Consider the following 57671-nt stretch of genomic DNA (forward strand, 5'->3'; position numbering starts at 1 on the left):
CGGCTACGCGGTCTCCCGCATGCGGTTCCCCGGCTACAAGCAGCTGATGTGGGTGCTGCTGCTCACCCAGGCCTTCCCGATCGCCATCCTGATCGTGCCGATGTACGAGATCTTCAGCGAGCTCGGTCTCATCGATACCTACTGGGCCCTGATCGTCATCAACTGCACCACGGCCGTCCCCTACAGTGCCTGGCTGCTCAAGGGGTACTTCGACACCATCCCGTTCGAGATCGACGAGGCGGGACGCGTGGACGGGCTCAGCCCCTTCGGCACCTTCGCACGGCTGATCCTGCCGCTGGCCCGCCCGGGGCTGGCCGTCGCGGCCTTCTACAACTTCATCACGGCCGTCGGCGAGGTCGCGTTCGCGACCACCTTCATGCTGGACGACTCCAAGTACACCTTCGCGGTCGGCCTGCAGAGCTTCGTCAGTGAGCACGACGCCCAGTGGAACTACATGGCCGCCACCGCGGTGTTGATCGCCGTTCCGGTGTCCGTCTTCTTCTACCTTGTCCAGAAAAACATCGTCACCGGCCTCACCGCGGGCGGCACCAAGGGCTGACCCCACCCCTGGTCAACGGCTCCCGCGCGGCTGCCCGCGCGGGTGGCGGCCGCGGTGCCCCCCCCCAAGCTCTTCGAGCAGGGGCCCCCGGACCCCGCTGTCACCGCGGCCGCCCCGTCACCCGGACGCGCTCCTCCCCACCCATGACAAGCAATCGCCCCGAGCTCCTTCGCCCGAGCAGGGGCACCCCCGACGCACCAAGGACGCCATGAGCAAGCAGCACTCCCCGGCCGAATCCCCCCTCTCCGAAGCGGCTGCCACCACCGTCGCCCCGCGCCGCGACTGGTGGCGGGACGCGGTGATCTACCAGGTCTATCCGCGCAGCTTCGCCGACAGCAACGGCGACGGCATGGGCGACCTGGAGGGCGTACGCTCCCGCCTGCCGTACCTGCGCGACCTCGGTGTGGACGCCGTCTGGCTCAGCCCGTTCTACGCCTCCCCGCAGGCCGACGCCGGCTACGACGTCGCCGACTACCGTGCCGTCGACCCCATGTTCGGCAATCTGCTGGACGCCGACGCGCTGGTCCGCGACGCCCACGCGCTGGGCCTGAGGATCATCGTCGACATCGTCCCCAACCACTCCTCGGACCAGCACGAATGGTTCAAGCGCGCGCTCGCCGAGGGCCCCGGCTCCGCCCTGCGCGACCGCTACCACTTCCGCCCCGGCAAGGGAGCGGACGGCGAACTCCCGCCCAACGACTGGGAGTCCATCTTCGGCGGCCCCGCCTGGACCAGGGTCACCGAGCCGGACGGCACCCCCGGCGAGTGGTACCTGCACCTGTTCGCGCCCGAGCAGCCCGACTTCGACTGGGACCACCCGGCCGTCGGCGACGAGTTCCGCTCGATCCTGCGGTTCTGGCTGGACATGGGCGTCGACGGCTTCCGCATCGACGTGGCACACGGCCTGGTCAAGGCCGAGGGCCTGCCCGACCTCGGCACCCACGACCAGCTGAAGCTGCTGGGCAACGATGTCATGCCGTTCTTCGACCAGGACGGCGTGCACGCGATCTACCGCCAGTGGCGGCACATCCTCGACGAGTACTCGGGCGACCGGATCTTCGTCGCGGAGGCGTGGACCCCGACCGTCGAACGCACCGCGAACTACGTCCGCCCCGACGAACTGCACCAGGCGTTCAACTTCCAGTACCTGGGCACCGACTGGGACGCCGACGCACTCCGTGAGGTCATCGACCGCACCCTTGAGTCCATGCGCCCGGTGGGCGCCCCGGCCACCTGGGTGCTGTCGAACCACGACGTCACCCGGCATGCCACCCGGTTCGCCAACCCGCCCGGCCTCGGCACCCAGATCCGCAGCGCCGGCGACCGCGACCTCGGCCTGCGCCGGGCGCGCGCGGCCACGCTGCTGATGCTGGCGCTGCCCGGTTCGGCGTACGTCTACCAGGGCGAGGAACTGGGTCTGCCGGACGTCGTGGACCTGCCGGACGAGGTGCGCCAGGACCCGGCGTACTTCCGGGGCGAGGGCCAGGACGGGTTCCGCGACGGGTGCCGGGTGCCGATCCCGTGGACCCGCGAGGGATCCTCCTACGGATTCGGCGGCGGTGGCAGCTGGCTCCCGCAGCCCGCGCACTGGGGCCGACTGAGCGTGGCGGCCCAGCAGGGCGTGCCGGGCTCCACCCTCGAGCTGTACCGCTCGGCCCTCGCGGCCCGCCGCACCCACCCCGACCTGGGCGCCGGCGACGCGGTGGAGTGGCTGCGCGCGCCCGAGGGCGTCCTCGCCTTCCGGCGCGGCGAGTTCGTCTGCGTGGCGAACACGACCGGCGAGTCGGTGACCACCCCCGCGTACGGCCGTGTGCTGCTCACGAGCGGCGAGGTGGCGGAGGCGGACGGCGAGGCGAAGGTCCCGTCCGACACGACGGTGTGGTGGACCACGGCCTGACCCGACAGGTCACAGTTTCACATCAACTCCCCATGGCCCGCTGCCCGTTGAGGTGGCGGGCCTTCTACCATCCGGGGTCATCGACTTGCTGAACCTTTCAGCAAGGGCCTTCAACGAAGAAGGAACCCCCACATGACCATCCGCAGACCCCTTTCATACGCGGCCGCCCTCGCCATGGCCGCCTCGGTGGCCCTCGCGGCGCCCGCCGCCGCCTCCCCGCCCGGCACCAAGGACGTCACCGCCGTCCTCTTCGAATGGAACTTCGCCTCGGTCGCCAAGGAGTGCACCAACACCCTCGGCCCGGCCGGCTACGGCTACGTCCAGGTCTCCCCGCCCGCCGAGCACATCCAGGGCCCGCAGTGGTGGACGTCGTACCAGCCGGTGAGCTACAGGATCGCCGGCCGGCTCGGTGACCGCACCGCGTTCCAGAACATGGTCAACACCTGCCACGCGGCCGGTGTGAAGGTCGTCGCGGACACGGTCATCAACCACATGTCGGCGGGCGGCGGCACCGGTACCGGCGGCTCGTCGTACACGAAGTACGGCTACCCGGGCCTGTACTCGAACAACGACTTCAACGACTGCAGGACCGACATCACCAACTACCAGGACCGCTACAACGTCCAGTACTGCGAACTGGTGGGCCTCGCCGACCTCAGGACCGGGTCGGACTACGTCCGCCAGACCATCGCGGGCTACATGAACGACCTGCTCTCCCTGGGCGTCGACGGCTTCCGCGTCGACGCGGCCAAGCACATCCCGGCCGCCGACCTCGCCACCATCAAGTCGCGCCTGAAGAACCCTTCCGCCTACTGGAAGCAGGAGGTCATCTACGGCGCGGGCGAGCCGATCCAGCCGACCGAGTACACCGGCACCGGCGACGTCCAGGAGTTCCGCTACGCCTACGACCTCAAGCGGGTCTTCAACAATGAGAAGCTCGCCTACCTGAAGAACTACGGCGAGGGCTGGGGCTACATGAACAGCTCGGCGGCCGGCGTCTTCGTCGACAACCACGACACCGAGCGCAACGGCTCGACCCTCAACTACAAGAACGGCGCGAACTACACGCTGGCCAACGTCTTCATGCTGGCCTGGCCCTACGGCGCCCCCGACATCAACTCCGCCTACGAGTGGTCCGACGCGGACGCGGGTCCCCCCAACGGCGGCAAGGTCAACGCCTGCTGGCAGGACGGCTGGAAGTGCCAGCACGCCTGGCCGGAGATCAAGTCCATGGTCGCCTTCCGCAACGCCACCCGCGGCCAGGCGGTCACCAACTGGTGGGACAACGGCAACAACCTCATCGTCTTCGGCCGGGGCAACAAGGGCTATGTGGTGATCAACCACGAGAACACGGCGGCCAATCGCTCGTACCAGACCTCGCTGCCCGCGGGCACCTACTGCGATGTGCAGGGCAACAGGACCGTCACGGTGGACGCCAACGGCTGGTTCCAGGCCTCGGTCGCCCCGAACACCGCCCTCGCCATCTACGCCGGAAAGCCGAGTTGCTGACGACCCGACGCCTGCTCCTGCGGCCGGTCGAGCCGGACGACGTACCGGCCCACCGCCGCCTGTGGACCGATCCGGAGGTGCGCCGCCACCTGGGCGGGCCGGTGCCCCCGGATACGGTCCGCGTCCGCGAGCAGGGCTGCGTGGGCGCACCCGGGCTGCTCACCATCGTGGACAAGGAGGACGGTGCCGTCCTGGGCTCGGTGCTGGTGGAGCCCGGGGCCCGGGCCGGACGGACCGAGGTCTCCTATCAGTTGCTCCCCGAGTATTGGGGGCACGGTTACGCGCACGAGGCGGTCGCCGCCGTGGCCGGCCGGGCCGCGGAGGGCGAGGAGCTGGTCGCGGTGACCCAGGCGGCCAACGCGCGGTCGCGGCGACTGCTCGAAGCCCTGGGCGCCGTACCCGTCGAACGGTTCGTCGAGTGGGGGCGGCCGCAGATCCTCTACCGCTTTCCGTAACTGGCGGGGCCGGCGCTTCGGGAGTGGGAGCGCCGGTCCCTGTCGGGGGGAGCGGCTGGTGAAAAGATTTTCTGCGAGTTTCAAGGGTCTTGCTGTAAGCCTTGCGCAGGCGATACGGTCGCGCCCACGCCCGGCGGCGTCGTCGATGCCGGGGCGAGGGGCCGCAATCAAGTGAGCCGTACCGCCAAGGAGTTCACCCCGTGATACCGAGATGGCCGGCGCCCTCGCGGCGCCGCACCCCGTCAGGCAGACGCGTCGCCGCCGTCACCGCGGCCGCGCTCGCCGCAGCGCTCGTCCCACCGCTCACGGCGCAGGCGGCCGGAAAGCCGCCCGCGCCGCCCTCGGACGCGAGGCTCGCCGCCGAGCCGGCCCGGCACGACGCGACCCGGGAGCAGTTCTACTTCGTCCTGCCGGACCGTTTCGCCAACGGGGACACGTCCAACGACCGGGGCGGGCTGACCGGTTCACGGCTCGCCACCGGCTACGACCCCACCGACAAGGGTTTCTACCAGGGTGGCGACCTCAAGGGCCTGACGAACCGGCTCGACTACATCAAGGGCCTGGGCACCACGGCCATCTGGCTGGCGCCGATCTTCAAGAACCAGCCCGTGCAGGGGACCGGCAAGGACGCCTCGGCCGGCTACCACGGCTACTGGATCACCGACTTCACCCAGGTCGACCCGCACTTCGGCACCAACAAGGACCTCTCGACCCTCGTCTCCAAGGCACACGCCAAGGGCATGAAGGTCTTCTTCGACGTCATCACCAACCACACCGCCGACGTCATCGACTACGAAGGCGGCTCCCACGAGTACCTGTCCAAGGGCGCCTTCCCCTACCTGACCAAGGACGGCCGGCCCTTCGACGACGCCGACTACGCCGACGGCACGAAGAAGTTCCCCGCCGTGGACGCCTCGTCCTTCCCGCGCACACCGGTCGTCCCGGCCGCCAAGAAGAACGCCAAGGTCCCGTCGTGGCTCAACGACCCGGCGATGTACCACAACCGCGGCGACTCCACCTACACCGGCGAGAACTCCACCTACGGCGACTTCTCCGGCCTCGACGACCTGTGGACCGAGCGCCCCGAGGTCGTCAGCGGCATGGAGAAGATCTACCAGCGCTGGGTGAAGGACTTCGGCGTCGACGGCTTCCGCATCGACACCGTCAAGCACGTCAACATGGAGTTCTGGACCCAGTGGGCCACGGCGCTCGACACCTACGCCGCCGCCCACGGCCGTAAGGACTTCTTCATGTTCGGCGAGGTCTACTCCGCCGACACCTCCGTCAACGCCCCGTACGTCACCGAGGGCCGCCTCGACGCCACGCTCGACTTCCCGTTCCAGGACGCGGCCCGCTCCTACGTCTCCCAGGGCGGCAGCGCGAAGAGGCTCGCGGGCGTCTTCGGCGACGACTACAGGTACACGACCGACAAGGCAAACGCCTACGAGCAGGTCACCTTCCTCGGCAACCACGACATGGGCCGCATCGGCCACTTCCTGGAGCAGGACGACCCGAAGGCGACCGACGCCGAGATCCTGCGCAAGGACGAGTTCGCCAACGAGCTGATGTTCCTCAGCCGCGGCAACCCCGTCGTCTACTACGGCGACGAGCAGGGCTTCACCGGCTCCGGCGGCGACAAGGACGCCCGCCAGACCATGTTCGCCTCCAAGGTCGCCGACTACCTCGACGACGACCGGATCGGCACCGACCGCGGCCACGAGAGCGACGCCTACGACACCACCGCGCCGCTCTACCGGCAGATCGCCGGCCTGGCGAAGCTCCGCAAGGACAACCCGGCCCTCACGGACGGCGTCCAGACCGAGCGCTACGCGGCGGACGGGCCCGGCGTCTACGCCTTCACCCGCACCGACGCCCGGACCGGGGCCGAGTACGTCGTCGCCTTCAACAACGCGGGCGGGGCGAGGACGGCCACGTTCGCCACCGGCTCGGCGCGGATGACGTACCGCGGGATCCACGGCACCGAGGCGGCCGTGACCTCCGGCGCCGACCGCAGGGTCACCGTCACCGTCCCGGCCGGATCCGCCGTCGTCCTCAAGGCCGCGGGCGCCCTCGACCGGCCCGCCACCAAGCCGGCCGTCACCCTCACGCCGCCCGCCGCCGGCGCCACCGGCACCGTCGAGCTGAGCGCCGACGTCACCGGCGGGCAGCTCAACCGGGTCGTCTTCGCCGCGCAGACCGGGAACGGCCCCTGGAAGGTGCTCGGCTCCGCCGACCACGCCCCCTACAAGGTCACCCAGACCCTGGCACGGACCGTCCCGGCCGGCACCGCCCTGCGCTACAAGGCGGTCGTCGTCGACTCCGCCGGCCGCACGGCGAGCGCGACCGCGGACTCCACCTCCGGCACCCCTCCGGTCCCGGAGGTCCCCACCGCCTCCTCCCGCGACTACGCGGTCGTCCACTACAAGCGCGCCGACGGCGACTACGCGAACTGGGGCCTGTACGCCTGGGGCGACCTCGCCGACGGCGAGGCGACCACCTGGCCGAACAGCCACCCCTTCACCGGCCGGGACGCCTACGGCGCCTTCGCCTACGTCAGGCTGAAGCCGGGCGCCTCCGACGTGGGCTTCCTGGTCATCGACAAGGACGGCAACAAGGACGTCTCGGCCGACCGGTCCATCGACGTCACCAGGACGGGCGAGGTCTGGATCGAGCAGGGCAAGGAGGACGTGCGGACCTCGCGCCCCGAGTATCCGGCGCAGGACCCGGCCAAGGCCGTCATCCACTACCACCGCGCCGACGGGAACTACGACGGCTGGGGCCTGCACGTGTGGACCGGCGCCGCCGACCCCACCGACTGGTCGAAACCCCTCCAGCCGGTCAAGACTGACTCCTATGGCGCGGTCTTCGAGGTACCGCTCACCGATGGTGCCACCAGCCTCGGCTACATCATCCACAAGGGCGACGAGAAGGACCTGCCCGCCGACCAGTCCCTGGACCTCAAGGCGGCCGACGGCCACGAGGTGTGGCTGATGAGCGGCCAGGACAAGCCCCTGCTGCCGCAGCCCACCGGCGGCGCGGGCGCCCTCGACCCGACCACCTCGAAGGCGGTCTGGATCGACCGGGACACGGTGGCCCTCAAGGGCGTGGAAGGCGCCGCCTCCACCCAGCTCGTCTACTCCCACGACGGCTCGATCACCGTTCAGGGCGGGACGCTGACCAGCGACGACGAGCGGTGGCTGCGGCTGGCGAGGACCACGCTCTCCGACGCCCAGAAGGCGAGGTTCCCGCACCTGAAGGACTACCCGGCCTGGTCCGTCGACCCGCGCGACCGCGCCCGCGTCCGCGAGGCCCTGCGCGGCCAGGTCGTCGCCTCCCAGCGGGCGGCGAACGGCGCCGTGCTCGCGGCGACGGGCGTCCAGCTCGCGGGCGTGCTCGACGACGTGTACGGCACCTCGGCCGCCAAGGCCCAGCTCGGCCCCGTCTTCCACCAGGGCGTGCCCACGCTGAGCGTGTGGGCGCCGACCGCGCAAGGCGTCGCCCTGGAACTGGACGGCAAGGCGGTCGCCATGCACCGCGACGACACGACCGGCGTCTGGTCCGTCACCGGCCCGGCGTCGTGGAAGAACAAGCCCTACCGGTACGTCGTGACGGTATGGGCGCCCACCGCCGGCAAGGTGGTCACCAACAAGGTCACCGACCCGTACTCGGTCGCCCTCACCGCGAACTCCGAGCGCAGCCTCGTCGTCGACCTCGACGACCGGGCGCTGGCCCCGAGCGGCTGGTCGGGCCTGGCCAAGCCCAAGGCCGTACCGCTCAGGGACGCCCAGATCCAGGAGCTGCACATCCGGGACTTCTCCGTCGCGGACCGGACGGTCCCGGCCCGGGACCAGGGCACCTACCGGGCCTTCACCGACAAGAACAGCGACGGCTCCCGGCACCTGCGCGAGCTGGCGAAGGCGGGCACGTCGTACGTGCACCTGCTGCCCGCCTTCGACATCGCCACCATTCCGGAGAAGAAGGCCGACCAGGCGACCCCGGACTGCGACCTGGCCTCCTACCCGGCCGACTCCGAGCGGCAGCAGGCGTGCGTGGCGAGGACCGCCGCGCAGGACGCCTACAACTGGGGCTACGACCCCTACCACTACACGGTCCCCGAGGGCTCCTACGCCACCGACCCGGACGGCACGGCCCGTACCGTCGAGTTCCGGCAGATGGTCAAGGCGCTCAACCAGGACGGGCTGCGCGTCGTCATGGACGTCGTCTACAACCACACGGCCGCCGCCGGCCAGGCGGACACCTCCGTGCTCGACAGGATCGTGCCCGGCTACTACCAGCGGCTCCTCGCCGACGGTTCGGTGGCCAACAGCACCTGCTGCGCGAACACCGCGCCCGAGAACGCCATGATGGGCAAGCTGGTCGTGGACTCGGTCGTCACCTGGGCGAGGCAGTACAAGGTCGACGGCTTCCGCTTCGACCTCATGGGCCACCACCCCAAGGCCAACATGCTCGCCGTCCGCGAGGCGCTCGACGCGCTCACGCTGAAGAAGGACGGCGTGGACGGCAAGAACATCATCCTGTACGGAGAGGGCTGGAACTTCGGCGAGGTCGCCGACGACGCGCGGTTCGTCCAGGCCACGCAGCGGAACATGGCGGGCACGGGCATCGCGACCTTCTCCGACCGGGCCCGTGACGCGGTCCGCGGCGGCGGCCCCTTCGACGACGACCCGGGCGTCCAGGGCTTCGCCTCCGGCCTCTACACCGACCCCAACTCCTCCGCGGGCAACGGCAGCAGGGCCGAGCAGAAGGCCCGCCTGCTGCACTACCAGGACCTGATCAAGGTCGGCCTGAGCGGCAACCTCGCCGCGTACCGCTTCACCGACACCAGCGGCAAGGAGGTCACCGGCGCCGAGGTCGACTACAACGGCTCGCCCGCCGGATACGCGGGCGCCCCCGGCGACGCCCTCGCCTACGCCGACGCGCACGACAACGAGTCGCTGTTCGACGCCCTCGCCTACAAACTGCCGTCCGCCACGAGCGCGGACGACCGGGCCCGGATGCAGGTCCTGGCGATGGCGACGGCCGCGCTGTCCCAGGGGCCGGCGCTGTCCCAGGCCGGGACCGACCTGCTGCGCTCGAAGTCCCTCGACCGCAACTCCTACGACAGCGGCGACTGGTTCAACGCCATCCACTGGAACTGCGCCGACGGCAACGGCTTCGGCCGCGGGCTGCCCATGGCGGCCGACAACCAGGACAAGTGGCCGTACGCCAAGCCGCTGCTCACCTCCGTCGCGGTGGGCTGCCCGCAGATCCAGGGGACCTCGGCCGCGTACCGGGACCTGCTGCGCATCCGCACCACGGAGCAGGCCTTCTCCCTGGCCACGGCCGCGCAGGTGCAGCGGAATCTGTCCTTCCCGCTGTCGGGCGGCGACGAGACGCCCGGCGTGATCACCATGAGGCTCGGTGACCTCGTCGTGGTGTTCAACGCCACGCCCGAACGGCAGCGGCAGCGCGTCGCGGAGCTCGCGGGGACCGGCTACCGGCTGCACCCGGTGCAGACGGCGGGCGGCGACCCGGTGGTGAAGACCTCGTCGTACGAGAGGGCGACCGGAACGTTCACGGTCCCGGCGCGTACGGTCGCGGTGTTCAGGAACTAGCGCGGGTCCCCGGTCGACCCGGAACAGGAGTGCTCATGCCGCAGATCACCGTCGACTACTCCGAGCGGCTGGCCGACGCCTTCGACCGGCGTGCCTTCGCGCGGGAGCTGCACGACCGCACGGTCGAGATCGCGGCCGCCAAGCCCCCGGCGTGCAAGACGCAGTTCCGCCGGACCGATGACACCGTCGTCGGTCCGGACACCGAGGGGCACGCGATCGTGCACGTCACCATCGGCCTGCTGGCCGGCCGCACCGACGAGACCAAGGCACGCCTGACGGAGGCGGTCCTGGAGGCGCTGCGGCAGCATGTGAAGCCGGTCGACGGCCTGGCGCTGCACGCGTCGGCCGAGGTCCGCGATCTCGACGCGTCATACCGGAAGTTCGACGCCTAGCAGCGGTTCCGGGAAGCGGCGCTAGGAGGCGAGAGCGACGAGCCGGCCGACCAGGTCCAGGAAAGGGCCGTCGGCCGGCTCGTCCCTGAAGACCTGGCGCATGAGCGCGCCCATCTCCTCGTCGTGGGCGGCGCTGACGGCGACCAGCGCGCCGAAGTCGTGCACGAGCTGGACCTCCAGCTCGGCGCGCGGGATGCGCCGGCCGTCCAGCCAGATCAGCGCCGTCGACTCCGCGAGCGAGATCCACGAGCGGACGGCCAGCTCCAGCCGGGCGGGCGGCTCCTCGACCCCGAGATGCGAAAGGATCTGGTCGTACGCGGCCTGCCGGACGGAGTCGATGAGCGCGTTCGTCGTCGACGATCCAACAGCGGGGCCGCCGCGCATCAGCGCCGAGAAACCGGGTCCGTGCTCGTCCACGAAGTCGAAGAACCGGCGCATCACCCGCAGCAGCCGCGCCCCCAGCGGGCCCTCGTGCGGCTCCGCGAACCGGCCCGCCAGATCGTCCGAGGCACGCTTCAAAGCGGCCTCGTACAGGCTGAGTTTGCCCGGGAAGTAGTGGTAGACCAGCGGGCGCGAGATGCCCGCCGCCGACGCTATCTCGTCGATGGAGACCTCGTCGGGCGAGCGGCGGCTGAACAGTTCGAGGGCGACGGCGATCAACTGCTGCCGTCGTTCCTCGACTCCCATCCTGCGGCGAACCCCGGTAGTCATACGAACACCTTACCGATCGATTCCAGCCCCGAACGGACCGGACAGGATCGACCGCGGTGTTCGGCCCCGGGACGTCACACCCTCCCACGCCGGCCGGTCACTTCTGGCGCAGCACGTCGACGGACCCGCCGTCGTCCAGCGTCCCCTTCAGGTCGGCCTGGGCGCCCTGCCTGGCCCGTACGGCGAGCAAGTGGCCCTGGGAGGAGGCGCTGACCCCGCCCGTGGCGCTGATCGAGGCGGTGTCCCGGTCGCCCGCGGCGAGCAGGTACCAGGTGCCCGCCTCCGACTTCCACAGCACCCCGGCCAGCACGTGCGGATCGCGGGTGCCGCACGCGGGGACGTTCTCGGCCTTGGCCGCGACCGCCGCGTACTTCCCGCCGGGGGTGCGGAACTGGGCCAGCACCCGGGGCCCGTCGCCCCGCCAGGTCTCGGCCCGGGTGCACACCCACGCGGCCGTGCCGGTCTCGTCGGGCAGGGGCTGCTCGGCGTACTGCCAGGCGTTGACCGACCGGACGCCCTGTGCGCGCACGGAAGCCAGTGAGCAGGCCAGCGGTGCCCAGGCGCGCAGCCCCGCCGCTCCGGACGCCTCCTGCGGGGCGTCCGGGCGGCCCGTGGTGAGGCGGGCGGGGGCCAGCTCGCCGAGATCGGCCAGGACATGGGTGCCGGGTTCGCCGGTCAGCTGGAGCACGTTCCACGAGGTGCAGGCGCCGGTCCGCTGGACCGGGCTGGCCAGCGGCCCGGTGACCCCGTCCGTGATGCCGAGGTCCATCGCCCCGGCGTCCGGCTTGAGCAGGTCCCGTTCGGCCGCCGACTTCACCCAGGGTGCCGTCAGATAGCGGACGTTGCCGTCGGAGCGGCCCAGCACCACCGCGCTCGCCTCCGCGCCGGCGGCGCCGTCGACCCGGGCGAAGTCGAGCGCGGCCCCGGCCGCGGAGTCCTCCGGCTCGGCGTAACGGGCGATGCGCAGGCCGTCGTAGAAGAGCACCACGCGCGCGTTGTCGACGTCGCCGGCGTAGAGCAGTTGCGGCGGTCCGGCGGGGCCGCCCGAGGCGGTGCCGGGGGTGGCCGAGACCCGTACGGAGTCGCCGGGGCGGGCCCAGACGGCGAGGGCGCGGCGCAACAGGGCCGTGTCGCCGGCCCGGTCGCCGCGGGCCGGCCACACGGAGAGGTCCAGCCGCGCGGAGGTCCGCCAGGCGGTGGGGGCGACCCTGGTCAGCCTGCCCGGGTCCAGGGCGGCCTCGGCGGACGGGTTCTGCGCGTAGGCGGGCGCGGCGGCGCCGTCGGGGCCCCAGCCGCCGCCCGGCAGGGCGATCAGCGCCCCGCACACGGCGAGGGCCGCCGCCGCGGCGAGCGCGGCCCTGGTGTGCTGCCTGCGCCGCTTCAGGTCGGTGGGCCGGGCCTGCAACGAGCAGGGGTCGAACTCGGGGGAGCCCAGGAGCGCGTACTGGGCGGGCAGGCGGTCGGCCTGGCGCAGCGCTGCGACCGGGTCGGCCACGCCCGCGGCCTTCAGTACCTCCCGTACGGCGGGGTCCGGGAGCCTTTCCAGGCCGCGCAGGACGTAGGCCGCACGGGCCGGCCCGGACAGGGTCGCCAGCCTCTGGTCCAGGGCGAGTTCGTCGGCGCCGCCGGTGTGCGGGAACAGGCGCAGGCCCCACACCAGGGGCATCAGCGGCGGCAGTTGGGCGCGTCCGGGCCGGATCCGGCGCCTGAGCGGGCGGCCCGCCCCCAGCGCCGTGCGGATCACCTGGAGGCGGACGAAGGCATAGCCCGGGTCGGACTCGCGGCCGGCCGACTGGGCCGGGATCACGGACGCCGAGGACCGGCTGCGCGGCAGCGCCCGCTGTGCCAGCGCGTGCGCGGTCAGCACGCGGCGGCCCCGCCCGAGTCCGGGCGGCAGCACCAGATAGGCGAGCCGGACCAGACGCGGATAGTGCTCGACGAGCGCGGCCTCGGCCCGCTCGGCATCGACGACCGGCCCGGGGGAGGACTTGTGGCGCGGGGCGACATGCTGTGACTGCACGTCCGGGCAAACGAGCGAGCCGGTCCTTGGTCACACCGCCGCCCGGCGGTCTCAGCCCTCCGGCTCGGCCAGCAGCCGGGCGTAGTTCGCCATCGAGCGCTGGTAGCGGGGCAGATGGGGCGCGAGGGCGCCGAGGACGAGGGACAGGCCCTCGCGGTCGCGGCCGAGACCGGACAGGCACAGGGCCAGACACGCCCGGACGGCGTCGTCCAACTCGTCCGAGGGTGCGTCCAGTTCGGGCGTGAGCAGCTTGACGCCCTCCTCCGGATGGCCGATGTTCCGCAGTGAGCTGGCCAGTTGGATCCTGGTCCGGCGGCCCCGGTAGCCGCTCAGCCCCCGCGCCAGCGCCTCCCGGTAGAGCGGCACCGCCCGGTCCGAGTGGCCGGTGGAGTCCCAGGCGCAGGCCTGCTCGAACGGGCCGAGCGGGCTGCCGTCCGGCAGTTCGGCGACGAGCGCGTCGATCAGTGCCCGGAACGCGGGTGCCTCGTCCTCGGAGTAGTCGTCGAAGCGGGCCCAGGCGGCGGCCACGCGGTCTTCCCAGTCCTGGTTCACCGGCTCACGCTCGCACACGCGTGCAGGTGGCGTCCACCCGATTGAGCGCTGTGCGCGCCGGAGCCGTATCGAAGGGCGGCCCCTGCCGGGGTCCGGTGCGGCATGCTTGTGGCTCGTGCCGCCGGGAACGGAGTGCCGGAAGCGACCGGAGGAACAGATGAGGGTGACCCGACCGATGCTCGCGGTGGCCGGTGCCGCGGCGGCACTGGCGCTGACGGGGTGCGGCTCCGGTGACGGTGCGGCGGCGAAGGTGCCGCCGACGGCGACCGGCAGCCTGGAGAGCCTGGCCGCCGAGGTGAAGTGCGAGCCGGACATGCAGACCGACGCCGACACCATCCGGCAGGCGATCTGCGCCAACTCCACCGGGAAGTTCGTCCTCGCCACCTTCGCCACCGACCGCGGCCAGCGGGAGTGGATCGACGACGCGAAGGACTACGGCGGCTCCTACCTCGTCGGCCGCAAGTGGGTCGCCGTCGGCGACAGCGGCGTGGTCACCACGCTGCGCGCCACCCTCGGCGGTGACGTGGAGACGGGCAAGGACCACAGCGCCCACAGCGCCCACGGTGCGCACAGCGGCTGAGCGGCCCCGTTCACGGGCACACACGGCGAAGGCCGGCGGCGGGATCTCCCGCCGCCGGCCTTCTTCAAGAGGTCACCGGGCCAGTGTCACCGGATCAGGGCGTCACTTGCAGTTCCGGCCCGAGTTGAGGCAGTTGGCGATCTTGTTCGCCAGGCCGCCGGTCGTGATGTTGATGAAGTCGTCGTGGTCGGTGGCCGCCTTGTGGAGCTGCTCGGGGAAGCCGTCGACCGCGTAGGCGTTCTTCACCGCACCGTTCTCGATGGTCGGCCGCGGCACGTCGTAGACCAGGCGCATCGTCAGCTGCGGGATGGCCTTGAAGCCGCTGGGGCAGTTGCCGCGCTCGTCGGCGAAGGCGATGTGCGTACGGTGGTTGGCGCTGTCGGTGTTCTGCCCGTCCCAGCAGCTCTGGAAGGCGAACGTGCGGACCATCCTGCTGCCCTCGGGGCAGATCGGGTACTGCTCCGTCAGCTGGACCTTGTTCTCGAAGCCGGTGCAGCTCCAGTGCGCGTTGGCGTTGGCCAGACCGTTGGTCGTGGTCTTGGCGTCACCGGTGATGATGCGCAGGAACTGCGGCATGGCGACGACCTTGCCGGTCGGGCTGCCGACGTACTTGATCTGCGCCTGGAGGGGCTTCAGGATCCGCCCGACGTTGCCCTCCTTGCCACCGCCGTCCGCGTCCTGGTCGAAGTCCTGCGAGCCGTCCTGGACCCGGACCACCGGCCAGTAGTACGACGACAGGTCGTTCTTGTTCTGGCAGCTGGTGCCGCCCTGGAGGAACGTGTCGTTGCTCGCGAACGCGTCGATCTTCTGGTTGCCGACGTAGTCGTGCAGGTGGTGGGCGCCGTTGGCCACACCCGGGGCCACGATCACGTTGTCGGTGTTGTGGTTGCCGTTGGCGTTCACACCGCAGCGCGTGGTGAAGGTGCCGTTCGAGGCGTTGCGGCTCTTGCGCGGCTTGGCCTTGACGTTGGGCTGGACCGTGGTGATGTCCACGAAGTCCGCGGCGACCGGGCCGTTTCCGGCCTGACCGCCGATGCCCTGCTGCCCGTCGTCGCCGCCCTGCTGACCGCCGTCGTTCTGGCCGCCGTTGTCCTGGCCGCCGTCGTTCTGGCCGCCGTTGTCGCCCTGCTGCCCGTTGTCCTGGCCGTCGTTCTGCCCGTTGTCCTGACCGCCCTGGCCGTCGCCCGCGTCCGTCTGGTTCTGCTCGGCGGGGGTGCCGGTGCAGGGCGCCATGTCGTCCAGGTTGCCGGGGGTCTGGCCGCCGGCCCGGTTGATCTCCAGCTTGATCCGGTCGAGGATCACCTTCCGCCGGTCCTTCAGCGGGCCCAGGATGGAGTTCTGGACGAAGCTCGCGTCCCTGGTCTGCGCGTCGCGCGTGGTGGCCAGCCGCTGGTAGGCCTCGGTGATCTGCTGGTCGAGCGTGGCGAGTTCGCCGTCCACCTCTCCACGGGCCTGCTCCGGCACGGCGGTGAGCTGCTGGCCGACGTCAGGGCACTTGATCGTCACGACCTGCGCGTTGACGGCCTTCGTCCGGTTGCCTCCCCACGCGTCGTTCTTCGACTCGTGCGCGGATGCGTAGTAGTTCGCCCAGACAAGCCCGCCCCCACCGAGCGCTAGGGCCGCCGCCCCGGCTATGGCCTTGGTGGCCAGCGGCATTCGGCGTTTGCGTGTGTTGCGTCCCATGGAACTCCTCTGACTTCCTTGCGGGGCAGCATCGAGGCGCCCGACAGGAGTGAAGCGGCTCCCATGGATACGGACACGGTCCCGGACGTGTTCAGCCGACTCACGAATTCATTCGCGATCCGTGGATCAATCGGGCCGCAACTGCCGCTTTTCCACCGGCAGTTGCGACAACGCAGGCCGAGACCCGGGCCTCTTCGGCCCGAGGAGCGCCTACAGTCCGAGCACCTTCGCCTCCAGGGCCGGGTCCACACCGACCGGAGGCCGGCCCGGCCGCTGGGGCGCCGTACCGCCCAGGCCCTGGAGCCAGGTCCAGGTATCCGCGACCGTCTCGTCCACGGGACGGCAGCGCAGACCGGTCGCGAGGGCCCGGCCGACATCGGCGCCGTGCAGCGCGTCGTGGCCCTCGCTGCCCGGTGGCGTCCACACCGGCAGCTCCGTCCAGGGTTCGATGCCCGCGGCGAGAATCGTCCCCGGATCGGTCCAGCGCAGCTCGGCGCCGGCGCCGGTGGCCCGCACGCAGGCCTCCAGCAGCTCGCCCATCGTCGCGTGCCCCCGCGGGCTGATCATGTTGTACGGCCCGCTCAGCTCCCGCTCCACCGCGCCGAGGATCCACGCGGCGAGATCGCGGACGTCGATGTACTGAAGGGGCAGGTCCCGCGGACCGGGCGCCAGCACGGGGCCGCCCCGCGCGATCCGGTTCAGCCACCACGGCAGCCGCCCGATGTTCTCGTGCGGCCCGAGGATCAGCCCGGCCCGCACGAGCACCGAGCGGTCGGCCCCGAAGGCCTCCACCGCGGCCAGTTCGGCGCCCCGTTTGTCCCGCGGGTAGTCCGTCCGCTCGGCGCCGGCCTCGGCGCCCTCGACCAGCGGCGCCGCCTCGGTGTAGCCGGCGGGCGGGGCCCAGGCGTACACCGAGCAGGTCGACACGTACACGTACCGGCCGGCGCGGTCCCGCAGCAGCCGCGCCGCGTCCCGGACCGCGCGGGGCGCGGCCGACCAGGTGTCGACGACCGCGTCCCACGCGCCGTCCGTCAGGGCCGCGAGCCCGTCGGGCGCGGTGCGGTCGCCCTGCAGCGACCGCACCCCGGGGACGGGCGCGTGCCGCCCCCGGTTCAGGACCGTCACATCCCAGCCGCGCCCGGCCGCCGCCTCGGCGACGGCCCGCCCCGCGAACTCCGTACCACCCAGCACCAGAAGTCTCATACCGGTGACTGTGCCCGTCAGGGCCGTGGCAGGGAACGGGATTCTGCCTTCGGCAGAGATCAACGCCCGGTCGGCGGAGCGTATTTGTAGCCTACGCGGCGTACGGTCTGGATCGTCCGGCGGTGCTCGGTGCCCAGTTTGCGGCGCAGCCGGGCGATGTGGACGTCGACGGTGCGGCCGTCGCCCACGTGGCCGTAGCCCCATACCGTGGTGACCAACTGGTCGCGGGTGTGCACCCGGTGCGGGTGGGCCACGAGATGGGAGAGCAACTCGAACTCCAGGTAGGTGAGGTCGAGTTCGCGTCCGTCCACCTCCGCGATCCGCCGTACGGGGTCGATGCGGACGAGTGCGTCGCCGGCGCCGGGCGCGGTCTCGCCGGCCGCCCCGGCCTCCGGGTGGTCCGGCACCGCCACCGGGAGGTGCGGCGGCTGCTGGTCGGCGGGCACGAGCACCAGGTAGCCGACCATCGGGGGCCGGCCCGGCAGCCTGGGCAGGGCGTGCTGCGGAGCCGGCAGCCAGGTGGCGCCGGGCGGCAGGAGATCGGCGATCTCCACGACCTCGTCCCGGTCCACGGCCCGCAGCCGGTGCCGTGCGGACGCGGGGGAGCGGGAGGAGACGGGGGCGGGAAGGGCGGTGTCGGTCAGAGAACGCGTGGTCGCCATGACAGGTCAGCTCTTTCGCGGGAGAGGTTCGTCGGGGGACCGACGGCCGCGAGTTCGTGGTCGGCGCGTCGGGGACGTACGTCGTTCCGCGCTGGCCGGAGGCCGGGGTGTACGGCTTTACCGGGCCCGCGCGCTCGGCGCGCGGCAACAGAGCCGGTCGAAGTCGTGGTGCTGGCGGGAGGGCCAGAACGGCTCCAGGTCGTCGCGACTCGTCGCGACGCACTTCCGGAAGCCGACCATGCCCCCATTGAAGCAGACACCGTGCCCGGACAGGAGCCTCTGCTCGCCGCTTCTCACTGCGCGGACACCTCCCCGGTGGGAAGCCGGCGCCCCGCGGCCGCGCCACCCGTTCGGATCAGACCTGCCCGGCCTTCTCCAGGGCGGTGCAGCAGGTGTCGATCAGCAGGCGCGTGACGACGTACGGGTCGACGTTGGCGTTCGGCCGGCGGTCCTCGATGTAGCCCTTGCCGTCCCGCTCGACCTGCCACGGGATGCGGACCGAGGCGCCGCGGTCGCCGACGCCGTAGGAGTACGCGTCCCACGGGGCGGTCTCGTGCAGGCCGGTGAGGCGGTCGTCGATCCCGGCCCCGTAGTTCTTGACGTGGTCCATCGGCCGGGAGCCCTCGCCGAGCGACTCGCACGCGGTGATGATCGCGGCGTAGCCCTCCGGGCCCTCGCGCATCGCCCTGGTCGAGAAGTTGGTGTGGGCGCCGGCGCCGTTCCAGTCGCCCTTGACCGGCTTGGGGTCGAGGGTGGCGGAGATGCCGTGGCCCTCGGCGGTGCGGTAGAGCAGCCAGCGGGCCACCCACAGCTGGTCGGCGACCTCGAGCGGGGACAGCGGGCCGACCTGGAACTCCCACTGGCCCGGCATGACCTCGGCGTTGATGCCCGAGACGCCGAGCCCCGCCGTCAGGCAGTTGTCCAGGTGCTCCTCGACGATCTCCCGGCCGAAGATCTCGTCGGCGCCGACACCGCAGTAGTAGCCGCCCTGCGGGGCCGGGAAGCCGCCCTCGGGGAAGCCGAGCGGGCGGTGGCCGTCGAAGAAGGTGTACTCCTGCTCGATGCCGAAGACCGGCTCCTGCGCGGCGAACCGCTCCGCGGCCTCGGCCAGCGCGGTCCGCGTGTTGGACGGGTGCGGGGCGAGCGTGGTGTCGAGGACCTCGCACAGCACGAGGACGTCGTCGCCGCCGCGGATCGGGTCCGGGCACGAGAAGACCGGCCTCAGTACGCAGTCGGAGGTGCGTCCCTCGGCCTGGTTGGTGGAGGACCCGTCGAAGCCCCAGAGCGGCAGTCCGGCGCCCTTGGCGTCGTCGCCGAGGATCTTCGTCTTGGAACGCAGCTTGGCCGTCGGCTCGGTGCCGTCGATCCAGATGTACTCAGCCTTGAAGGTCACGGGCCACATCCTCCGGGGTCTCACTCGCGCGCGCCCACGGGCGGCACGGCGCCGCGGCACGGTGCGCCGCGGCGGCTGTTCAGCAGCGTGTCAACGGGCCGTTTCCCGGCCATTGCCCGAATGTGAACCCTGTGTTACCCGGCACCGTTGTGGCGCGGTTCACGCGGTACGGGTGAGGGCCCGCCTGCCCCCGGCCGGGAGCAGGCGGGCCTTCACCCGTGGAGGTGGGTGTCAGCCCACCTTCTCGATCACCGCGCGCCGGATCAGGAACTTGCCCGGCTCCCGGACCTCCTCGAAGGCCGCGTCGTTGAGCAGGACGCAACTGCCGGAGACGGACGTGACCTTCACCGTGGTGGACTTGTTGTTGTCCAGGTTGGTGACCTTCAGAGTGGTGCCCGCCGGGAACTGGTTGCTGGACGCGGCCGGTGCGCCGCCCTCGCCGGAGAGCGTCACGGTGGAGCCCTGGCACACCTGCTGGCCGGACGCCGCGACGCCGCCGCCGGCGTTCCCGGCCGCACCGTCTTGCTGCCCGGCCTGCTGCCCGTTCTGCTGACCGGCTTCCTGGCCGTTCTGCCCCTGCTGCCCGGCCTGGGAGTCCTGAGCCGACTCCCCCACCGTGCACCCGGACGCGGCCTGCTTGCGCTTGATCTCCTCGATGACCGCCTCCCGGTTGGCGATCCGCGCCTCGGACAGCGCGTCCGGGTCGGCCCGCTGGCCGTCGATGAACTTCTGGTTGTTGCCGAGGGCGGTGGCGAGTCCCTGACAGACCGTCGAGTCCGCGGCGGACAGGGTTCGCGGGGCCTCCGGCTGCGCGGCGTTGGACGTGGCGGCCAGGGCGAAGGCCCCGCCGCCCGCCACCGCCGCGGCCGTGACCAGCAGCGCGACCTTCTTCTTCGTGCTGACAGTGCGCCTACGCGACATGCGCGCCTCCTGAAGGGGTGGGGGAGCGTACGCCGCTAGGTACGAGATGCCGAACGAGGTTACTCAGCGGTTGCGGTGCCAGTTGAAGTGACCTGCGTCACGCGGGAGTTGGCGGCGCCGTGCGCCGGGTCACGCGGCACTCACCCGCGTCCGAGCGCGTCCCGCACCGCTTCCTCGGTCCGGGCCACGACCGCCGTGCCGTCGTCGGCCGTGATGATCGGGCGCTGGATCAGCTTCGGGTGCTCGGCCAGCGCCGCGATCCAGCGCTCGCGCGCCCCGACGTCCCGCGGCCAGTCCTTCAGCCCGAGCTCCTTCGCCACGGCCTCCTGCGTCCGTGTGATGTCCCACGGCTCCAGCCCCAGCCGCCCGAGCACGTCCCGGATCTCCTCCGCGGTCGGTACGTCCTCCAGATAGCGGCGCACGGTGTACTCGGCACCCTCGGCATCGAGCACCCCGACGGCACTGCGGCACTTCGAGCAGGCCGGATTGATCCAGATCTCCATGCGGCCACGGTACGCGAAGCCCTCACGAGTGCCGCGGCCTTCTTCCGCTCGGCTCGTCGCTCTCGGCGTCGTCCAGCCACAACCACTCCTGGCGCCGCATGCGGGCGCGGACCGCAGCGTCGCCTGGTGCAGGCCGAGATCCCGGCCGGTCTCGGGAAGCTCACCCACGCCGACCTCGAACCCGGTATGCATGAGGTCAGCGCATTCCGACCGCGCCGCCATCGCGGCGACCTGGCTCTCGTACTTCAACAGGTGATCGACTTGCCCATCTCGCACGACCACGTCCGCAGCACCGTCACCGGCTATCTCGGCGCCCACCCCGAGGACGAGTCAGAGCTGGCCGTCATCCAGGACCTCCTCGACAACGGGGCCGAGCCGACCTCGCGCAAGGAGTTCCAGGGTCACGCCACCGCTGGGGCGGTCCTGATCAACGATGAGGGGCTCGTCCTTCACATCCACCACCTCGCGCTCGGCAAATGGCTGCTGCCCGGCGGTCACCTGGAGGAGCGGGACACCACGCTCCGGGAGGCGGCTCTGCGGGAGCTGACCGAGGAGACCGGCGTTCGGCCGGAGACCGCCGCCCCGGCCGGCGACCTGCCCGTGCACATCGACATCCACCGGATCCCGGCCAACGACGCCAAGGGCGAGCCCGCTCACCGGCACATCGACTTCCGGTACGTCTTCCGGACCGGCATCGGCAGCCATCTGACGCTGCAGGAAGAGGAAGTCACGGGCGCGGCCTGGCGGCCGGTCGACTCGATCGCCGACGAGACGCTCCGCGAACGCGTCCGCACCGTCCTCTCGGAGACCACGGCGCCCACCACCTGACTCCCGCCAGGACGCCCCCACTCGCTGACCCCGATCGCCTACCCGCCAGGGCGATCGGGGCCAGTCGGTGTCTGGAGCGGCAGGCCGGGCCCGGAGGAGGCTCCGGCCTCCACGTGGACCAGTTTCCGGGGGTGGCGCCCCGCCAGGCGCACCCTCGATCCCGACGCGCTGCCCGGGGCTTTGCACCTCACAGTCCGGCCGCCTCGACCAGTGATGCCCACTCGCCCTCGTCAAGATGAAGGCCGGCCAGCAGTTCGTCGTCGGCCAGCAGACGCCCCACCCATGCCGCGTCGGCAACGAATGCCGCTCGGCAGACGGCCCGTTCAGGGTGGTCGTTCTCGGGGCCGCTGACCGCCAGGTCCCACGCGTCGGCGGGGTCGGCCGGTGCGGAGAGGGCGGCGGCTACGAGCACGAGCCCGAACAACTCGTTCCGGCGTGGGATCGATGGATCGGCGGTCAGTCTCAGCAGGTACGGGACGACCGCCGGCATCGTCGCACTGATGGACATCGGCCCTGACATCACAAGCCGGTCCAGTGCTCGTTCGGCCATCTCGGCCGCGTCGGGATCGAGCAGCCCGCGCAGGATGACCGGGACATCAACCGGGCAGCCGGGAATGGACGACCACTCCACGTCCTCGCACCCTTCCAGTGCCGGATGCGGAGATGCCTCGTGCCTCAGGTGCGGATAGGCCGCCGTCAGGGCCGCTGTCGCGGTCACCGCTGCGGCCTCGTGATCCACTTTGCACACCAGCGTGCCTCCCATCCGCCCACTGGCGCCGTACCCGTGCGACAGCGCCCCCAGCGCGCCCCGCCGTCGCAGGGCCTCACCTCGGGAAGCCGCGATGAGGCCCCGAGCAGCTCTGTGTGGTGTTCCGACTCCGTGGCCTCCGGCCGCGGAGCCTCCGCAAAAACCCGTTGGCGGACCACGGCGACCACTGCTACTTTTCCGGAGGCCGTGCGAGAGAACAAGGAGGTGGTACCCGTGAACGTATCGACATGGGTGCTCCCCTCCGGGGTCACGGTCGGACGATAGGTCGTCCGGGAGCGCCGTTCCAGAGCACTCCCGAAAGGCACGACCATGCAATTCACTTCCGAACAGCGCCTCGACGACGGCGTCCTCGAACGCGAATTCACCCTCGGCGAGATCCCCGGCACCCTGTGGACGCCTGGATCCGCACCGGCCCCGCTGATCCTGATGGCCGGCAACAACGGCCTGCCCAAGGGGGAATCCCGGCTGGTGGCCCGGGCCCGGCACGCCGCGGCGCACGGCTACGCGGTGGCAGCCATCGACGCCCCCGGGTGCGGTGACCGGCCCCGTTCCGCCGCCGACGAGCAGGCCCGCGCCGAGCTCCGCCGCGCGATGCAGGCCGGCGATCCGGTCGATGAGATCTTCGAGTCCTTCATCGGCCCGCTGGTCGAAAAGGCGGTCCCGGAATGGCGGACCACCCTGGACGCCCTCCTTTCGCTGCCCGGGATCGGCGGCCCGGTCGGGTACTCGGGGTGGACCGCCGTCGGCATTCGGCTGGCCGTCCTCGAGCCGCGCATCGCGGCCGCCGGCTTCTTCGCCGGGGGTTACGTGCCCCGCGCCCAGCGCGAGGAGGCCCGGCAGGTCACCATTCCACTGCTGTTCCTGCTGCAGTGGGACGACGAAGGGAACCCCCGGCAGCGGGCCCTGGACCTGTTCGACGCCTTCGGCACCAAGGAGAAGACGCTGCACGCCAATCTGGGCGGGCACACCGGCACCCCGTGGTTCGAGGTGGAGGACGGGGCCCGGTTCTTCGGCCGGCACCTGAGGTGAGGCCGGGCCGCCAGGCCTGCAGCAGACGGTGAGCGGTGTCGGCCAGGACGCCGCTCATCGGGGACGGGTCCCGGCTCACCTCGGCTCGCTGCACCACGGGCCCCTGCCAACTCGGCAGGGGCCCGCGCTGCTTCCCGCCCCCGCACGATCAACTTCATGCAGAGAAGTCTTCCTGACGGGGTGGGCGGTGGAGCCTTCGCTGCCACGCCGAGCGGTCCTGTTCGAATTGCCGCCGCCTCACACACATCTCGCACACCTGGTGTGACACGGCGCCAATTCCCTTGTTCACCTGGACCTTTGTGGGGTCTGCGGACTCCCTGAATGTCAGTGCCGGGCAGTAAACTTGAAGCAGTGTTCGAGAGCGTCGCCGGAGTCCCTTCGAGGCGCTCCCACCGCGACAGGAGGATGCCTGTGGCCGCTGCCGCACTGAAGCCGAAGCCGTTGCCGACCCAGTCCACCGCGAAGCGTCCCGTCCTGCTCGACCTCCCCTACGAACCCGTGGCGAAGCGGCCGTTGCCGCCGGGGCGTCCGCGTGAGTGGTACGTCATCCACAACCGCCGACTGAAGGCGATGCGGCTCGCCATCGCCCTGCTCGACTCGGGCGTCTACATGCCGCACCAGGCCCGCGACGAGACGATCCGTTCCATAGCCCAACTCATCGGAGTTCACCCGCCGTCGAACACGACGTGTCACATGGTGCGGGCGCTGATGCGGTACTCGCGCTGACCCCGTGACGCCGGGCACCCCGCGCCCGCGGGGCGCCCGGAACCGCCCACGCCACCGCCTACGCCGCCAGTTCCTTCTCCAGCGGTGTGCGGAAGCGAGGTGTGACCCGCGTCGGGCCGAGCCGGCTCCCCAGCTCCCGAGCCTGCCGGGCGATCGCCGCCTCCGCGTCCGCGCCCACCCCTTCCCGGTCCAGGATCCGCCAGACGATCTCACCGTCGGGCCGCTGGGCCCAGGCTCCGACGACCCGGCCGTTCCACCACACCGTCGGGCCGACGTTGCCGCTGCCGTCGAACAGGGCCGGCCGCAGCCCGGGCGCGAGGTACCAGTCCCGCTGCTGCCAGCCCATCGCCGTGGGGTCGAGGCCCGGCAGCAGGGCCGCCCACGGTTCGGCCGGGCCGGCCACCGGGGCGACGTCGTCCTCGGTGACGTACGCCGTGCCCTCGTCCACCCTCACCTCGCGCGCCCCCGCCGCGGCCAGCGCCCGCCGCACGTCCGTCACCCGCCATCCCGTCCACCACTTCAGGTCGGCCTCGGTCGCCGGGCCGCAGGCCGCGAGCCAGCGGTGCAGCAGGTCGCGCTGGGCGCCGGCGACGTCCAGCTCGGGATGCTCGGGTGCGAGGGCCCAGCGGAACTGCGTGGACGTCCAGGAGCCGAGCGGCCGGCCCCGGACCACCTTGCCCTCCACACCCAGGACGCGCAGCAGCCGCGAGGAGACCGTGTGCACGCCCTCGTAGCTCTTCCCGGCCGCGTACGCGAACTGCTCCCGCAGCCGCGGCTCGTCCTGGGCGAGCTCGGTGGCCGTGGCCTGCCCGCGGCGGGCCAGCGCGGCCAGGGTCGACTCCTCGACCTCCTTCAGCCAGGCCGCGTCCGGCGCGCCCGCCTTCGCCATGTCCTTCAGCAGGGCGGCGCGGGCGCGGGCGGCGACGGCGATGCCGGTCGAGGCGTGGACGACGGCGGTCAGCTCCGCCGGGAAGACGAAGACGGTGTGCCGCATGCCGTGCATCCGCACCAGTGTGCGGTCCTCGTAGAGCGCGCGCTCGGTCTGCGGCACCGTCCCGGCGGGTTCCGCCAGGCGGGCGCCCACGCCCAGGTACACCGTCGCCGGGTCCGTTCCGTGCAGTGCCACCAGCGCCCGAGCCACCTCCTCCGGTGTCCCCGCCCGCGTCCCTGCGGTCAGCCGGTGCCGCAGGGCCAGTCTGGCCCGCCGCTCCACCACGTCGATGTACCGGGGCTCCTCGCCCATGAGACCTCCGCCCGTAGTAGTGCCTGACGGCATCCTGCCCGACACCACTGACACCGGGCCCTCGTGCTGAGGAGTTCCGCAGGGGCCGGAGAGGCCGGAGGGCCTGTGAGCGGGGTCGCTCACAGACCTCACTCACAGGCCGGGGGCGCCCCACACCGGGAACCAGCGGCTCAGGTCCGGCTCGATACGCAGATCGTCGGCCAGGGCCGCCTTCACCCGGAGTTCCAGCGGGTTGTCGCGCCGCTGCGCCTGGCCGGCCAGCGGCGCGAACGGGTAGAAGGTGCCCCGCTTGTACAGGTACACCAGCGCCAGCCGCCGGTCGGCGTCGTCGTGGAAGCCGGCCAGGGAGCACAGGAGCTGAGGGCCGAAGCCGTTGACCTCCATCGCGCTGTTCACCGCGTGCAGGTCGTTGACCAGCTCCGGCAGCCGGTCGGGGGTGCGGCGGGAGACCAGCCAGGAGTAGCCGTAGGAGTCCTGGGACAGCTCCACGGGCGGCCCCCCGCGCTCGGCGTCGGCGTCCAGCAGGGCCTGAACCTCGCGGTGCGTCTGCTCGAAGGCGGCTCCCTCGACCGTGGCGAAGCACACCGCGCCCTGCCCGGTCGAGGTGAAGCCGGCCGCCGCCTGAAGGGTGATGGCCGCCGACGGCAGCGCGAACAGCTGGTCCAGGTCGGGCAGAGCGGGTTTGGTACGGCCGAGCAGAATGTCCAGGAGCCCCATCCTCAGCCCGCCTTCCCCGGCGTCGCGGCCTCGCCCAGCTCGGCGGAGATCTGCGCCAGCTGCTCCAGCCGTCGCTCCAGGCTCGGGTGGGTGGAGAACAGCCGGGAGATGCCGGGCTCGGAGCCCAGCGCCGGCGTGAAGTAGAAGGCGTTGAAGGCCTGTGCGGTGCGCAGGTCCTCGGACGGGATCCGGCCGATGTCACCGGTCACCTTGGTGAGCGCGGAGGCCAGCGTCGAGGGCCGTCCGGTCAGCAGCGCCGCCGAGCGGTCCGCGGCCAGCTCCCGGTACCGGGACAGCGCCCGGATCAGCAGGAAGCTGATCGCGTACACGGCCGCCGAGACGCCCATCACCATGGCGAAGAGGACGAGGGTGTTCTGGTCCTTGCGCCCGCGCCCGCCGAACAGCTCCGAGTAGAAGGCGAACCGTACGACCAGGCCCGCTACCACACCGAGGAACGAGGCCACCGTGATCACGGCGACGTCCTTGTGCGCCACGTGCGACAGCTCGTGCGCGAGCACGCCCTCCAGCTCGGCCGGTTCCAGCCGCCGCAGCAGCCCCGTGGTCACGCACACCACGGCGTTGTCCGGGTTCCGTCCGGTCGCGAACGCGTTCGGCATGTCCATGCTGGACACGGCGACGGCCGGCTTGGGCATGTCCGCCATGGCGCACAGCCGGTCGACCACCGCGTGCAGTTCGGGATACTCCTCCCGCTCCACCACCCGGCCGTGCATCGCGAACAGGGCGATCCGGTCGGAGAACCAGTACTGGGCGGCGAGCACACCGGCCGCGATCACCACGACCAGCACCCAGGACTTCAGCAGCACGATCAGCACGGCCACGAACGCCACGTACAGCAGCCCGAGCAGGAACAGCGTGACCCCCATGCGCACGGTCAGCCGTCGGTCGCTCCGGAAGCGGCTCTGCATCTTGCATCACCCCGCAGTCAGGCACTCGTCCCGCCATCCAGTGTGCACCTGCGGATGCCCATGAAGCGGTCGCGATCAGCTCCAGGAGGGGCAAAAGCCGCCTGTGAGTCCGCGTGCGCGCGGGGTGAGCGCCAGAGACCTCCCGGCCCCGGAAGACCCGGAGGCCTCAGAGGTGGCCGTGCGTCTGCGCGTACCCGAGCAGCACGATCACCGCGGCGACGCAGCCGAGGACCACGACCGTGGACATCCACGACGAGCGGCGCGGTGCGACCGGGTCCGGGTCGGCGCGGAACGGGACGGGTCCCGGCGGATCGTGCTTCCAGCGCGCGGCGAGCATACGGGCACGGGCGGACGGCTCCTTGTGCTCGGCGGCGCGCGCCCACCGGTGATCGAACTCCCGCTCAAGGTCGTCGTTCTCGGTCATCCCCGTTACCTCTCCGGTCCTTATCCGTCCTTGATACCGACGAGGAATCATCCCCTGACTACAGGAGCGCTGGGAAGCGATCGTCACTGTGAGGCGATCGCTCAAGATGCTGTGTGCTCGCCGGGAAGCTAGCCTCTATGGGTGAGGGCGGCGGTCCGGGAACAGGCCCGGCGTCGGCCGAAGACCCTGCTCACGGGGCTGACAGCGCTACCTCGCGGGCCCTGCCGCCTGTACTCGCGCCAACACCTACGACCGCGCCGCCGAACCCTTTCCGGCTGCGGCCGCGGCCATGCTTCTCGTGCCCGAAACCGCACGAGGGGGTGGAAAGGAAGGTATTTCCATGAAAGCACAGCGTGCAAGGCGTCTCCTCGCAACGTCCGCAGTCGGTGTCCTGATGGCGGCCGGCACCGCCCTCGGCGCGGCGGGCACGGCCTCGGCAGCGACCCCGGCCACGACTCCGGCCCATCTCTCCACTGTCTCCACCGTCGTCAACCATGGCGGCGGTTGTGGCTGGTGGTCCCGCTGGTGCGGCGGTTACGGCCGCGGCGGCTTCTTCGGCCCCGGCTACGGGGGCTTCGGGGGCTACGGGTTCGGCGGCTACGGGTTCGGCGGCTACGGGTACGGCTTCGGCGGCGGCCCGGTGGTGGTCGTGGTCCGCTGACGGACAACACACGGCCAAAGGGCCGCCCCCCGGTTCCCGGGGGGCGGCCCTCACCATGACGCCCTTCCGATCAGACGCCGCAGACGCCGATCACACGTCGAAGTACAGCTCGAACTCGTGCGGGTGCGGGCGCAGCTGGAGCGGGGCGATCTCGTTCGTGCGCTTGAAGTCGACCCACGTCTCGATCAGGTCGGACGTGAAGACGTCGCCCTGGAGCAGGAACTCGTGGTCGTCCTCCAGGGCCTGGAGGACGGCCTCCAGCGAGGTCGGGACCTGGGCGACATTGGCGTGCTCCTCGGGGGCCAGCTCGTACAGGTCCTTGTCGATCGGCTCGGCCGGCTCGATCTTGTTCTTGATGCCGTCCAGGCCCGCGAGCAGCAGCGCCGAGAAGGCCAGGTACGGGTTGCCCGAGGAGTCGGGCGCGCGGAACTCCACGCGCTTGGCCTTCGGGTTGGAGCCGGTGATCGGGATGCGCATCGCGGCGGAGCGGTTGCGCTGCGAGTACACCAGGTTCACCGGGGCCTCGAAGCCCGGCACCAGACGGTGGTACGAGTTCACCGTCGGGTTGGTGAAGGCGAGCAGCGCCGGGGCGTGCCTGAGGATGCCGCCGATGTAGTAGCGGGCGGTGTCCGACAGGCCCGCGTAGCCGGCCTCGTCGTAGAAGAGCGGCTCGCCGTTGCTCCACAGCGACTGGTGCACGTGCATGCCGGAGCCGTTGTCGCCGAAGATCGGCTTCGGCATGAAGGTGGCCGTCTTGCCGTTGCGCCAGGCGACGTTCTTCACGATGTACTTGAAGAGCTGGAGGTCGTCGGCGGCGGCGAGCAGCGTGTTGAACTTGTAGTTGATCTCGGCCTGGCCGGCGGTGCCCACCTCGTGGTGCTGGCGCTCCACCTTCAGACCGTTCTTCGCCAGCTCCAGGGAGATCTCGGCGCGCAAATCGGCGAAGTGGTCGACCGGCGGGACCGGGAAGTAGCCGCCCTTGTAGCGGACCTTGTAGCCGCGGTTGTCCTCCAGCGCGCCGGTGTTCCAGGCGCCCGCCTCGGAGTCGATGTGGTAGAAGGACTCGTTCTCGGCGGTCCGGAAGCGGACGTTGTCGAAGACGTAGAACTCCGCCTCGGGACCGAAGAACGCGGTGTCGGCGATCCCGGTGGACGCGAGGTACGCCTCGGCCTTCTTCGCCACGTTGCGCGGGTCACGGGAGTACTGCTCGCCGGTGATCGGGTCGTGGATGAAGAAGTTGATGTTGACGGTCTTGTCCCGGCGGAACGGGTCCACACGCGCGGTGGACAGGTCGGCCCGCAGGGACATGTCGGACTCGTGGATGGCCTGGAAGCCACGGATCGAGGACCCGTCGAACGCCTGCTCCTCGTCGGGGTCGAACGCCTCGGCGGGCAACGTGAAGTGCTGCATGACGCCCGGCAGGTCGCAGAAGCGGACGTCGATGAACTTGACGTCCTCGTCCGCGATGTACTTCTTGGCCTCGTCGGCGTTCTGGAACATCCAGCTCCTCCTACTCCCGACCGTCCCGCCGGGGTGGTAGATCGTTGTGCGGCCGGTGCGGTGGCACACGCTGGGCTCGACCCTAGGGACGGGTGATTTCCCGGGCGTGACCCATTTGTTTCGCAGAAGTTAACCGGCTCGGGTGGCGGTCACGGTCGCGGACACCCCGCCGACCCCCCTGATTCCAGCGTCGCAGTACGGTGGTCGGGTGGACAACAGGCAAGCATTGGGATCATGGCTGTCCGGGCCGCGCGCGGCCATGGAGGACGCCGGCGCGGACTTCGGCTACCGGGGCCGGCAGCTGGGGCTGCCGGAGCAGGGGCCCGGCTCGATCGCCGGTCCTGGACGGCGGCTCGGCGCTCTGGTCGTCGACTGGGCGCTGTGCCTGTGGATCGCCTACGGCCTGATCACGCACGGCTACTACCAGGCCACGAGCAACTGGGCGCTGCTCATCTTCCTGGCGCTGGGCGTCCTCACCGTCGGCACGATCGGCTTCACGCCCGGCAAGCGCCTGTTCGGCCTGCGCGTCGTCGCCCTCGCCACCGGCCGGGTGCAGCCGCTGCGCGCCCTGCTGCGCACGGTCCTGCTGTGCCTGGCCATTCCCGCCCTGATCTGGGACCGCGACGGCCGCGGTCTGCACGACCGGCTGGCGGGCACGGTGGAGGTGCGGATCTGACCGCGGGAGCCGGCCGCGGGATCCAGTGACGGGTGCCGGCCGCCAGAGCCCGCCGCAGGATCGGGTCGCGGAGGCGTGCCGCAGGATCTCGGCGGCGTGAGCCGGTCGCGGTTCCAGCGTTCGTAGGCGTGCGAGACGTGCCCACGACGACGGGGCGCCCGGAGACCACTCCGGGCGCCCCGTCGTCGTAGAGGGTGTCTGCGCGGGATCAGCGGGCCTTCGGGCCGCCCTTCGGCATCCGCATGCCCTTCGGCATCGGGCCCTTCGGCAGCGGCATGTTGCTCATCAGGTCGCCGAGGGCGCGCAGCCGGTCGTTGGTGGTGGTGACCTGCGGGCCGGTCAGCACGCGCGGGAACTTCAGCATGGTCGTGCGCAGCTTCTTCAGCGGGACCTGGCCCTCGCCGTTGCCCACGATCACGTCGTGCACCGGGACGTCCACGACGATCCGGTTCATCTTCTTCTTCTCGGCGGCGAGCAGGGACTTCACCCGGTTCGGGTTGCCCTCGGCGACCAGTACGATGCCGGCCTTGCCGACCGCGCGGTGCACCACGTCCTGGCTGCGGTTCATGGCCACCGCCGGGGTGGTGGTCCAGCCGCGGCCCACGTTGTCCAGGACCGCCGCGGCGGCGCCCGGCTGGCCCTCCATCTGCCCGAAGGCGGCGCGCTCGGCCCGGCGTCCGAAGATGATCGCCGTCGCGAGGAAGGCGAGCAGCACGCCCAGGATGCCGGCGTAGTACGGGTGGCCGATCGCGAAGCCGATCCCGAGAAGGACACCGAAGGTGATGATGAAGACACCCGCGAGCACCAGACCGATCTTGTTGTCGGCCTTGCGGGTCATCTTGTAGGTCAGAGCGATCTGCTTCAGTCGCCCGGGGTTGGCAGCCTCGGCTGCGTTGTCCTTCCTCGCCATGCCACGAAGTCTACGTGGCTCCCGGAGCGGCCCACGACGGCAGTGCCCGTACGGGCCCGGGGCGGCGGCGGAAAGAGACTGGGGGAGCGGCGGTCAGGGGCCGACGGCGGGGAACTGGTCGAGGACGCGCTGCGCCTCGACACGGTCCTTGGCCCGGCGCCGGTCCTCGAGGACGGAGTTCCAGGCGTTGCGGCGGGCGGTGCGCTGGCCGCTGCTCATGAGCAGGGACTCGACCGCACGCAGTGCGTCGGTGACGGACGGAATCGCGGTGGCGCGAACGTGCGCGGCCTGCATGGGAGGTCCCCCTCATGACGGCTCTTGGTGTACGGGCTGTGAGTCCAGGGTCACTGCTTGGTGTTACCAGGGCGTGACCGGCCGGTCAAACACCGATGAAGCCTCGCGGCCGCGGGCCGAAAGGCTGACGCGGCCCTGACCGGGCCGCTCATCTGCGGCGACGGTCGGGACCGCGTCGTATCGGCCACTACCGGGCAGTAGGGCCTTGTGCCCGATTTCACACACTTGCCCGCCCGCTTGCGGGACAGGGATGGTGACGGTCGGTCAGCCGTCGTCAGACCGCCTGGGCGGCGATGTAGGTGCCCCGCTTCTCGACGGCCATCCGGTACAGCCGCCCGGCGCGGTAGGAGGACCGTACCAGCGGACCCGACATCACGCCCGAGAAGCCGATCTGCTCGGCTTCCTCCTTCAGCTCGACGAACTCCTGCGGCTTGACCCACCGCTCCACCGGGTGGTGGCGCACCGAGGGACGCAGGTACTGGGTGATGGTGACGAGCTCGCAGCCCGCGTCGTGCAGCTGCTTGAGCGCCTCGACGACCTCCTCGCGGGTCTCGCCCATGCCGAGGATGAGGTTCGACTTGGTCACCAGGCCGAAGTCGCGGGCCTCGGTGATGACCTTCAGGGAGCGCTCGTAGCGGAAGCCCGGGCGGATCCGCTTGAAGATCCGCGGCACCGTCTCGACGTTGTGCGCGAAGACCTCGGGGCGCGAGGCGAAGACCTCGGCCAGCTGCTCGGGGACCGCGTTGAAGTCGGGGGCCAGCAGCTCGACCTTGGTGCGGCCGCCCTCGCGGTCCGCCGTCTGCTGGTGGATCTGGCGCACGGTCTCGGCGTACAGCCAGGCGCCGCCGTCCTCCAGGTCGTCGCGGGCGACGCCGGTGATGGTGGCGTAGTTCAGGTCCATGGTGACCACGGACTCGCCCACGCGGCGCGGCTCGTCGCGGTCCAGGGCCTCGGGCTTGCCGGTGTCGATCTGGCAGAAGTCGCAGCGCCGGGTGCACTGGTCGCCGCCGATGAGGAAGGTCGCCTCGCGGTCCTCCCAGCACTCGTAGATGTTCGGGCAGCCGGCTTCCTGGCAGACCGTGTGCAGGCCCTCGCTCTTCACGAGGTTCTGCATCTTGGTGTACTCGGGACCCATTTTCGCCCGGGTCTTGATCCACTCGGGCTTGCGCTCGATGGGGGTCTGGCTGTTGCGGACCTCCAGGCGCAGCATCTTGCGTCCGTCGGGTGCGACTGCGGACACGACCGGCTCCCTGTAGCTTCGATTCTTCGGCGTACACCAGGGTACGCCCGTGCTTGTTGCGCCCCGTCGGTGAGGCCAACCTGCGGGCCTGGGGGATCATTCCCCCGGGCGGGGCCCGGTCAGGCGGTGGCCCTCTCGATCTCCCGCGGCTTCAGGTCCGCGTTCTGCAGGACGTCCCGCAGGTGCCGTTCGACGACCGGCAGCACGTCCTCGATCGCGACGTCCCGGCCGAGCTCGGCCGCCAGCGAGGCGACGCCGGCGTCCCGGATCCCGCACGGGATGATCTTGTCGAACCACTTGTTGTCCGGGTTCACGTTGAGCGCGAAGCCGTGCATCGTGACGCCCTTGGCGACCCGGATCCCGATCGCCGCGATCTTGCGGTCCTCGCGGCGCTGGCCGGCGTTGGAGGGGGCGTACTCCGGGCCGTTCAGCCGGGGGTCGAACTCCTCGTCGGCCAGGCGCGGGTCGAAGTCCAGGGACAGCCCGCCCAGGGCGGGCCGCTGCTCGACCGGGTCGCCGAGCACCCACACTCCGCTGCGGCCCTCGACGCGGGTGGTCTCCAGGCCGAAGTCCGCGCAGGCGCGGATCAGCGCCTCCTCCAGGCGGCGTACGTGGGCCACCACGTCCACCGGGCGGGGCAGCTTCTGGATCGGGTAGCCGACCAGCTGGCCCGGACCGTGCCAGGTGATCTTGCCGCCGCGGTCCACGTCGATGACGGGTGTGCCGTCGAGCGGGCGCTCGCTGTCCTCGGTCCGCCGGCCGGCCGTGTAGACCGGGGGGTGCTCCAGGAGCAGCACGGTGTCGGGGACCTCGTCCGCGAACCGGGCGGCGTGCACCCGGCGCTGCTCGTCCCAGGCCTGGACGTAGTCCACGGCCTCGGCACCGAATCCCATGCGGACGAACCGCAGCTCACTCACGGCAAACGCCTCCCCGGAAGGTCGTAAGGCACGAAACGTGCCCACGTCACTGTACGGCCGGCCGACACGCGTCAGCCTCGCGGGCAATCCTCACACGATCGGATGAATGGTGGTCGAACTCTGCGGTCGGTTGCTCACTCTCCGCTACATTCGCGCCGTTCATGAGGCCATAAGGGCTGCTCACAGGCAATCCGGGCACCACGCGGCCGCGTGGTGCCCGAGAGGCAGGAGACCGCACCGCAGATGACGGAACGACCCGCGCAGCGCACTCCCAACCGCCAGCTCGCCGCGCTCATCGCAGAAGCGGGGTTCTCCAACGCGGGTCTGGCCCGTCGCGTCGACCAGCTCGGTCTCGAACACGGGCTGGACCTGAGATACGACAAGACGTCGGTCACCCGCTGGCTGCGCGGCCAGCAGCCGCGGGGCACCACGCCCGCCCTCATCGCGGAGGTGTTCACCCGGCGCCTGGGCCGCCGCCTGACCGCCCAGGACCTCGGCCTCGACGCCTGCGCCCCGGTGTACGCGGGGCTGGAGTTCGCCGCCACCCCGGAGGAGGCCGTCGACATCGTCGGCGGGCTGTGGCGCAAGGACTGCGGCAGCCACGCCGAACTGCGCAGGATCGCCTTCACCCCGGCGGGCCTCGTCGTGCCCAGCCGGGACTGGCTGATCGGGCGGGCCGACGACCGGGTCGCCCGCGCGGAGGCGCCGGCCACCCGGGTCCCCGTCCAGGGGCACCCGGACCGGCCCGCCCTCGTCGTGCCCGACCCCTCGGTGCCCGGTGTGCCCCGGCAGCGCGGCCGGGCCGAACGGGGCCCGGCCGGACGGGAGGCGGGCCGGAAGGTCACCGCCGGCGACATCGCCGCCCTGCGCTCGGTCGGCGAGCTGTTCCGCACCCTGGACGACCTGTACGGCGGCGGCCATGCCCGCCAGGCCCTGGTGCGCTACCTGGAGCACGAGTGCGAGCCGATGCTGCGCGGCACCTACGGCGAGCAGACCGGCCGTCGGCTCTTCGGAGCCGCCGCCGACCTGACCCGGCTCGCCGGCTGGACGTCGTTCGACATCGCCGCGCACGGGCTCGCCCAGCGCTACTTCGTGCAGGCGCTGCGGCTCGCCCAGGCCGCCGGGGACCGGCCCTACGGCGCCTATGTGCTGGTCACCATGAGCCGGCAGGCGGTCTACCTCGGGCACGGGCGGGAGGCCGTGCAGCTCGCACGGGTGGCCCAGCAGGGGCTCGGCGGCTCCGCCCCGCCCGCCGTGCAGTCGCTGCTGCACGCCGCCGAGGCGCGCGGGCACGGGGTGCTGGGCGAGGTGCGCGCCTGCACCGCGTCCCTGGTGCGCGCCGAGCGCTTCCTGGAGGCGGCCCGGCCCGGGGACGAGGTGCCCTCCTGGGCGCGCTTCGACGAGGCGCAGCTGGCCGACGAGTCCGGGCACTGCCACCGGGACCTCCAGCAGTACCGGGCCGCCGCGCAGCACGCCGAACGCGCCCTGCGGCTGCGCGCCCCGGCGCACGCCCGCAGCCGGCTGTTCTGCCGGGTGGTCCTGGCCACCGCCCGCCTCGGCCTCGGCGACCTGGACCAGGCCTGCCGCCTGGCCGCCGAGGCGGCGGCCCAGGCCGCGGACATGCGCTCGGTCCGGGCGGTGGAGTACGTCAAGGACTTCGAACGCCGCCTGGAACCGTACAAGGACGCGACACCCGTACGCGGCTACCGGGACAAGGTGGCGGCGTTGGGCTGAGCCCCGGGGACGGGGCGGCGGTGCTGGGGCGAGTCCTGGGACGGGGCGGCGGTGCCGGGCCGGGTCTCCGGGACGAGGTGGCGGCATTTGGGCCGAGTCCCGGGACGTGACGGCGGTGCCTGAGTCCCGGGACAAGGGCAGCTGTGTTGGGTTGAGTTGTTCGGGACAGGGACGGTGGCGTTGGGCTGAGTCCCGGGGCAAGGGCAGCGGAGCCGGGCCGAGTCCCCAGGGCGAGGTGGTGGCGTTGGGTTGGGGACCCGGGACGGAGTGGCGGCGCTGGGCCGAGGCCCGGGGCAGCGGTGGCGGTGTTCGGGCAAGTTCCGGGACGGGGTGGTGGCGGTTCAGGCGGCGGCTTTCGGTTCCGTCGGGGCCGGGTCCGCCCGGTGCAGCGGGTGGCCGGCTCCCAGGTCGCCCAGGATCGCCGCGGCGGCCCGGTGGGCCGAGTGCAGCGCCCCCTGGACGGTGCTGGTGTCCCGGTGGTCGCCGCACACGTACAGGCCCGCCAGCAGCCGCACCGGGCGCCGCGGGTCGTGCGGGGGCCGCATCGCGGGGACGGCCTCGGGGGTGTGGTGCACGGCGAGCGTCTCCCAGCGGACGGTGGAGGTGCCGTAGAGCCGGGACAGATGGCGGCGTACGGCCGTGTCGACGTCGGCCGGGGGCACGCCCAGGACCGTCGACGACACCAGGGCGCGGCCGGCGGGCGCGCGGGAGGGGTCGACGCGGCTGACCACCGCCGTGTGCGCCACCGGGCCGCCGCGCTCCGCGTCGAGCAGCAGGGACCCGCCCGTCTCCGGGGGCTCGCCGGTCGTGTGGTGGACCACCGTCACCGGGTGGAAGTCCGGTACGCGCAGCCCGGGCAGCAGCTCGGCGGCGGCACGCGCGTCGGTGGCGACCAGCACGGCCCGGCAGCGGATCTCGCCGTGCTCGGCGGTGGTCACCGAGGTGGTGGAGACCGAGGTGGCCCGTACGCCGGTGTGCACGGTGCCGGGCGGCAGCGTGCGCGCGAGCAGCTCCGGCAGGACCTCGGCGCCGCCCTCCGGCAGGCACAGCCGGCCGCCGGCGAAGGAGTGCAGGGCGAGGTCCGCGCAGCGGCTGGACGTGGTGAGGTCCGGGTCGCACAACAGGGCGGCGAGCAGCGGACGCAGGAAGCCGTCGACCGTGCGGGCGGGCAGGCCGCGGGCGGCCAGCGCCTCCTGAGCCGTCAACTCGGGCCGCGACAACAGGCGTTCGACCGGTGTGGCGGCGATCCGGCCGAGCGCGGCGCGCAGCCGCAGCGGCGCGCCGATCCCGCGGCGTCCGGGCGGCGGACCGTCGAGGAACGGGGCGGCGGACGACCGGGGAACGGACGGCCGGGAGAGGGACGCACGGGCGAGGGACGACGACCGGGGGACCGGCGGCCGGGGGGCGCTTGCCAGGGCGCGCACTACGTGAAGTGCGCTCCTCGCGCTCCCTCCGTGCGCCGGAGCGCCCGCGCGGAGGTGCCGTCCGTCGCTGTGCAGCAGGACCCCCGGCGCGAAGGGACGCAGCACGAGCGCGTCGAGCCCCGGGCTCAGGGCCAGTTGGGGATACGACGTGTTCAGCAGCTGTCCGATCCGGTCGAGCCGGAACCCGTCGACCTTCTCCGTCGACATGCGGCCGCCCACGTAAGGGGCGGCCTCCAGGACCGCGGTCGTCACTCCTGCACTGGTCAGTCGATGCGCTGCCGCGAGCCCGGCGACCCCGGCTCCCACAACGACGACGTCCGCCTGATACGCGGGCTCAAGCACGTGCCCCTCCTCGAGGTTGCGCGGCCGGTGGAGCGGTGATGCCCGCGACCGGCGTCAGGAATACCCGAGTTCGCGTCGAGATTAGGGCCGTGCCCGGTCAGCGACAGTCGCGCATCGACAGGGCACGGTCGCACGGCGGTCGCACACGGTCGCAAGCTGTTCCGTACGCGATCGCAAGGTGGCACGGCGAGCGGCCACAGACGTCACAGCGCCGCACGGACGGCGTCCTCGATCCCCGGGAAGGCGAACGAGAACCCCGACTCCAGCAGCCGCCTCGGCACCACCCGCGCGCTGCCCAGCACATCGCCCGCCATCTCCCCGAGCGCCGCGCGCAGGACCGGCGCCGGCACGGAGAACAGCGTCGGCCGTTGCAGCACCCGGCCCATGGCCGCGGTGATCTCACCGTTCGTCAGCGGCTGCGGCGCGGTGAGGTTGACCGGCCCGGACAGGCTCTCGGTGTCCAGCAGATGGCGCAGCGCGGCCACCTCGTCGTGCAGGGCGATGAACGACCAGAACTGCCGACCGTCTCCCAGCCGCCCGCCCAACCCGGCCTTGAACAGCGGGAACAGCCGTCCCCACGCCCCGCCCTCACGGGCCACCACCAGCCCGGTGCGGGCGAACACCGTCCGGACGCCCGCCTCCCGCGCGGGAGCGGCGGCCTGCTCCCACTCGACGCACAGCGCCGGCAGGAAACCGTCCCCGGGCGGCGCGTCCTCGTCGACGGCGCGCTCGCCGGTGTCGCCGTAGTAGCCGATCGCGCTGCCGCTGACGAACACCCGCGGAGGCGCGTCCAGGGAGGCCACGGCCTCGGCGAGCGCCGTCGTGCCGAGCACCCGGCTGTCCCGGATCGCCTTCTTGTACTCCCGCGTCCACCGGTGGTCGCCCACGCCCGCGCCCGCCAGGTTGACCACCGCGTCGCACCCGGCGAGCCCCGCCGCGTCCACGTACCGGCCGACGGGATCCCAGCAGACCTCGTCCTCGCCGCGGGCCGAACGGCGCACCAGGCGCACCACCTCGTGCCCGTCCGCGACCAGGGACCGCACCAGGGCACTGCCGATCAGACCGGACGCGCCGGCCACCGCGATTCGCGAACGTTCCATGCGCCCATCCTGCCCGCCGGGCCGCGAAAATCCCGGCGGGCAGGCCCGGTCCGCGCCGTAGAGTGACCGTCATGCCGGTTCCCTCCATACGCCACGCCACATTCGACGACGAGGACGGTCTCGGCCGGCTCGACCGTGAGACCTGGTCCACGACGCACGCGGTCGCCCCGCCCCCGCGGCAGCCCTACGAGCCCTTCTTCACGCACCGGTCGGGACCGCGCGACCACCTGGTCGCCGAACTCGGCGGCCGTCTGGTCGGATACATCCGCCTCGGCTTCCCCACCGAACTGGCGTCGAACGCGCACGTCCGGCAGATCCGCGGACTCGCCGTGGCCGAGGAGGCCCGCGGCAGCGGGGTGGGCCGCGCCCTGCTGCGCGCCGCCGTCGAGGAGGCCCGCCGCCAGGGCGCCCGCCGGATCACCCTGCGGGTGCTGGGCCACAACACCCCCGCCCGCAAGCTGTACGAGTCCGAGGGCTTCGTGGTGGAGGGCGTCCAGCCGGAGGAGTTCCACCTGGACGGCGTCTACGTCGACGACGTCCTCATGGGCCGCTTCCTGTGAGCCTCGGGGCCCGACGCGAGGCCCTGAGTCACGTGGTCACCAGCCCGCCCGTGTCCACCGGCACGGTCGCGTGCGCCGCCCGCTGCGCGTCCGGGGCGACCTCGGCCGCCGTCAGGACGTATCCCGTCTCGTTGTCGGAGGTGGAGCGGGCGAAGACCACGCCGAAGACCCGGCCGTCCGTGGTGAGCAGCGGACCGCCGGAGTTGCCGGGGCGGACCGTGGAGCGGATCGAGTAGATCTCCCGGGTGACCGTGCCGTTGTTGTAGATGTTCTGGCCCGTCGCCCGGATCCGGTTCGCCACCGTCGCCGCCTGGAGGTTCAGGTCGCCGTCCTGCGGATAGCCCGCGACCACCGCCGAGTCGCCGCGCGCGGCGGTGTCGTCGAACCGCAGCACGGGGGCGTCCAGCCCGGGGACGTAGAGCACGGCCACGTCCCGGTGCGGGTCGAACAGCACCACCCGTGCCTCGTACGACCGCCCGACGCCGCCGATCCGCACGGCCGGATCGTCGATGCCCGCCACCACGTGCGCGTTGGTCATCACATGCTCCCGCGCGTACACGAACCCGCTGCCCTCGCGGCCCTGGTTGCCCGCGGCGCCCTCGATCTTGACCGTGCTGAACCGGGCGGCGTTCGTCGCGTCCTCCGTCACGCTGTCCCCGGAGGGCCGGGCGACGCCCGCCGCCGGCTCGCTCTCGAAGGGGTTGAAGACCTGCGGGAAGCCCGCCTCGGTCAGCGCGGAGGTGGCACGCGAGAACCAGGCCGGGGTGGTGTCCGGCATCGCGTTCTGCACGGTGCCCAGAAGCCTGGAGTCGCGTATCGCCGATGTCACCACCGGGGAGGAGGAGGCGCCCAGGACGCTCGCCGCCACCCAGGCCACGATCAGCACCGCCACCGTGTTGGCGGCGGCCCCGCCGATGCCGTCGGCCACCCGCAGCGGCCCGCGGTCCAGCTCGCGCCGCAGCCGCAGCGCCAGACGGCCCGCCAGCTCGTGCCCCACCACGGCCGGCACCAGCACCGTGAGCACGGCGGTGACCGTCGCCGTGGTCGTCCCGCGCGTGACGAAGTCCATCACCCACGGCAGGATCCACACGCCGATGACGGCACCGCCGACGAAACCGGCCAGCGAGACACAGCCGGCCACCAGTCCCCGCCGGTAGCCGGACGCGGCGTAGACGAGGATCACCAGCACCAACAGCAGGTCGAGCAGGTTCACTCACGCCGCCTTTCTCCTCGGATCCACACATACGCGCGGGACGGGTCCAGTGATCAGCCACGCACACGTGGATCCGGGGACCGGCCACGTGTACGTGTACCCCCATAAACGTCCTGGACCAGGACGTTGGTTCCACCAGGTGGCAGAGGGCACATCGCGGACGGACCGGAACCGCCCCGGGAGGGGGCTCATGCGTGTGGTGCCAAGAGCCGCGCGGCCGCGTGGCGCTCGCGTGGCGCTCCTGTGCTGCCTGCCGGGCGCCGCCGCCGTCGGTGCGCCGCTGCTGTACGTGTCCGGCTCCGGACGGACGTCCGTGTCCGTGCCCGCCGCCGTGTCCGGCTCCGGACGGACGACGTCCGTGTCCGTGCCCGCCGTCGTGCCCCGTCCGGCGGCCCCGGCGCACGACGCGCCCGGGCCGCGGATCGTGCCCCGCTCGGCCTGGCCGGACGCAACTCCCCGGGCCTCCCGGCTCTCCGAAGTCTCTCGGCTGTCCTGGGCCTCCTCGGCTTCCGGGGCCTCCCGGCTCTCCGGGGCATCCGGAACCCCCCGGGCCTCCAGGCTCTCCTGGGCCTCCTGGCTCTCCTGGGCCTCCTGGCCGTTCTGGCCTTCCCGGGCCACCCGGACCTTCTGGCCCTCCCGGCCCTCCCAGGCCTCCCGGCCCTTCCGGCTTTCCGGGCTCTCCGGGCTCTCCGGGCTCTCCGGGCTCTCCTGGGCCTCCCGGCCCTCCCGAGCCCCCCGCACCACCCCCCACGACGTTCCCGCGGGGGCCGTCACAGTGGGTCCGCGGGTGGCGGGAGTCGTCCGGGGGTGCTACTCACGGAACCGGTCCCACAGCTTCGGATAGCGCTGGGCGAGCGCCCGGTCGTCCTCGAAGTCGACCGGGGTGCCCTCCGGTTCCGCCGGGGCGGGCGGGATGCCGAGGTCGGGGGCGACCGTGCCGGTGAGCTGCTCGTAGGCCTCGTCGGCCGCGTAGCCGAGTTCCTCGCCGTCGCCGTCGACCTCCTCGTCGAAGTCGTCCAGCAGGTCGGCGAGCGAGTCCGGATCGTGCAGGGCGCCCTCGAAGACCTCCCGGCCCTGGCCGATCAGCCAGCACCGGAAGAAGTCGAAGGCGTCGTCGCTGGCCCCGTCCAGGAGCACCCAGGCGGCGCCCCACAGGTCCCAGTGGTAGGCCCGGTTGTACCGGGCCTCGAAGTGACGGGCGAAGTCCAGGACCACCTCGGGATCGCAGCCCAGCAGCCGCTCGACGAGCAGGTCGGCCTGCTCCTCCGGATCCCCCTCGGCGGCCTCGCGGCTGCCGTCGATCAGCTCCCAGAACTCCGTCTCGTCCATCACGGCTCAAGCATCGGCCCTCGCGCCGGGGGGCGCACGCGGAATGCGGCGGGACGTCAGGGGCGGTACAGCGCGGCCAGCCGTTCGGCGTCGCGCGCGAAACGCGCCCGCAGCGCCTCGGGAGCCAGCACCTCGACCTCCGGCCCGAGCGCCGTGAGCTGGGTGTGGGCGACCTCTTCGGACTCCACCGGCAGGGTCACCGTCACCCAGCCGCTCCCGTCGCGGCCGGCCGCGGCCCCGACGGCCTCGAGCGCCGCCCGGGCCGGCACCGGCCCGACGGCGTGCGGCAGCCGCCGCAGGCCCTCCTCGGACAGCCGTACCACCACCTCGGCCCGCAGGACGGACCGCGCGAACTGCGCGGCCCGCTCGTCCCAGAAGGCGGGCAGGTCGAAGTCGCCGTCCCGTTCGAAGCACTTCCCCGCGCCGGCGTCCACGGCCGCGAAACGGTCCACGCGGTAGACCCGGAAGGAGCCGGGCCCCACGACCCGGGCGCACAGGTACCACCCGCCCGCCTTGAGCACGAGACCGTACGGCTCCAGTTCCCGCGCGACCTCCTCCTCGCCGCGCCGGTAGCGCGCGGTGATCCGCCGGTCGTCCCACACCGCCTCCGCGACCGCCGGCAGCAGCTCGGGCGTCCTCGGCTCGCGGAACCAGTCGGGCGCGTCCAGGTGGAAGCGCTGCGCCGCCGTACGGGAGGCGTCGCGCAGGGAGGGGAGCAGGGCCGCGGACACCTTCAGCCGGGCGGCCGAGGCGGCGTCCTGGAGTCCCATCTCCCGCAGCGCCCCCGGAACACCGCTGAGGAAGAGCGCCTCCGCCTCACCGCGGTCGAGCCCGGTCAGCCGGGTGCGGTAGCCGCCGACCAGCCGGTAGCCCCCGGCCCGCCCCCGGTCCGCGTACACCGGCACGCCCGCCTCCGACAGCGCCTGCGCGTCCCGTGTGACGGTCCGCTCCGACACCTCCAGTTCCCGGGCGAGCTCGGCGGCGGTCATGGCGGGCCGCGACTGGAGCAGCAGCACCATTTTGATCAGACGGGCGGCACGCATACGGCCATCATGCCGGGGCCGGCGACGACGAAGGGGCACGGCCGCGGCCGTGCCCCTTCGTCGTCATGCGGTGTGTCTCACAGGCCGTACTTCTCCCGGGCCTCCTTGACCGCCGAGGCCTTCACCTCGCCGCGCCGGGCGAGCTGGGCCAGGGAGGCGGCGACGATCGACTGGGCGTCGACGCCGAAGTGGCGGCGGGCGGCGTCACGGGTGTCCGACAGACCGAAGCCGTCGGCGCCCAGCGAGGTGTAGTCCTGCTCGATCCACTGCGCGATCTGGTCCGGGACCTGGCGCATGTAGTCGGAGACCGCGAGGACCGGGCCCTCGGCGCCCTGGAGCGCCCGGCGGACGTACGGCACCCGCTCCTCGCCGCGCAGCAGCGCCGCGTCGGCCTCCATGGCGTCCCGGCGCAGCTCGCCCCAGGAGGTCGCGGACCACACGTCGGCGGCCACGCCCCACTCCTCCGCGAGCATCCGCTGGGCGTCCAGCGCCCAGTGGATCGCCGTGCCGGAGCCGAGCAGCTGGATCCGCGGCGCGTTCGCCGGGACCGTCAGGCCCGCCGACTCCGCCGTGTTGAAGCGGTACAGGCCCTTGACGATGCCCTCGTCGACCCCGGGGACGGACGGCTTGGCGGGCTGCGGCAGCGGCTCGTTGTAGACCGTCAGGTAGTAGAAGACGTCCTGGTCCTCGCCGGGCTCGGCCTGGCCGTACATGCGGCGCAGACCTTCCTTGACGATGGCCGCGACCTCGTAGGCGAACGCCGGGTCGTAGCTCAGCGCGGCCGGGTTGGTCGCCGCGATGACCGGCGAGTGGCCGTCGGCGTGCTGCAGACCCTCACCCGTCAGCGTGGTGCGGCCCGCGGTGGCGCCGACCAGGAAGCCGCGGCCGAGCTGGTCGCCGAGCTGCCACATCTGGTCGGCCGTGCGCTGCCAGCCGAACATCGAGTAGAAGATGTAGAAGGGGATCATCGCCTCGCCGTGCGTCGAGTACGACGACGAAGCGGCGATGAAGTCGGCCATCGAACCGGCCTCGGTGATCCCCTCGTTGAGGATCTGGCCGTTCTTGGCCTCCTTGTAGTACATCAGCTGGTCGCGGTCGACCGGCTCGTACGTCTGGCCCTTGGGCGAGTAGATGCCGAGCGAGGGGAACAGCGACTCCATGCCGAACGTGCGCGCCTCGTCGGGGACGATCGGCACCCAGCGCTTGCCGGTCTCCTTGTCGCGGACCAGGTCCTTGACCAGGCGGACGAACGCCATGGTGGTGGCCACGCTCTGCGAGCCGGAGCCCTTGTCGAAGGCGGCGAACGCCTTGTCGGCGGGGGCGGGCAGCGGCGCGACCGGGTGGACGCGGCGGGCCGGGGCCGGGCCGCCGAGCGCCGCGCGGCGCTCCTGGAGGTAGCGGACCTCGGGGGAGTCGGCGCCGGGGTGGCCGTAGGGGACCTGGCCGTCGGCGAAGGCGCTGTCCGCGATGGGCAGCTCCAGCAGGTCACGCATCTGCTTGAACTCGTCCACCGAGAGCTTCTTCATCTGGTGGTTGGCGTTCTTCGACGCGAAGCCCGTACCGAGGGTGTGGCCCTTCACCGTCTGGGCCAGGATCACCGTCGGGGCGCCCTTGTGCTCCAGGGCGGCCTTGTAGGCGGCGAAGACCTTGCGCGCCTCGTGACCACCGCGCGAGAAGTGGAAACACTCGATGATCTTGTCGTCGCTCAGCAGCTTCGCCATCTCGGCCAGCGCCGGGTCGGCGCCGAAGAAGTCCTGGCGGATGTAGGCGGCGTCGCGGGTCTGGTACGTCTGGATCTGCGCGTCCGGTACCTGGCGCAGCCGGCGTACCAGCGCGCCCGTGGTGTCCAGGGCGAACAGCTCGTCCCAGGCGGAGCCCCACAGCGTCTTGATCACGTGCCAGCCGGCGCCGCGGAAGAGGGCCTCCAGCTCCTGCACGATCTTGAAGTTGGCGCGGACCGGGCCGTCCAGGCGCTGCAGGTTGCAGTTGATGACGAACGTGAGGTTGTCCAGGCCCTCGCGGGAGGCGAGCGTCAGCGCGGTGGTGGACTCCGGCTCGTCCATCTCGCCGTCGCCGAGGAACGCCCAGACGTGGGAGTCGGAGACGTCCTTGATGCCGCGGCTGGTCAGGTAGCGGTTGAACCGGGCCTGGTAGATGGCGGAGATCGGGCCGAGGCCCATCGACACCGTCGGGAACTCCCACAGCCAGGGCAGGCGGCGCGGGTGCGGGTAGGACGGCAGGCCGTTGCCGCCGGCCTCCTGGCGGAAGTTGTCCAGGTGCTGCTCGGACAGCCGGCCGTCGAGGAAGGCGCGGGCGTAGATGCCCGGGGAGGCGTGGCCCTGGATGTACAGCTGGTCGCCGGAGCCGTCGCCCTCCTTGCCGCGGAAGAAGTGGTTGAAGCCGGTCTCGTACAGCCACGCCGCGGAGGCGAAGGTGGCGATGTGGCCGCCGACGCCGTACTTGCTGCCGCGGGTCACCATCGCCGCCGCGTTCCAGCGGTTCCACGCGGTGATGCGGGCCTCCATGGCCTCGTCACCGGGGGTGGCCGGCTCGACGGAGGTCGGGATGGAGTTGACGTAGTCGGTCTCGAGGAGCTTGGGCAGGACAACGCCGGCGTCCTCGGCGCGCTCCAGCGTACGGCGCATCAGATACGCGGCACGGTGCGTCCCGGCCGCCTTGGCGACGGCGTCCAGGGAGGCCTGCCATTCGGCAGTCTCCTCGGGGTCGCGGTCCGGGAGCTGGTCGAGCTCGCTCGGCTGGATGGCGTTGGGGTCGGTCATGTCGCCGCCTTCCTCAGTCGAAGGGGGTTCCCTCATCGGCAAGGGTTCAGGGGGTGCCCTAGGTCTTTGGCAGGACAGGGCGTGAGGCTCTGGTGGAAGCCCAGCGGAGACTCTAACTCCCTGATCGATGATCGATCAAAGGGTTCAAGTGCAAAACCCTTCGATTTCGAGAAAGTCGGCACCCGGTGCCTTGGAAACGGGCACGCGGTGCCGCTTTTTCAAAGGGTTTTCGCAGGTGAGCGTACAGGTGCTCGACTGCCTCAGGCGCGCGGCGCGCAGCCGAGAACGTGCGACTTGACCAGTTCGGCGATCCGCGGGTCCCGCCGCTTGAACGCCTGCACCAGCTCCTCGTGCTCCTCCGCGTAGGACTGCTGGACCGTCCCCAGCCAGCGGATCGAGAGCGCGGTGAACACCTCGATGCCCAGGCCCTCCCAGGTGTGCAGCAGCACCGAGTTCCCGGCCGCGCGGACCAGCTCGCGGTGGAAGGCCACCGTGTGCCGCACCTGGCCGGTGCCGTCGGACCTGCGGTCGGCCTCGTACAGCGCCGCCACATGCGGCTCCAGGGCCGAGCAGTCGTCCGCCAGCCGCTCGGCCGCCAGCTCCGCCGCGATGGCCTCCAGGCCGGCCCGGACCGGGTAGCTCTCCTCCAGGTCTGCGGCGGTCAGGTTGCGCACCCGCACGCCCTTGTTCGGCGCCGACTCGATCAGCCGCAGCGACTCCAGCTCGCGCAGCGCCTCCCGCACCGGCGTCTGGCTGACCTCCAGCTCGGTGGCGATCCGCCGCTCCACGATCCGCTCGCCCGGCTTCCAGCGCCCGCTGACGATCCCCTCCACGATGTGCTCGCGGATCTGTTCGCGCAGCGAGTGGACGACGGGCGCGGTCATGGAGGGCTCCTTCAAGGGGGGACCCACGGGCCCCCGGGGGGCGTTCGACGTTTAGACAATACGGCTGTCAGCGCCCGGCGGAAGGGGGCATACGGGCGCTTTCGTGCAGGTGAGACGAGACTTACACGCCGTCATGGCCAAGAAACGGCAAACGCGGCGCCCCCGCCCGGAAGGTTCCGGACGGGGGCGCCGTACTGCTGGGTCCCGGGTGACGGGATCAGAGGCCGAGCTCGACCTCGAACTCGCCCGCCTCCAGGATCGCCTTGACCGCCGTCAGGTAACGGGCCGCGTCGGCGCCGTCCACCAGGCGGTGGTCGTAGGAGAGGGTCAGGTAGGTCATGTCGCGGACGCCGATGACCGTGCCCTCCTCGGTCTCGATGACGGCCGGGCGCTTGACGGTGGCGCCGATGCCGAGGATCGCGACCTGACCCGGCGGCACGATGATCGTGTCGAACAGCGCGCCGCGCGAACCGGTGTTGCTGATGGTGAAGGTCGCACCGGACAGCTCGTCCGGCGTGATCTTGCTGGCCCGGACCTTGCCCGCCAGGTCGGCGGTGGCCTTGGAGATACCGGCGATGTTGAGGTCACCGGCGTTCTTGATGACCGGGGTCATCAGGCCCTTCTCGGAGTCCACCGCGATACCGACGTTCTCGGTGTCGAAGTAGGTGATGGTCCCCTCGGCCTCGTTGATCTTGGCGTTGATGACCGGGTGGGCCTTCAGCGCCTGGGCGGCGGCCTTGACGAAGAACGGCATCGGGGAGAGCTTGACGCCCTCGCGCGCCGCGAACGAGTCCTTGGCCTGGGCGCGCAGGCGCATCAGGCGGGTCACGTCGACCTCGACCACCGAGGACAGCTGTGCCTGCTCGTGCAGCGCCTTGACCATGTTGTCGCCGATGACCTTGCGGATCCGCGGCATCTTCACGGTCTGGCCGCGCAGCGGGGAGGCCTCCAGGACGGGGGCCTTCTTCGCCGGGGCGGCCGGGGCGGCCACTGCCGGGGCGGCGGCCTTCGCGGCCTCGGCCGCGGCGAGCACGTCCTGCTTGCGGATACGGCCGCCGACGCCGGTGCCCTTGACGGTGGACAGGTCGACGCCGTTCTCGGCGGCGAGCTTGCGCACCAGCGGGGTCACGTACGCGCCCTCGTCGGTCGGCTGGGCGGCGGCCGGAGCCGCGGCCGGGGCCGGGGTGACCGGGGCGGGCGCGGCCGGCGCGGGAGCCGGGGCTGCGGGCTGGACCGGAGCCGGAGCCGGAGCCGGAGCAGCGGGAGCCGGAGCGGCCGGGGCCGCGGGGGCTGCCGGAGCCGGAGCCGGGGCGGCGGCCGGAGCCGGGGCGGCCGGGGCCGGAGCAGCAGCCGGAGCGGCACCGGGGGCGCCGATGACGGCGAGCTTGGCGCCGACCTCGGCGGTCTCGTCCTCACCGACGACGATCTCCAGCAGCACACCGGAGGTGGGCGCCGGGATCTCGGTGTCGACCTTGTCCGTGGAGACCTCGAGCAACGGCTCGTCGGCCTCGACGGAGTCGCCGACCGACTTCAGCCAGCGGGTGACGGTGCCCTCGGTGACGGACTCGCCGAGCGCGGGCAGGACCACGTCCGTGCCGGTGGCGCCGGCGGGGGCCGGGGCGGCCGGAGCCGCGGCGACCGGGGCCGGGGCGGGCTCGGCGACCGGGGCCGGAGCCTCGGCGGCGGCCGGGGCCGGGGCCGCGACGGGGGCGCCGGAGCCGTCGTCGATGACGGCCAGCTCGGCGCCGACCTCGACGGTCTCGTCCTCGGCGACCTTGATGGAGGCCAGCACACCGGCGGCGGGCGAGGGGATCTCGGTGTCGACCTTGTCGGTCGAGACCTCGAGCAGCGGCTCGTCGGCCTCGACGCGCTCGCCCTCGGCCTTCAGCCAACGGGTGACAGTGCCCTCGGTGACGCTCTCGCCGAGCGCCGGAAGGGTTACGGAAACCGCCATGGTTTCGGTTGCTCCTAACGAATTACGGAAGTCTGTGTCGTCGCGCCCGTGACGTGAAGCGTCAGTCGTGGGAGTGCAGCGGCTTGCCGGCCAGGGCCAGGTGGGCCTCGCCGAGCGCCTCGTTCTGGGTCGGGTGGGCGTGGATGAGCTGGGCCACCTCGGCCGGCAGCGCCTCCCAGTTGTAGATCAGCTGGGCCTCGCCGACCTGCTCGCCCATGCGGTCGCCGACCATGTGGACGCCGACGACGGCACCGTCCTTGACCTGGACGAGCTTGATCTCGCCCGCGGTCTTGAGGATCTTGCTCTTGCCGTTGCCGGCCAGGTTGTACTTCAGGGCGACGACCTTGTCCGCGCCGTAGATCTCCTTGGCCTTGGCCTCGGTGATGCCGACGGAGGCGACCTCCGGGTGGCAGTAGGTCACCCGCGGAACACCGTCGTAGTCGATCGGAACGGTCTTCAGACCGGCCAGACGCTCCGCCACCAGGATGCCCTCGGCGAAGCCGACGTGCGCCAGCTGGAGGGTCGGGACCAGGTCACCGACGGCGGAGATGGTCGGGACGTTGGTGCGCATGTACTCGTCGACGAGGACGTAGCCGCGGTCCATGGCGACCCCGGCCTCCTCGTAGCCCAGGCCCTGGGAGACCGGGCCGCGGCCGATGGCGACGAGCAGGACCTCGGCCTCGAACTCCTTGCCGTCGGCCAGGGTGACCTTGACCCCGTCCTGGGTGTACTCGGCCTTCTGGAAGAAGGTGCCCAGGTTGAACTTGATCCCGCGCTTGCGGAAGGCGCGCTCCAGCAGCTTCGAGGAGTTCTCGTCCTCGACCGGGACGAGGTGCTTCAGGCCCTCGACGATCGTGACGTCGGTGCCGAAGGACTTCCAGGCGGACGCGAACTCGACGCCGATGACACCGCCGCCCAGGATGATCGCGGACTTCGGCACGCGGTCCAGGACGAGGGCGTGGTCGGAGGAGATGATGCGGTTGCCGTCGATCTGCAGACCCGGCAGGGACTTCGGCACGGAACCGGTCGCCAGGAGGACGTGACGGCCCTGGATCCGCTGCCCGTTGACGTCGACGGAGGTGGGGGAGGACAGCCGGCCCTCACCCTCGATGTAGGTCACCTTGCGGGACGCGATGAGTCCCTGAAGGCCCTTGTACAGGCCCGAGATGACGTCGTCCTTGTACTTGTGGACGGCGGGCACGTCGATGCCCTCGAAGCTGGCCTTCACACCGAACTGCTCGCTCTCGCGGGCCTGGTCGGCGATCTCGCCCGCGTGCAGCAGGGCCTTGGTGGGGATGCAACCCCGGTGCAGGCAGGTACCGCCGACCTTGTCCTTCTCGATCAGGGCGACGTCCAGGCCCAGCTGCGCCCCGCGCAGGGCCGCGGCGTAACCACCGCTGCCACCGCCGAGGATCACTAGGTCGAAAACGGTGCTGGCGTCGTTCGCCACGTCACGTCCTCCATGCATGTGCGCCGTACGCCGGTCGTCGGTGACCGGCAGGCGGCTGGTGTCCGGCCGCTTGAGTTTCGGCCCTTCGGTGGGGGCCCTGTCCTGCCGACGCCCATCTTCGCACTTGTCGGGAGTGAACGAGACGCGGGGCTGGAGTGTGATACACCCCACGTCGCGCGGGCGCGACCGGCGCACACGCGGCACGGCCGTCGTCCGGCGGACCGGACGACGGCCGTGCGACGAATCAGCCGAGGTCGCCGGAGGCGGCGAGCTCGGCGAGACGCACGAGCGTGCGTACCGCCGAACCGGTGCCACCCTTCGGCGTGTAACCGAACGGACCGCCCTCGTTGAACGCCGGCCCGGCGATGTCGAGGTGCGCCCACGTGATGCCCTCACCGATGAACTCGCGGAGGAACAGGCCGGCGACCAGCCCGCCGCCCATGCGCTCGCCCATGTTGGCCAGGTCGGCGGTGGGGGAGTCCATGCCCTTGCGCAGGTGCTCCGGCAGAGGCATGGGCCACGCCTCCTCGCCGACCTCCTCCGCGGCCTCATGGATGGCGGAGCGGAACGCGTCGTCGTTCGCCATGATCCCGAAGGTGCGGCTGCCCAGCGCCAGCACCATCGCGCCGGTCAGCGTGGCCACGTCCACGATCGCGTCCGGCTTCTCCTGCGAGGCGGCCCACAGCGCGTCCGCGAGGACGAGCCGGCCCTCGGCGTCGGTGTTGAGCACCTCCACCGTCTTGCCGCTGAACATGCGCAGCACGTCGCCGGGACGGGTGGCGGAGCCGGAGGGCATGTTCTCGGCCAGCGCCAGCCAGCCGGTCACGTTGACCTCGAGGCCGAGCCGCGCGGCGGCGACGACGGCGGCGAACACGGCGGCGGCACCGCTCATGTCGCACTTCATCGTCTCGTTGTGGCCGGCCGGCTTGAGCGAGATGCCGCCCGAGTCGTAGGTGATGCCCTTGCCGACCAGGGCCAGGTGCTTCTTCGCCTTGGGGCTCGTGTACGACAGCTTGACCAGCCGCGGCGCCGACGCCGAGCCGGAGCCGACGCCCAGGATGCCGCCGTAGCCGCCCTTGGCGAGCGCCTTCTCGTCGAGCACCTGCACCTTCAGGCCGTGCTCCTTGGCCGCGTCCTGCGCGACGGCGGCGAAGGCGGCCGGGTTCAGGTCGTTCGGCGGGGTGTTGATCAGGTCGCGGCAGCGGTTGAGCTCCTCGGCCAGGGCGGTGGCGCGCTCGACGGCGGCCTTGTACGCCTTGTCGCGGCCCTTGCCGCCGAGCAGCACGGCCTCGCCGAGCGGGGCCTTGCCGTTGCGGGACTCGGCGTCCTTGCCGTTCTCCTTGTAGCTGTCGAAGGAGTACGCGCCGAGCAGCGCGCCCTCGCCGACCGCGGCGGCGTCGGCGGCGTCCGCGACCGGCAGCGCGAAGCCGGCCTTCTTCGATCCGGCGAGGGCACGGGCGGCCGCGCCGGCGGCCCGGCGCAGCGCCTCGGCGTCGTAGCCGGAGTCCTTCTCGGGGCGCGGGCCGAGGCCCACCGCGAGCACGAGCGGGGCCTTGAAGCCGGACGGCGCGGGCAGCTTGGTCACCTCGCCCTCGGCACCGGAGGCGCCGAGGGTCCCCAGGACGCCGGCGAGCTTGCCGTCGTACGCCTCGTCGACGGCCTCGGCGCCCGGTGCTACGACCAGGTCCCCAGACTTCGATCCGGAGTCCTTGGCGACACCGACCACGATCGCGTCGGCCCGCAGGCCGGGCGCCGCGGTGGTGCTGAGAGTGAGAGCAGTCACGGTGGTGAAATCTCGCTTCCCTGTGAAAGGTGGTTGGCCGAATTCGGGTGGGTCGACCGGGCCCGACCATAAGTCCTTCGTAAGGTGCGGTCTTCACCCGGGCAGGCAAACACCCGGCACGAGCCTACGCGCGTCACGGCGCCGAATACTCCTGCGGGTGTTCACCCGGCAGAGGCGCAGCCGTCACGTCCCGGTTCCGGCACCGGTGGCCGGAAGCGGCGCCGACGGCGGTGGCGGAAGGCCCGGACCGCCGACCGGGCGGGCAACTTCCCTGTACGGCAATGGAATCGGCGATGATCGTCGGACGTACGTCCGTCACCGCACCCGGGAGCCCGCCCGTTGAGAGCACTGATCTCGCGCCTTCTCGCGCCGACTGCGGCACTCCTGCTGCTCGCGGGCTGCGCCGCCCACCAGGACGGTGCCGGCGGCGACGACGGCCGCGGCGACGGCGCCGCCCGCCCGGCCGCCGGACGCTGGCAGCCGCGTCCGGGCACGAGCTGGCAGTGGCAGCTCAGCGGCCGTCTCGACACCTCCGTACCGGCCGAGGTCTACGACATCGACGGCTTCGACCACTCGGCGGCCACGGTCGCCCGGCTGCACCGCGAGGGCCGCAGGGTGATCTGCTACCTCTCGACCGGCGCCTGGGAGGAGTTCCGCCCGGACGCGGGGAAGTTCCCGGCCTCCGTCCTCGGCCGGGGCAACGGCTGGGAGGGCGAGCGCTGGCTCGACATCCGCCGCACCGACGTCCTCGGACCCCTGATGGCGGCCCGCCTCGACATGTGCCGCGAGAAGGGCTTCGACGCGGTGGAGCCGGACAACATGGACGGCTACAGGAACCGCACCGGCTTTCCGCTGACGGCCGCCGACCAGCTCCGCTACAACCGCCTGGTGGCGAAGCTGGCCCACGACCGGGGCATGGCGGTGGGCCTGAAGAACGACCTGGACCAGATCCCGCGGCTGGTGGCGGACTTCGACTTCGCGGTCAACGAACAGTGCGCCCAGTACGGCGAATGCGCCGAGCTGGAGCCCTTCGTCGCGGCGGGCAAGGCGGTGTTCCACGCCGAGTACGAGCTGCCGACGAGCCGCTTCTGCGCGCAGTCCCGGCGGCTGGGGCTCAGCTCGCTGCTGAAGAAGTACGAACTGGGGGCGTGGCGCCGGACCTGCTGAACCACCCGGCTCAGCGCAGGGCCAGGACGACCAGCACCGTGGTGGCGGCCGTCTCGGCGAGCGCGCCGAAGACGTCGCCCGTCACACCGCCGAAGCGGCGCGTGCAGTGGCGCAGGAGGAGTTCGGCGGCGGCCAGGGCGGCGACCACCGCCAGCGCCGTGAGCACCCAGTCGCGGGCGCCGAGGAAGGCGCCCGCCGCCACGGCGGCCGCCGCGACCACGAGGGCCGTGCCGAACGCGCCCGGCACCGGGACCACCCCGGCGACCGTGGCGCCCAGTCCCTCCGGCCGGGCGGCCGGCACCCCGGTGCGGGCGGCCAGCGTCAGGGCCAGCCGGGCGACCGTCGCCGAGACGACGGCGGCGAGCGCGCCGCGTGCCCAGGATCCGTCGTAGGCCCGGGTCAGTGCGGCCACCTGGGCGAGCAGCACGAACACGAGGGTGATCACCCCGAAGGGGCCGATGTCCGACTGCTTCATGATCCGCAGCGCGTCCTCGGCGGGCCTGCCGCTGCCGAGTCCGTCCGCGGTGTCGGCGAGCCCGTCCAGATGCAGTCCGCGGGTCAGCGCGGCGGGCACGGCGACGGTGGCGACGGCGGCGAGCGGCGCTCCGGCGCCGGCGAGAAGCAGCAGCAGTCCCACGGCCGCCGCGGCCACCCCGACCACGAGTCCGGCGAGCGGCGCGCAGAGCATCCCGCCGCGCGCCGCCTCGCGGTCCCAGCGGCTCACCCTGACCGGAAGGACGGTGAGGGTGCCGAAGGCGAACCGCGGCCCGTGCGACGAGGGGATCCTGAACACGCGGGCAGACTACGGGACCTGCGCCGGCCCCCCGGCGGGCGGGCGGGTGACCGGGGAAGGCGGCACACTGCATACATGGGGCACTGGCTGGAGCGGAACATCGTCGAACCCGGCAAGCTGCCCCTGCTCCTGGCGCTGGCCGCCTTCGTCCTCACCTTCGTGGTCACCCGCGTGATCACCCGGCTGATCCGCGCAGGGAAGGGCCCCTTCGGCAACGTCAAGGCCGGCGGGCTGCACATCCACCACGCCGTGCCCGGCGTCGTCCTCACCGTCCTCGGCGGTTTCGGAGTGGTCGCCAGCAGCGGCCGGCACGAGGCCGCCACGGCGATCTTCGCGGTCGTCTTCGGCGTCGGCGCGGGCCTCGTGCTGGACGAGTTCGCGCTGATCCTGCACCTGGACGACGTCTACTGGACCGAGTCGGGCCGCAAGAGCGTCGAGGTCGTGGTGCTCACCGCGGCGCTGGTCGCCCTGGTGCTCGCCGGGTTCTCCCCGTTCGGCGTCAACAACCTGTCCCAGGCCGAGTTGCAGGACCGCGGGGCGGTCATCACGAGCGTGGTCGTGAACTTCGTCTTCTCCCTGATCGCCCTGAGCAAGGGCAAGGGCCGCATCGCCCTGTTCGGCGTGATCATTCCGTTCGTCGCGCTGTTCGGCGCGATGCGTCTGGCCCGCCCCGACTCCTACTGGGCCAGGCGCTTCTACCGCCACCGCCCGCGCGCCCTGGCCCGTGCCGGCCGGCGTGCCGACCGGCACGACCGGCGCTGGTCCGGCCCCCGCCGGGCGTTCCAGGACTGGATCGGCGGCAAACCGGACCAGCAGCCGGCCCGTCTGCCCGGACGCAGATGACGCCGCGGCGCGCGGCACCCGGTGCCGGGCCGCCGACAGCGCGCACAGCAGCAGCGTCCCCGCGATCGCCGCCAGATGCTCCTTGCCGGCCAGGTTCTGCTTCAGCCCGACCTCCAGCGCCATGGCCGCGATCACCGCGCCCGCCGTGACGTACGCCCCGTAGCGCCAGCCGACGTAGACCGCGAGGCCCACCACGGCCGCCGACGGGCCGGTGTCCACCACCTGCGCGTCCGTGCCGGGCAGGCCGAGCGGGTGGTGCGGGCCGAGGACGACGCCCAGGCGCGCGTACAGGGTTCCGGAGAGGGTGGCGACGTAGGCGACGGCGAGGGTCCGAGGCCGGCCCAGGCAGATCTCGGCGATGCCGAACACGCACAGGATCTGCGCCAGCGCGCCCCACACCGGCAGGTCCAGCGCGGGCACGAACAGCGACAGGGGAGTGCGCAGCAGCGCGAGCCACAGCGGCTCATCCGCCCGTACGGCCCCGACGTGCTGCACCAGGCCATAGCCCCAGGACTGGTTCTGCACCAGATGGAGCAGCGCCGTCAGGCTCACCGCTCCGGCGGTCATCGGGACGGCCCGCAGGCGCCGCTTCGGCAGCGGCTCGCGCACGGTGGCGTACAGCAGCCCCCATTCGGTGCGCGCCCAGCGGGCCAGTGCGGTCATCCGTGCGTCTCCAGGTGCCCTCGGTGCAGCCACTTCGGCGGTTCCGGCGGCTCCAGGAACCCCTCCGCGCGCGCCGCGGCGAGGCCGATGCGCAGCAGGTCCGCGCTCTTCTCGAAGAGCAGGAACCGCGGCTCCCAGATGGGCCGGTACTTGGCGTTCGCCCGGTACAGCGACTCGATCTGCCACCAGCGGGAGAACAGTCCGAGCAGTGAACGCCACAGCCTCAGCACCGGTCCGGCACCGAGGCGCTCCCCTCGTTCGAAGACCGAGCGGAACACGGCGAAGTTGAGCGAGACCTGGGTGATCCCGATCTCCCGGGCGCGGCGCAGCAGGTCGAGCACCATGAACTCCATGAGCCCGTTGCCGGCGTGCCGGTCGCGCCGCATCACGTCCAGGGACAGCCCGTGCGGCCCCCACGGCACGAAGGACAGCACGGCCCTCAACTCACCTTCTGCGTCATGGCACTCCAGCATCACGCACTGCCCGTCCCGCGGGTCGCCGAGCCGGCCCAGCGCCATGCTGAAGCCGCGTTCGGTGGGCCCGTCCCGCCAGTCGTCGGCCCGGTCGATCAGGTACGCCATCTCGTCCGCGGGGATGTCCTGGTGCCGCCGGACGCGCACCGAGTACCCGGCCCGTGCGACCCGGTTGTAGGCCTGCCGCACGGTCCGCATGGCCCGCCCGTCCAGGGTGAAGCCGTCGACCTCGACCACGGCCTCGTCGCCCAGTTCCAGGGCGTCGAGACCGTGCCGCGCGTACACCGTGCCGGCCTCCTCGCTCGCGCCCATCACGGCCGGGCTCCAGCCGTGCGCCCACGCCTCGGCCAGCCACCCCTCGATGGCGCCGGGCCAGGCCTCCGGGTCGCCCAGCGGGTCCCCGGAGGCCAGGGACACCCCGCCGAGGACGCGGTAGGCGACGGCGGCCTTGCCGGTCGGCGACCAGATCACGCTCTTGTCCCGGCGCAGCGCGAAGTAGCCGAGCGAGTCGCGCTCGCCGTGCCGCTCCAGCAGTTCCCGCAGCCGTCTCTCGTCGTCGGCGGTGAGTGGGTCGACGGCGCGGCGGGAGCGGAAGGCGGCGTACAGGACGGCGAGGACGAGGGCCGTGGACAGTACGTTGATCGACACGTTCACCCAGTTCGGGGTGTGGATGTCGGGGAAGCGGGCCTCGGAGGCGGCGACCGAGACCAGCCGCAGCGTGCCGTAGTGCCAGCGCTGGAGGTACGTCGAACGGGCCGCGTCCGGGGCCTGGTTGGTGACCGTCACCAGCAGTGCGGCGAGCAGCGAGGAGACCAGCAGCCCGCCGAGGCCGACGGCGGCGGCGAGCCGCGGGTTGGCACGGTCGCCCTTGGCGTAGAACTCGCGGCGGCCGAGCAGCAGCGCGGCGACGAAGGCGGCGGTGAGGGCCAGGGAGATCCAGTTCTGCGCCGAGCGGCGGATCTCCGGGAACGTCATGGTGAACGCGAACAGCGCGAGGAACGGACCGGACAGCGCCAGGTTCAGGATCCAGGCGGCCCGTTTGCGCCGCCGCATGGTGATGGCCAGGAAGGCGGCGAACACGCCGGAGGCGAAGCCGGCGGTCAGCAGGTACGGCGTGAAGAGGTCCTCCTGGTTGTGCCGCCGCACGTCCTGCCCCAGGGAGACCCACGCCGCGCTGAGGAAGTTGACGAACGCGACCGCCCGCAGGTACCAGACGGCGAAGGCGGCCGCCCGCCGCGAGGCCCCGCCGCCCGGCCGTCCCGCCCCGGCCACACGAACCGGGGCCTGCTCCTCACGCACGGCAATTCGGGCATCTCCCATGAACAGTGATCATATGGGCGCCGCCCCGGTGAACGTCCCTTTTCACCCGCCGTCCGTGCGCGACGCGGCCCGCTGCCGGTGGGTGCGGGGGCCCGCTGCGCGTGGGTGGCCGTCCGGTCCTTCGCGGCCGATCGCCGTGTTCGCGCACGGATCCGGGAGCGACGTCGCCCGCGGCGCGCGAGCGGCGAGGACGCCCGGCCGGGCGATGCCGGTGGATACCGCCCCAGGTGGGCGCCCCTTCGTCGCGGCCGGCGGGCGGCGGGGGTGCGTGGTTCGGTGGCGTTGGGGTCGCCGCTCTGCCGGCTGAGCCCGTGCCTCATCGGGCGGCGGCCGGTGTCCGGACGGGGTGCGTTCCGTCGAGGGGGAGGAGGGGCGCCGGCCCTCGTGCGGTTACTCCTCGGCTGCCTTTTCCTCGCCCTTCCCGCCTTCGGCTGCCTTCTCCTCGGGCGCTTCGTCCTCGGTCGCCTTGGTGTCCGGGTCGTCCGGGTCCTCCTGGTCCTCCGGGCGCTCGGGCAGCTCCGCGGCCAGCGCGGCGGCGCTCTGCACCAGGGGCAGCGCCAGCAGCGCCCCCGTCCCCTCGCCGACCCGTACGCCGTGGTCCACGAGCGGCTCCAGCGCCATCCGGTCCAGCGCCTTGGCCTGGCCCGGCTCGCCGCTGTCGTGACCGGCCAGCCACCAGTCCGGCGCCCGGAACGCCACCCGCTGACCCACCAGCGCGCACGCCGCCGACACCACGCCGTCCAGGATCACCGGCAGCTTCCGCACCGCGCACTGCAACAGGAAGCCCGTCATCGCGGCGAGGTCGGCGCCGCCCACCGTGGCCAGCAGCTGCAACTGGTCCCCGAGGACGGGCCGGGCCCGCCGCAGCGCGTCCCTGATCGCCGCGCACTTGCGCATCCACGCCAGGTCGTCGATCGGCTCGCCGCCGCGGCCCGTCACCACCGAGGCGTCCGTCCCGCACAGCGCGGCGATCAGCACGGCGGCCGGCGTGGTCCCGCCGACGCTGATGTCGCCCAGTACCACCAGGTCCGTACCGGAGTCGGCCTCCTCGTCGGCCACCGCCACACCGGCCCGGAAGGCGGCCTCCGCCTCCTCGAGGGTCAGCGCGTCCTCGATGTCGACGCGCCCGCTGCCGCGTCGCACCCGGTGCCGTACGACGTCCTCGGGCAGCGACTCGGGCGCGCAGTCCAGCGCCATGTCGACCACCCGCACCGGCACGCCGAGCCGCCGGGCCAGCACGGACACCGGCCGGCCGCCCTCCAGAACCGCCCGTACCAGCTGCTCGGCACCGCCCGCGGGGC

General features: G+C 72.1%; 48 protein-coding genes (2 of these 48 cut by a window edge). 16 read left to right on the plus strand and 32 right to left on the minus strand.

Annotated features, from left to right (window positions below; all coding sequences use genetic code 11):
* From ACWC91_RS11130 to ACWC91_RS11155, 6 genes are all read left to right on the plus strand, one after another.
* A protein-coding gene (locus ACWC91_RS11130; RefSeq protein WP_225074392.1) for a sugar ABC transporter permease crosses the window boundary here: on the plus strand, positions 1-559 show its 3' portion. Its footprint begins 347 nt before the window's first position; 559 of the gene's 906 nt are visible here — the last part of the coding sequence; its start codon lies beyond the left edge, outside the window; it ends in the stop codon at positions 557-559.
* 208 nt (positions 560-767) lie between these two features.
* Complete coding sequence (locus ACWC91_RS11135) at positions 768-2456, plus strand: glycoside hydrolase family 13 protein (protein ID WP_376500593.1); 1689 nt, start codon at positions 768-770, stop codon at positions 2454-2456.
* Positions 2457-2588: 132 nt separating this feature from the next.
* A complete protein-coding gene (locus ACWC91_RS11140; protein ID WP_374113880.1) occupies positions 2589-3965 on the plus strand; it encodes an alpha-amylase in 1377 nt (458 codons plus the stop codon).
* Positions 3959-4420: a GNAT family N-acetyltransferase gene (locus ACWC91_RS11145; RefSeq protein ID WP_225074390.1), complete on the plus strand. Its 462-nt coding sequence runs from the start codon at positions 3959-3961 to the stop codon at positions 4418-4420. Before ACWC91_RS11140 ends, ACWC91_RS11145 begins: the two co-directional genes overlap by 7 nt.
* Positions 4421-4620: 200 nt before the next feature.
* Positions 4621-10035 carry a pullulanase-type alpha-1,6-glucosidase gene (pulA, locus tag ACWC91_RS11150; RefSeq protein WP_450643235.1) on the plus strand — a complete coding sequence of 1805 codons (5415 nt, stop codon included), beginning with the start codon at positions 4621-4623 and terminating at the stop codon, positions 10033-10035.
* 35 nt (positions 10036-10070) lie between these two features.
* Positions 10071-10427, plus strand: a complete 357-nt coding sequence (locus tag ACWC91_RS11155; RefSeq protein WP_225074388.1) for a 5-carboxymethyl-2-hydroxymuconate Delta-isomerase — start codon at positions 10071-10073, stop codon at positions 10425-10427.
* A 21-nt stretch (positions 10428-10448) separates the two neighbouring features.
* On the opposite strand, the gene ACWC91_RS11160 is transcribed toward ACWC91_RS11155, so the two are convergent.
* The 3 genes from ACWC91_RS11160 to ACWC91_RS11170 all read right to left on the minus strand — a co-directional run bounded on the left by ACWC91_RS11160 (position 10449) and on the right by ACWC91_RS11170 (position 13710).
* Positions 10449-11138: a TetR/AcrR family transcriptional regulator gene (locus tag ACWC91_RS11160; RefSeq protein WP_225074387.1), complete on the minus strand. Its 690-nt coding sequence runs from the start codon at positions 11136-11138 to the stop codon at positions 10449-10451.
* Between the two features lie 97 nt (positions 11139-11235).
* Positions 11236-13158, minus strand: a complete 1923-nt coding sequence (locus ACWC91_RS11165; protein WP_225074386.1) for a hypothetical protein — start codon at positions 13156-13158, stop codon at positions 11236-11238.
* Between the two features lie 51 nt (positions 13159-13209).
* Positions 13210-13710: a tetratricopeptide repeat protein gene (locus ACWC91_RS11170; RefSeq protein WP_225074385.1), complete on the minus strand. Its 501-nt coding sequence runs from the start codon at positions 13708-13710 to the stop codon at positions 13210-13212.
* Between the two features lie 157 nt (positions 13711-13867).
* Here ACWC91_RS11170 and ACWC91_RS11175 point away from each other — a divergent pair, with 157 nt between their 5' ends.
* Positions 13868-14290 (plus strand): hypothetical protein, encoded by a 423-nt coding sequence (locus tag ACWC91_RS11175; protein ID WP_225074384.1) that lies wholly within the window; start codon positions 13868-13870, stop codon positions 14288-14290.
* Between the two features lie 102 nt (positions 14291-14392).
* Here ACWC91_RS11175 and ACWC91_RS11180 read toward each other — a convergent pair whose 3' ends face one another.
* From ACWC91_RS11180 to ACWC91_RS11205, 6 genes are all read right to left on the minus strand, one after another.
* Positions 14393-15973: a DUF1996 domain-containing protein gene (locus ACWC91_RS11180; RefSeq protein WP_450643234.1), complete on the minus strand. Its 1581-nt coding sequence runs from the start codon at positions 15971-15973 to the stop codon at positions 14393-14395.
* Between the two features lie 210 nt (positions 15974-16183).
* On the minus strand, positions 16184-17176 hold the full coding sequence (locus tag ACWC91_RS11185; protein WP_281155491.1) for an NAD-dependent epimerase/dehydratase family protein: 993 nt from the start codon (positions 17174-17176) through the stop codon (positions 16184-16186).
* A gap of 59 nt (positions 17177-17235) precedes the next feature.
* Complete coding sequence (locus ACWC91_RS11190; RefSeq protein WP_281155490.1) at positions 17236-17838, minus strand: winged helix-turn-helix domain-containing protein; 603 nt, start codon at positions 17836-17838, stop codon at positions 17236-17238.
* Between the two features lie 355 nt (positions 17839-18193).
* Positions 18194-19231 carry a glutamine synthetase gene (gene glnII / locus ACWC91_RS11195; RefSeq protein ID WP_450640129.1) on the minus strand — a complete coding sequence of 346 codons (1038 nt, stop codon included), beginning with the start codon at positions 19229-19231 and terminating at the stop codon, positions 18194-18196.
* A 231-nt stretch (positions 19232-19462) separates the two neighbouring features.
* Entirely contained in the window at positions 19463-20152 is a 690-nt protein-coding gene (locus ACWC91_RS11200; RefSeq protein WP_450640128.1) for a hypothetical protein, read from the minus strand.
* A 140-nt stretch (positions 20153-20292) separates the two neighbouring features.
* Complete coding sequence (locus ACWC91_RS11205; protein WP_225074378.1) at positions 20293-20655, minus strand: arsenate reductase family protein; 363 nt, start codon at positions 20653-20655, stop codon at positions 20293-20295.
* Between the two features lie 126 nt (positions 20656-20781).
* Here ACWC91_RS11205 and ACWC91_RS11210 point away from each other — a divergent pair, with 126 nt between their 5' ends.
* Positions 20782-21483 (plus strand): NUDIX hydrolase, encoded by a 702-nt coding sequence (locus ACWC91_RS11210; RefSeq protein ID WP_450640125.1) that lies wholly within the window; start codon positions 20782-20784, stop codon positions 21481-21483.
* Between the two features lie 187 nt (positions 21484-21670).
* Here ACWC91_RS11210 and ACWC91_RS11215 read toward each other — a convergent pair whose 3' ends face one another.
* Positions 21671-22246 carry a hypothetical protein gene (locus ACWC91_RS11215; protein WP_450640124.1) on the minus strand — a complete coding sequence of 192 codons (576 nt, stop codon included), beginning with the start codon at positions 22244-22246 and terminating at the stop codon, positions 21671-21673.
* Between the two features lie 315 nt (positions 22247-22561).
* On the opposite strand from ACWC91_RS11215, the gene ACWC91_RS11220 reads away from it, so the two are divergent.
* A complete protein-coding gene (locus ACWC91_RS11220) occupies positions 22562-23281 on the plus strand; it encodes a dienelactone hydrolase family protein (RefSeq protein ID WP_225074376.1) in 720 nt (239 codons plus the stop codon).
* A 411-nt stretch (positions 23282-23692) separates the two neighbouring features.
* Positions 23693-24007 (plus strand): hypothetical protein, encoded by a 315-nt coding sequence (locus ACWC91_RS11225; protein WP_225074375.1) that lies wholly within the window; start codon positions 23693-23695, stop codon positions 24005-24007.
* Positions 24008-24065: 58 nt separating this feature from the next.
* Here ACWC91_RS11225 and ACWC91_RS11230 read toward each other — a convergent pair whose 3' ends face one another.
* From ACWC91_RS11230 to ACWC91_RS11245, 4 genes are all read right to left on the minus strand, one after another.
* Positions 24066-25250, minus strand: coding sequence for a winged helix DNA-binding domain-containing protein (locus ACWC91_RS11230; RefSeq protein WP_450640123.1), 1185 nt, complete (start codon positions 25248-25250; stop codon positions 24066-24068).
* A gap of 132 nt (positions 25251-25382) precedes the next feature.
* Positions 25383-25967 (minus strand): PspA-associated protein PspAB, encoded by a 585-nt coding sequence (gene pspAB, locus ACWC91_RS11235; RefSeq protein WP_225074373.1) that lies wholly within the window; start codon positions 25965-25967, stop codon positions 25383-25385.
* Positions 25968-25969: 2 nt separating this feature from the next.
* Positions 25970-26893, minus strand: a complete 924-nt coding sequence (gene htpX / locus ACWC91_RS11240; protein WP_225074372.1) for a zinc metalloprotease HtpX — start codon at positions 26891-26893, stop codon at positions 25970-25972.
* 166 nt (positions 26894-27059) lie between these two features.
* A complete protein-coding gene (locus tag ACWC91_RS11245; protein WP_281155486.1) occupies positions 27060-27317 on the minus strand; it encodes an SCO2583/SCO2584 N-terminal domain-containing protein in 258 nt (85 codons plus the stop codon).
* A gap of 340 nt (positions 27318-27657) precedes the next feature.
* On the opposite strand from ACWC91_RS11245, the gene ACWC91_RS11250 reads away from it, so the two are divergent.
* On the plus strand, positions 27658-27978 hold the full coding sequence (locus ACWC91_RS11250) for a hypothetical protein (protein ID WP_225074370.1): 321 nt from the start codon (positions 27658-27660) through the stop codon (positions 27976-27978).
* A gap of 90 nt (positions 27979-28068) precedes the next feature.
* Here the strand turns inward: ACWC91_RS11250 and glnA are convergent, their stop codons facing one another.
* Entirely contained in the window at positions 28069-29478 is a 1410-nt protein-coding gene (gene glnA / locus ACWC91_RS11255) for a type I glutamate--ammonia ligase (protein WP_225074369.1), read from the minus strand.
* Positions 29479-29686: 208 nt separating this feature from the next.
* Between glnA and ACWC91_RS11260 the strand changes: the two genes are divergently transcribed.
* Entirely contained in the window at positions 29687-30154 is a 468-nt protein-coding gene (locus tag ACWC91_RS11260) for an RDD family protein (protein WP_225074368.1), read from the plus strand.
* 208 nt (positions 30155-30362) lie between these two features.
* On the opposite strand, the gene ACWC91_RS11265 is transcribed toward ACWC91_RS11260, so the two are convergent.
* The 4 genes from ACWC91_RS11265 to lipB form a co-directional block, all read right to left on the minus strand.
* Positions 30363-31064, minus strand: a complete 702-nt coding sequence (locus ACWC91_RS11265; RefSeq protein ID WP_376500610.1) for a DUF4191 domain-containing protein — start codon at positions 31062-31064, stop codon at positions 30363-30365.
* A 93-nt stretch (positions 31065-31157) separates the two neighbouring features.
* Positions 31158-31358 (minus strand): SCO2195 family GlnR-regulated protein, encoded by a 201-nt coding sequence (locus tag ACWC91_RS11270; RefSeq protein WP_141361545.1) that lies wholly within the window; start codon positions 31356-31358, stop codon positions 31158-31160.
* A gap of 274 nt (positions 31359-31632) precedes the next feature.
* Positions 31633-32598: a lipoyl synthase gene (lipA, locus tag ACWC91_RS11275; RefSeq protein WP_225074366.1), complete on the minus strand. Its 966-nt coding sequence runs from the start codon at positions 32596-32598 to the stop codon at positions 31633-31635.
* 119 nt (positions 32599-32717) lie between these two features.
* Entirely contained in the window at positions 32718-33515 is a 798-nt protein-coding gene (gene lipB, locus ACWC91_RS11280) for a lipoyl(octanoyl) transferase LipB (RefSeq protein ID WP_225074365.1), read from the minus strand.
* Between the two features lie 243 nt (positions 33516-33758).
* Here lipB and ACWC91_RS11285 point away from each other — a divergent pair, with 243 nt between their 5' ends.
* Entirely contained in the window at positions 33759-35249 is a 1491-nt protein-coding gene (locus ACWC91_RS11285; RefSeq protein ID WP_225074364.1) for a regulator, read from the plus strand.
* A gap of 341 nt (positions 35250-35590) precedes the next feature.
* Here ACWC91_RS11285 and ACWC91_RS11290 read toward each other — a convergent pair whose 3' ends face one another.
* Together ACWC91_RS11290 and ACWC91_RS11295 are read right to left on the minus strand one after the other, a co-directional pair.
* Complete coding sequence (locus ACWC91_RS11290; RefSeq protein ID WP_450640119.1) at positions 35591-37015, minus strand: NAD(P)/FAD-dependent oxidoreductase; 1425 nt, start codon at positions 37013-37015, stop codon at positions 35591-35593.
* Positions 37016-37218: 203 nt separating this feature from the next.
* The gene (locus ACWC91_RS11295) at positions 37219-38115 is read right to left on the minus strand and encodes a TIGR01777 family oxidoreductase (protein ID WP_225074362.1); all 897 of its coding nucleotides are present in this window, start codon (positions 38113-38115) and stop codon (positions 37219-37221) included.
* Positions 38116-38186: 71 nt separating this feature from the next.
* Here ACWC91_RS11295 and ACWC91_RS11300 point away from each other — a divergent pair, with 71 nt between their 5' ends.
* Positions 38187-38675, plus strand: a complete 489-nt coding sequence (locus ACWC91_RS11300) for a GNAT family N-acetyltransferase (protein ID WP_225074361.1) — start codon at positions 38187-38189, stop codon at positions 38673-38675.
* Positions 38676-38703: 28 nt separating this feature from the next.
* Here ACWC91_RS11300 and ACWC91_RS11305 read toward each other — a convergent pair whose 3' ends face one another.
* From ACWC91_RS11305 to ACWC91_RS11340, 8 genes are all read right to left on the minus strand, one after another.
* Entirely contained in the window at positions 38704-39888 is a 1185-nt protein-coding gene (locus tag ACWC91_RS11305; protein ID WP_450640118.1) for a MarP family serine protease, read from the minus strand.
* 810 nt (positions 39889-40698) lie between these two features.
* Positions 40699-41217 (minus strand): DUF4240 domain-containing protein, encoded by a 519-nt coding sequence (locus ACWC91_RS11310; RefSeq protein WP_225074471.1) that lies wholly within the window; start codon positions 41215-41217, stop codon positions 40699-40701.
* Between the two features lie 56 nt (positions 41218-41273).
* Positions 41274-42260: a helix-turn-helix transcriptional regulator gene (locus tag ACWC91_RS11315; RefSeq protein WP_281155485.1), complete on the minus strand. Its 987-nt coding sequence runs from the start codon at positions 42258-42260 to the stop codon at positions 41274-41276.
* A 77-nt stretch (positions 42261-42337) separates the two neighbouring features.
* Complete coding sequence (aceE, locus tag ACWC91_RS11320) at positions 42338-45040, minus strand: pyruvate dehydrogenase (acetyl-transferring), homodimeric type (RefSeq protein WP_225074358.1); 2703 nt, start codon at positions 45038-45040, stop codon at positions 42338-42340.
* Between the two features lie 260 nt (positions 45041-45300).
* Positions 45301-45924, minus strand: a complete 624-nt coding sequence (locus ACWC91_RS11325) for a GntR family transcriptional regulator (RefSeq protein WP_225074357.1) — start codon at positions 45922-45924, stop codon at positions 45301-45303.
* 217 nt (positions 45925-46141) lie between these two features.
* Positions 46142-47878 carry a 2-oxoglutarate dehydrogenase, E2 component, dihydrolipoamide succinyltransferase gene (gene sucB, locus ACWC91_RS11330; RefSeq protein ID WP_450640115.1) on the minus strand — a complete coding sequence of 579 codons (1737 nt, stop codon included), beginning with the start codon at positions 47876-47878 and terminating at the stop codon, positions 46142-46144.
* A gap of 61 nt (positions 47879-47939) precedes the next feature.
* A complete protein-coding gene (gene lpdA, locus ACWC91_RS11335) occupies positions 47940-49328 on the minus strand; it encodes a dihydrolipoyl dehydrogenase (RefSeq protein WP_141361564.1) in 1389 nt (462 codons plus the stop codon).
* Positions 49329-49572: 244 nt separating this feature from the next.
* Positions 49573-51111, minus strand: coding sequence for a leucyl aminopeptidase (locus ACWC91_RS11340; protein ID WP_225074355.1), 1539 nt, complete (start codon positions 51109-51111; stop codon positions 49573-49575).
* Positions 51112-51459: 348 nt separating this feature from the next.
* On the opposite strand from ACWC91_RS11340, the gene ACWC91_RS11345 reads away from it, so the two are divergent.
* The gene (locus tag ACWC91_RS11345) at positions 51460-52278 is read left to right on the plus strand and encodes an endo alpha-1,4 polygalactosaminidase (RefSeq protein ID WP_450640132.1); all 819 of its coding nucleotides are present in this window, start codon (positions 51460-51462) and stop codon (positions 52276-52278) included.
* A gap of 10 nt (positions 52279-52288) precedes the next feature.
* Here the strand turns inward: ACWC91_RS11345 and cobS are convergent, their stop codons facing one another.
* Positions 52289-53071, minus strand: a complete 783-nt coding sequence (cobS, locus tag ACWC91_RS11350) for an adenosylcobinamide-GDP ribazoletransferase (RefSeq protein WP_281154609.1) — start codon at positions 53069-53071, stop codon at positions 52289-52291.
* 75 nt (positions 53072-53146) lie between these two features.
* Between cobS and ACWC91_RS11355 the strand changes: the two genes are divergently transcribed.
* Positions 53147-53914, plus strand: coding sequence for a hypothetical protein (locus ACWC91_RS11355; protein ID WP_225074352.1), 768 nt, complete (start codon positions 53147-53149; stop codon positions 53912-53914).
* A gap of 659 nt (positions 53915-54573) precedes the next feature.
* Here the strand turns inward: ACWC91_RS11355 and ACWC91_RS11360 are convergent.
* Entirely contained in the window at positions 54574-56370 is a 1797-nt protein-coding gene (locus ACWC91_RS11360; RefSeq protein WP_281154608.1) for a phosphatidylglycerol lysyltransferase domain-containing protein, read from the minus strand.
* 390 nt (positions 56371-56760) lie between these two features.
* A protein-coding gene (gene cobT, locus ACWC91_RS11365) for a nicotinate-nucleotide--dimethylbenzimidazole phosphoribosyltransferase (protein WP_225074350.1) crosses the window boundary here: on the minus strand, positions 56761-57671 show its 3' portion. 244 nt of this gene lie beyond the right edge of the window; only the last 911 of its 1155 coding nucleotides appear in the window; its start codon lies off the right edge, out of view — the gene reads right to left on this strand; its stop codon occupies positions 56761-56763.

The sequence above is a fragment of the Streptomyces sp. NPDC001204 genome (assembly GCF_053598035.1).

Excerpts from the sequence above, each read along its gene's own strand:
- ACWC91_RS11135 (WP_376500593.1), top strand. The coding sequence starts at position 768 with ATGAGCAAGCAGCACTCCCCGGCCGAATCCCCCCTCTCCGAAGCGGCT.
- ACWC91_RS11140 (WP_374113880.1), top strand. The coding sequence starts at position 2,589 with ATGACCATCCGCAGACCCCTTTCATACGCGGCCGCCCTCGCCATGGCC.
- ACWC91_RS11155 (WP_225074388.1), top strand. The coding sequence starts at position 10,071 with ATGCCGCAGATCACCGTCGACTACTCCGAGCGGCTGGCCGACGCCTTC.
- ACWC91_RS11160 (WP_225074387.1), bottom strand. The coding sequence starts at position 11,138 with ATGACTACCGGGGTTCGCCGCAGGATGGGAGTCGAGGAACGACGGCAG.
- ACWC91_RS11175 (WP_225074384.1), top strand. The coding sequence starts at position 13,868 with ATGAGGGTGACCCGACCGATGCTCGCGGTGGCCGGTGCCGCGGCGGCA.
- ACWC91_RS11180 (WP_450643234.1), bottom strand. The coding sequence starts at position 15,973 with ATGGGACGCAACACACGCAAACGCCGAATGCCGCTGGCCACCAAGGCC.
- ACWC91_RS11185 (WP_281155491.1), bottom strand. The coding sequence starts at position 17,176 with ATGAGACTTCTGGTGCTGGGTGGTACGGAGTTCGCGGGGCGGGCCGTC.
- ACWC91_RS11190 (WP_281155490.1), bottom strand. The coding sequence starts at position 17,838 with ATGGCGACCACGCGTTCTCTGACCGACACCGCCCTTCCCGCCCCCGTC.
- ACWC91_RS11200 (WP_450640128.1), bottom strand. The coding sequence starts at position 20,152 with ATGTCGCGTAGGCGCACTGTCAGCACGAAGAAGAAGGTCGCGCTGCTG.
- ACWC91_RS11205 (WP_225074378.1), bottom strand. The coding sequence starts at position 20,655 with ATGGAGATCTGGATCAATCCGGCCTGCTCGAAGTGCCGCAGTGCCGTC.
- ACWC91_RS11215 (WP_450640124.1), bottom strand. The coding sequence starts at position 22,246 with ATGGGAGGCACGCTGGTGTGCAAAGTGGATCACGAGGCCGCAGCGGTG.
- ACWC91_RS11220 (WP_225074376.1), top strand. The coding sequence starts at position 22,562 with ATGCAATTCACTTCCGAACAGCGCCTCGACGACGGCGTCCTCGAACGC.
- ACWC91_RS11230 (WP_450640123.1), bottom strand. The coding sequence starts at position 25,250 with ATGGGCGAGGAGCCCCGGTACATCGACGTGGTGGAGCGGCGGGCCAGA.
- pspAB (WP_225074373.1), bottom strand. The coding sequence starts at position 25,967 with ATGGGGCTCCTGGACATTCTGCTCGGCCGTACCAAACCCGCTCTGCCC.
- htpX (WP_225074372.1), bottom strand. The coding sequence starts at position 26,893 with ATGCAGAGCCGCTTCCGGAGCGACCGACGGCTGACCGTGCGCATGGGG.
- ACWC91_RS11245 (WP_281155486.1), bottom strand. The coding sequence starts at position 27,317 with ATGACCGAGAACGACGACCTTGAGCGGGAGTTCGATCACCGGTGGGCG.
- ACWC91_RS11250 (WP_225074370.1), top strand. The coding sequence starts at position 27,658 with ATGAAAGCACAGCGTGCAAGGCGTCTCCTCGCAACGTCCGCAGTCGGT.
- glnA (WP_225074369.1), bottom strand. The coding sequence starts at position 29,478 with ATGTTCCAGAACGCCGACGAGGCCAAGAAGTACATCGCGGACGAGGAC.
- ACWC91_RS11265 (WP_376500610.1), bottom strand. The coding sequence starts at position 31,064 with ATGGCGAGGAAGGACAACGCAGCCGAGGCTGCCAACCCCGGGCGACTG.
- ACWC91_RS11270 (WP_141361545.1), bottom strand. The coding sequence starts at position 31,358 with ATGCAGGCCGCGCACGTTCGCGCCACCGCGATTCCGTCCGTCACCGAC.
- ACWC91_RS11285 (WP_225074364.1), top strand. The coding sequence starts at position 33,759 with ATGACGGAACGACCCGCGCAGCGCACTCCCAACCGCCAGCTCGCCGCG.
- ACWC91_RS11295 (WP_225074362.1), bottom strand. The coding sequence starts at position 38,115 with ATGGAACGTTCGCGAATCGCGGTGGCCGGCGCGTCCGGTCTGATCGGC.
- ACWC91_RS11300 (WP_225074361.1), top strand. The coding sequence starts at position 38,187 with ATGCCGGTTCCCTCCATACGCCACGCCACATTCGACGACGAGGACGGT.
- ACWC91_RS11310 (WP_225074471.1), bottom strand. The coding sequence starts at position 41,217 with ATGGACGAGACGGAGTTCTGGGAGCTGATCGACGGCAGCCGCGAGGCC.
- ACWC91_RS11315 (WP_281155485.1), bottom strand. The coding sequence starts at position 42,260 with ATGCGTGCCGCCCGTCTGATCAAAATGGTGCTGCTGCTCCAGTCGCGG.
- aceE (WP_225074358.1), bottom strand. The coding sequence starts at position 45,040 with ATGACCGACCCCAACGCCATCCAGCCGAGCGAGCTCGACCAGCTCCCG.
- ACWC91_RS11325 (WP_225074357.1), bottom strand. The coding sequence starts at position 45,924 with ATGACCGCGCCCGTCGTCCACTCGCTGCGCGAACAGATCCGCGAGCAC.
- sucB (WP_450640115.1), bottom strand. The coding sequence starts at position 47,878 with ATGGCGGTTTCCGTAACCCTTCCGGCGCTCGGCGAGAGCGTCACCGAG.
- ACWC91_RS11355 (WP_225074352.1), top strand. The coding sequence starts at position 53,147 with ATGGGGCACTGGCTGGAGCGGAACATCGTCGAACCCGGCAAGCTGCCC.
- ACWC91_RS11360 (WP_281154608.1), bottom strand. The coding sequence starts at position 56,370 with ATGGGAGATGCCCGAATTGCCGTGCGTGAGGAGCAGGCCCCGGTTCGT.